At 72.6% G+C, this 57,671-nt stretch carries 45 protein-coding genes and 2 pseudogenes (1 of these 47 running past the window's edge); 31 read left to right on the top strand and 16 right to left on the bottom strand.

The window, feature by feature from the left end; genetic code table 11:
- From AB0E85_RS28085 to AB0E85_RS28075, 3 genes are all read right to left on the bottom strand, one after another.
- Window positions 1-543: the 5' portion of an ATP-binding cassette domain-containing protein gene (locus AB0E85_RS28085; RefSeq protein ID WP_361932640.1), read on the bottom strand. The gene continues 294 nt to the left of window position 1, outside the view; 543 of the gene's 837 nt are visible here — the first part of the coding sequence; its start codon is at window positions 541-543; the stop codon falls past the left edge of the window.
- Entirely contained in the window at window positions 540-1,553 is a 1,014-nt protein-coding gene (locus tag AB0E85_RS28080; RefSeq protein WP_361932637.1) for an ABC transporter permease, read from the bottom strand. Before AB0E85_RS28080 ends, AB0E85_RS28085 begins: the two co-directional genes overlap by 4 nt.
- 156 nt (window positions 1,554-1,709) lie before the next feature.
- A complete protein-coding gene (locus AB0E85_RS28075) occupies window positions 1,710-2,726 on the bottom strand; it encodes a sugar ABC transporter substrate-binding protein (protein ID WP_361932634.1) in 1,017 nt (338 codons plus the stop codon).
- A 250-nt stretch (window positions 2,727-2,976) separates the two neighbouring features.
- Between AB0E85_RS28075 and AB0E85_RS28070 the strand changes: the two genes are divergently transcribed.
- The 3 genes from AB0E85_RS28070 to AB0E85_RS28060 all read left to right on the top strand — a co-directional run bounded on the left by AB0E85_RS28070 (window position 2,977) and on the right by AB0E85_RS28060 (window position 4,561).
- The gene (locus AB0E85_RS28070) at window positions 2,977-3,963 is read left to right on the top strand and encodes a carbohydrate kinase (protein ID WP_361932631.1); all 987 of its coding nucleotides are present in this window, start codon (window positions 2,977-2,979) and stop codon (window positions 3,961-3,963) included.
- Window positions 3,964-4,019: 56 nt separating this feature from the next.
- A complete protein-coding gene (locus AB0E85_RS28065) occupies window positions 4,020-4,319 on the top strand; it encodes a putative quinol monooxygenase (protein ID WP_361932628.1) in 300 nt (99 codons plus the stop codon).
- A gap of 77 nt (window positions 4,320-4,396) precedes the next feature.
- Window positions 4,397-4,561, top strand: a complete 165-nt coding sequence (locus AB0E85_RS28060) for a hypothetical protein (protein ID WP_361932625.1) — start codon at window positions 4,397-4,399, stop codon at window positions 4,559-4,561.
- 70 nt (window positions 4,562-4,631) lie between these two features.
- Here the strand turns inward: AB0E85_RS28060 and AB0E85_RS28055 are convergent, their stop codons facing one another.
- From AB0E85_RS28055 to AB0E85_RS28045, 3 genes are all read right to left on the bottom strand, one after another.
- Window positions 4,632-7,190 carry a GH32 C-terminal domain-containing protein gene (locus AB0E85_RS28055; protein WP_361932622.1) on the bottom strand — a complete coding sequence of 853 codons (2,559 nt, stop codon included), beginning with the start codon at window positions 7,188-7,190 and terminating at the stop codon, window positions 4,632-4,634.
- Window positions 7,191-7,908: 718 nt separating this feature from the next.
- Entirely contained in the window at window positions 7,909-8,184 is a 276-nt protein-coding gene (locus AB0E85_RS28050; RefSeq protein ID WP_361932619.1) for a DUF3253 domain-containing protein, read from the bottom strand.
- Window positions 8,185-8,340: 156 nt separating this feature from the next.
- Window positions 8,341-11,571 carry a BTAD domain-containing putative transcriptional regulator gene (locus tag AB0E85_RS28045; protein WP_361932616.1) on the bottom strand — a complete coding sequence of 1,077 codons (3,231 nt, stop codon included), beginning with the start codon at window positions 11,569-11,571 and terminating at the stop codon, window positions 8,341-8,343.
- A gap of 338 nt (window positions 11,572-11,909) precedes the next feature.
- Here AB0E85_RS28045 and AB0E85_RS28040 point away from each other — a divergent pair, with 338 nt between their 5' ends.
- From AB0E85_RS28040 to AB0E85_RS28010, 7 genes are all read left to right on the top strand, one after another.
- Complete coding sequence (locus tag AB0E85_RS28040) at window positions 11,910-12,797, top strand: NAD(P)-binding domain-containing protein (RefSeq protein ID WP_361932613.1); 888 nt, start codon at window positions 11,910-11,912, stop codon at window positions 12,795-12,797.
- Window positions 12,798-13,036: 239 nt separating this feature from the next.
- Window positions 13,037-13,564 (top strand): hypothetical protein, encoded by a 528-nt coding sequence (locus AB0E85_RS28035; protein WP_361932610.1) that lies wholly within the window; start codon window positions 13,037-13,039, stop codon window positions 13,562-13,564.
- Complete coding sequence (locus AB0E85_RS28030) at window positions 13,557-14,594, top strand: hypothetical protein (RefSeq protein ID WP_361932607.1); 1,038 nt, start codon at window positions 13,557-13,559, stop codon at window positions 14,592-14,594. Before AB0E85_RS28035 ends, AB0E85_RS28030 begins: the two co-directional genes overlap by 8 nt.
- A 580-nt stretch (window positions 14,595-15,174) precedes the next feature.
- On the top strand, window positions 15,175-16,236 hold the full coding sequence (locus AB0E85_RS28025; RefSeq protein ID WP_361932604.1) for an N-acetylmuramoyl-L-alanine amidase: 1,062 nt from the start codon (window positions 15,175-15,177) through the stop codon (window positions 16,234-16,236).
- 233 nt (window positions 16,237-16,469) lie between these two features.
- Complete coding sequence (locus AB0E85_RS28020; protein ID WP_361932655.1) at window positions 16,470-17,552, top strand: acyltransferase family protein; 1,083 nt, start codon at window positions 16,470-16,472, stop codon at window positions 17,550-17,552.
- A 55-nt stretch (window positions 17,553-17,607) separates the two neighbouring features.
- On the top strand, window positions 17,608-17,838 hold the full coding sequence (locus tag AB0E85_RS28015; protein ID WP_184850918.1) for a DUF2945 domain-containing protein: 231 nt from the start codon (window positions 17,608-17,610) through the stop codon (window positions 17,836-17,838).
- A 6-nt stretch (window positions 17,839-17,844) separates the two neighbouring features.
- Window positions 17,845-18,180 (top strand): DUF3140 domain-containing protein, encoded by a 336-nt coding sequence (locus AB0E85_RS28010; protein WP_361932601.1) that lies wholly within the window; start codon window positions 17,845-17,847, stop codon window positions 18,178-18,180.
- On the opposite strand, the gene AB0E85_RS28005 is transcribed toward AB0E85_RS28010, so the two are convergent.
- The 5 genes from AB0E85_RS28005 to AB0E85_RS27985 form a co-directional block, all read right to left on the bottom strand.
- A complete protein-coding gene (locus AB0E85_RS28005; RefSeq protein WP_361932598.1) occupies window positions 18,181-18,351 on the bottom strand; it encodes a hypothetical protein in 171 nt (56 codons plus the stop codon). It abuts the gene before it with no gap.
- A gap of 211 nt (window positions 18,352-18,562) precedes the next feature.
- Window positions 18,563-18,793 carry a hypothetical protein gene (locus AB0E85_RS28000; protein ID WP_361932595.1) on the bottom strand — a complete coding sequence of 77 codons (231 nt, stop codon included), beginning with the start codon at window positions 18,791-18,793 and terminating at the stop codon, window positions 18,563-18,565.
- A 387-nt stretch (window positions 18,794-19,180) separates the two neighbouring features.
- Window positions 19,181-20,203, bottom strand: coding sequence for a hemolysin family protein (locus AB0E85_RS27995; RefSeq protein WP_361932592.1), 1,023 nt, complete (start codon window positions 20,201-20,203; stop codon window positions 19,181-19,183).
- The gene (locus AB0E85_RS27990; RefSeq protein ID WP_361932589.1) at window positions 20,200-21,543 is read right to left on the bottom strand and encodes a hemolysin family protein; all 1,344 of its coding nucleotides are present in this window, start codon (window positions 21,541-21,543) and stop codon (window positions 20,200-20,202) included. Before AB0E85_RS27990 ends, AB0E85_RS27995 begins: the two co-directional genes overlap by 4 nt.
- A 189-nt stretch (window positions 21,544-21,732) precedes the next feature.
- Window positions 21,733-22,236: a MarR family transcriptional regulator gene (locus AB0E85_RS27985; protein WP_361932586.1), complete on the bottom strand. Its 504-nt coding sequence runs from the start codon at window positions 22,234-22,236 to the stop codon at window positions 21,733-21,735.
- A 131-nt stretch (window positions 22,237-22,367) separates the two neighbouring features.
- On the opposite strand from AB0E85_RS27985, the gene AB0E85_RS27980 reads away from it, so the two are divergent.
- On the top strand, window positions 22,368-22,883 hold the full coding sequence (locus AB0E85_RS27980; RefSeq protein WP_361932583.1) for a YceI family protein: 516 nt from the start codon (window positions 22,368-22,370) through the stop codon (window positions 22,881-22,883).
- Here AB0E85_RS27980 and AB0E85_RS27975 read toward each other — a convergent pair.
- Complete coding sequence (locus AB0E85_RS27975) at window positions 22,873-24,663, bottom strand: hypothetical protein (RefSeq protein ID WP_361932580.1); 1,791 nt, start codon at window positions 24,661-24,663, stop codon at window positions 22,873-22,875. The genes AB0E85_RS27980 and AB0E85_RS27975 overlap by 11 nt on opposite strands.
- A gap of 125 nt (window positions 24,664-24,788) precedes the next feature.
- The gene (locus AB0E85_RS27970; RefSeq protein ID WP_361932577.1) at window positions 24,789-28,820 is read right to left on the bottom strand and encodes a bifunctional nitrate reductase/sulfite reductase flavoprotein subunit alpha; all 4,032 of its coding nucleotides are present in this window, start codon (window positions 28,818-28,820) and stop codon (window positions 24,789-24,791) included.
- A gap of 194 nt (window positions 28,821-29,014) precedes the next feature.
- Here AB0E85_RS27970 and AB0E85_RS27965 point away from each other — a divergent pair, with 194 nt between their 5' ends.
- The 4 genes from AB0E85_RS27965 to AB0E85_RS27950 all read left to right on the top strand — a co-directional run bounded on the left by AB0E85_RS27965 (window position 29,015) and on the right by AB0E85_RS27950 (window position 31,617).
- Window positions 29,015-29,410, top strand: coding sequence for a cell division protein SepF (locus AB0E85_RS27965; RefSeq protein ID WP_030838486.1), 396 nt, complete (start codon window positions 29,015-29,017; stop codon window positions 29,408-29,410).
- An 84-nt stretch (window positions 29,411-29,494) separates the two neighbouring features.
- Window positions 29,495-30,631, top strand: coding sequence for an ATP-binding protein (locus tag AB0E85_RS27960; protein ID WP_361932574.1), 1,137 nt, complete (start codon window positions 29,495-29,497; stop codon window positions 30,629-30,631).
- A complete protein-coding gene (locus tag AB0E85_RS27955; protein WP_361932572.1) occupies window positions 30,624-30,947 on the top strand; it encodes a nucleotide pyrophosphohydrolase in 324 nt (107 codons plus the stop codon). Before AB0E85_RS27960 ends, AB0E85_RS27955 begins: the two co-directional genes overlap by 8 nt.
- Before the next feature lie 199 nt (window positions 30,948-31,146).
- Entirely contained in the window at window positions 31,147-31,617 is a 471-nt protein-coding gene (locus tag AB0E85_RS27950; protein ID WP_361932569.1) for a DUF6099 family protein, read from the top strand.
- A 19-nt stretch (window positions 31,618-31,636) separates the two neighbouring features.
- On the opposite strand, the gene AB0E85_RS27945 is transcribed toward AB0E85_RS27950, so the two are convergent.
- Window positions 31,637-31,810 carry a hypothetical protein gene (locus tag AB0E85_RS27945; RefSeq protein ID WP_361932566.1) on the bottom strand — a complete coding sequence of 58 codons (174 nt, stop codon included), beginning with the start codon at window positions 31,808-31,810 and terminating at the stop codon, window positions 31,637-31,639.
- 239 nt (window positions 31,811-32,049) lie between these two features.
- Between AB0E85_RS27945 and AB0E85_RS27940 the strand changes: the two genes are divergently transcribed.
- The 13 genes from AB0E85_RS27940 (at window position 32,050) to AB0E85_RS27880 (ending at window position 52,945) form a co-directional block, all read left to right on the top strand.
- Window positions 32,050-32,973, top strand: a complete 924-nt coding sequence (locus AB0E85_RS27940) for an LLM class F420-dependent oxidoreductase (RefSeq protein ID WP_361932563.1) — start codon at window positions 32,050-32,052, stop codon at window positions 32,971-32,973.
- A gap of 156 nt (window positions 32,974-33,129) precedes the next feature.
- Complete coding sequence (locus AB0E85_RS27935; RefSeq protein WP_361932560.1) at window positions 33,130-34,593, top strand: 3' terminal RNA ribose 2'-O-methyltransferase Hen1; 1,464 nt, start codon at window positions 33,130-33,132, stop codon at window positions 34,591-34,593.
- The gene (locus AB0E85_RS27930) at window positions 34,590-37,130 is read left to right on the top strand and encodes a polynucleotide kinase-phosphatase (protein WP_361932557.1); all 2,541 of its coding nucleotides are present in this window, start codon (window positions 34,590-34,592) and stop codon (window positions 37,128-37,130) included. Before AB0E85_RS27935 ends, AB0E85_RS27930 begins: the two co-directional genes overlap by 4 nt.
- Before the next feature lie 156 nt (window positions 37,131-37,286).
- Entirely contained in the window at window positions 37,287-38,804 is a 1,518-nt protein-coding gene (locus AB0E85_RS27925; RefSeq protein ID WP_361932554.1) for a hypothetical protein, read from the top strand.
- Window positions 38,805-38,820: 16 nt separating this feature from the next.
- Window positions 38,821-39,912 carry an AAA family ATPase gene (locus AB0E85_RS27920; RefSeq protein ID WP_361932551.1) on the top strand — a complete coding sequence of 364 codons (1,092 nt, stop codon included), beginning with the start codon at window positions 38,821-38,823 and terminating at the stop codon, window positions 39,910-39,912.
- On the top strand, window positions 39,912-44,417 hold the full coding sequence (gene fxsT / locus AB0E85_RS27915; protein ID WP_361932548.1) for an FxSxx-COOH system tetratricopeptide repeat protein: 4,506 nt from the start codon (window positions 39,912-39,914) through the stop codon (window positions 44,415-44,417). The genes AB0E85_RS27920 and fxsT overlap by 1 nt, the downstream gene beginning before the upstream one ends.
- Window positions 44,418-44,484: 67 nt before the next feature.
- Window positions 44,485-45,660 carry a hypothetical protein gene (locus tag AB0E85_RS27910; RefSeq protein ID WP_361932546.1) on the top strand — a complete coding sequence of 392 codons (1,176 nt, stop codon included), beginning with the start codon at window positions 44,485-44,487 and terminating at the stop codon, window positions 45,658-45,660.
- Complete coding sequence (locus AB0E85_RS27905) at window positions 45,657-46,790, top strand: caspase family protein (protein ID WP_361932543.1); 1,134 nt, start codon at window positions 45,657-45,659, stop codon at window positions 46,788-46,790. Before AB0E85_RS27910 ends, AB0E85_RS27905 begins: the two co-directional genes overlap by 4 nt.
- 97 nt (window positions 46,791-46,887) lie before the next feature.
- Window positions 46,888-47,127, top strand: coding sequence for a hypothetical protein (locus AB0E85_RS27900; RefSeq protein ID WP_361932540.1), 240 nt, complete (start codon window positions 46,888-46,890; stop codon window positions 47,125-47,127).
- Window positions 47,128-47,223: 96 nt separating this feature from the next.
- Window positions 47,224-48,966 (top strand): HEXXH motif-containing putative peptide modification protein, encoded by a 1,743-nt coding sequence (locus AB0E85_RS27895; protein WP_361932538.1) that lies wholly within the window; start codon window positions 47,224-47,226, stop codon window positions 48,964-48,966.
- 99 nt (window positions 48,967-49,065) lie between these two features.
- Window positions 49,066-50,292 carry an arginine deiminase gene (locus AB0E85_RS27890; protein ID WP_361932535.1) on the top strand — a complete coding sequence of 409 codons (1,227 nt, stop codon included), beginning with the start codon at window positions 49,066-49,068 and terminating at the stop codon, window positions 50,290-50,292.
- A 111-nt stretch (window positions 50,293-50,403) separates the two neighbouring features.
- Entirely contained in the window at window positions 50,404-51,411 is a 1,008-nt protein-coding gene (argF, locus tag AB0E85_RS27885) for an ornithine carbamoyltransferase (RefSeq protein ID WP_361932532.1), read from the top strand.
- Between the two features lie 103 nt (window positions 51,412-51,514).
- Window positions 51,515-52,945, top strand: a complete 1,431-nt coding sequence (locus tag AB0E85_RS27880) for an amino acid permease (protein ID WP_361932529.1) — start codon at window positions 51,515-51,517, stop codon at window positions 52,943-52,945.
- Here AB0E85_RS27880 and AB0E85_RS27875 read toward each other — a convergent pair.
- The gene (locus AB0E85_RS27875; RefSeq protein WP_361932526.1) at window positions 52,902-53,369 is read right to left on the bottom strand and encodes an ATP-binding protein; all 468 of its coding nucleotides are present in this window, start codon (window positions 53,367-53,369) and stop codon (window positions 52,902-52,904) included. The genes AB0E85_RS27880 and AB0E85_RS27875 overlap by 44 nt on opposite strands.
- A 307-nt stretch (window positions 53,370-53,676) precedes the next feature.
- On the opposite strand from AB0E85_RS27875, the gene AB0E85_RS27870 reads away from it, so the two are divergent.
- From AB0E85_RS27870 to AB0E85_RS27860, 3 genes and pseudogenes are all read left to right on the top strand, one after another.
- Window positions 53,677-54,504 (top strand): enoyl-CoA hydratase family protein, encoded by an 828-nt coding sequence (locus AB0E85_RS27870; RefSeq protein WP_361932523.1) that lies wholly within the window; start codon window positions 53,677-53,679, stop codon window positions 54,502-54,504.
- The gene (locus AB0E85_RS27865) at window positions 54,489-56,891 is read left to right on the top strand and encodes a bifunctional salicylyl-CoA 5-hydroxylase/oxidoreductase (protein WP_361932520.1); all 2,403 of its coding nucleotides are present in this window, start codon (window positions 54,489-54,491) and stop codon (window positions 56,889-56,891) included. Before AB0E85_RS27870 ends, AB0E85_RS27865 begins: the two co-directional genes overlap by 16 nt.
- Before the next feature lie 10 nt (window positions 56,892-56,901).
- A pseudogene (locus tag AB0E85_RS27860) lies at window positions 56,902-57,132 on the top strand (sigma factor); the annotation flags it as partial.
- A gap of 143 nt (window positions 57,133-57,275) precedes the next feature.
- Here AB0E85_RS27860 and AB0E85_RS27855 read toward each other — a convergent pair.
- A pseudogene (locus tag AB0E85_RS27855) lies at window positions 57,276-57,596 on the bottom strand (TOBE domain-containing protein); the annotation flags it as partial.
- Window positions 57,597-57,671: the final 75 nt, after the last annotated feature.

The raw sequence follows: 57,671 nt of genomic DNA, 5'->3' as shown, positions 1-57,671 counted from the left end.
GGGTTCGTCCATGACGACGACGCTGCGGGCCCAGGCGACGGCGCGGGCGACCGCGACGGCCTGCCGCTGTCCGCCGGAGAGCGTCTCGACCGACTGGGTCAGCGAGCGCAGGCCGATCTTCAGGTCGGCCATGTGCTCGGCGGCCTCCTGGCGCATGCGCTTCTTGTCGAGCATGCGGAAGGCGCTGCCGAGGATGCCCGGGCGGCGCAGCTCGCGGCCGAGGAACATGTTCGAGGCGATGTCCATGGAGGCCGCCACGGCGAGGTCCTGGTAGACCGTCTCGATGCCGTGGGCGCGTGCGCTCTGCGGGCCGGAGAACTGGATCGGCTTGCCGCCCAGGCGTATCTCGCCCTCGTCCGGCACCAACGCGCCCGTGAGGGCCTTGATGAGACTGGTCTTGCCGGCACCGTTGTCGCCGATCACGGCGAGGACCTCGCCGGGCAGCAGATCGAAGTCGGCGCCGTCGATGGCGGTGACCTGGCCGTAGCGCTTGACCAGACCGCGCGCCTGGAGAACGGGGGTCACAGCGGTGGTCGTGGTCATCGGGCCTTCCTCCGGGAGATCTGGTCGACGGTCACCGCGAGGATCACCAGGACACCGGTGATCAGGGTCTGGTAGATCGAGGCGACGCCCATCAGCTGGAGCCCGTTGCGGAAGACGCCGACGATGAGGACGCCGATGAACGTGCCCAGGACCGACCCGCGTCCGCCGAAGAGGCTGGTGCCCCCGAGGACCACGGCGGTGATGCTGTCGAGGTTGTCGGTCTGCCCGGCCTGCGGGTCGCCGACTCCGGTGCGGGAGATGAGCAGCAGGGCGGCGATGCCGTAGAGGACACCGGCCGTGGTGTAGACGCCGATGGTCAGCCGGGAGGTGCGGATGCCGTTCAGCCGCGCCGCCTCCGGGCTGTTGCCCAGGGCGTAGACGTGCCGGCCCCAGCTGGTGCTGCTCAGGGCGTAGGCGAGGAGGAGGAACAGGGCGATGGTGACCAGCGAGCCGTAGGTGATGTCGGTCTTGCCGAGCGGGAAGGTCTGCCCCAGCGCCGTCAGCGGGCCGGGCAGGTTGGTGACCGTCTGCTCTTCGGAGTAGATGTGCGTCAGCGCGAACGCCACGTTGAGCATGCCGAGGGTGACGATGAACGGCGGCAGCGGGATCTTCTGCACCAGTGCCCCGTTGAGCAGGCCGAAGCCGCCGCAGACGGCCAGCCCCAGCGCGATGGCGGCGAGCGGTGGCAGGGAGCCCTCGGCGGCCATCTTGGCGATCATGATGCTGCCGAACGCCATCACCGCGCCGCAGGACAGGTCGATGCCGGCGGTGAGGATGATCAGGGTCTGGCCGATGGCCAGCGTGCCGACGACCATGACCTGCTGCACGATCAGCGAGAAGTTCCCGCCGGTGAGGAACTGGTCGGTCGAGACGGAGAAGAAGACGCAGGCCAGAAGGAGGGCGACCAGGGGGCCCGTGGTCGGTTGCGTGAGCAGCCTGCGGACCGTGGTCGGCCCTTTGAGCTCCGCGTACGGCGTGGACGTGGAGGGTGGCGTGGACGTGGCAGTCATGCGAGGTCCTTGTCGGAAGACTGAAGTCCTTGTCCGCCCTTGGCGGGCGGCAGGAGGACGAGGGGGCGGCCGTCCCCGGGCCGGGGAGGTGGGTCCGGCCGCCCCGCTGAGGGGTGTCGAACGGCGGCCGCCACGAAGGCGGCCGGGGGCAGCGGCTCAGCCCCAGCAGTTCTCCAGGCCGTAGGCGGTGTCCTTGGCAGCGACCCCGTCCTGCGCCTTGTCGGTGATCAGGGTGACGCCGGTGTCGGTGTAACCCGACGCCTTCTTGCCGTCCTTGGCGTACGCCACGACGGCCTTGACGCCCTCGGCGGCCATCTTCAGCGGGTACTGCTGCGAGGTCGCGGCGATCTTGCCGTCCTTGACGGCCCGGGTTCCGGTGCAGCCGCCGTCGACGGAGACGATCAGGACGTCCTTCTCCCGGCCCTTGGCCTTCAGAGCGGTGTAGGCGCCCAGGGCGGCAGGCTCGTTGATGGTGTAGACGACGTTGATGCCGGGTTCCTTCTGGAGGCAGTTCTCCATCGCCGTCTGGCCCTTGGACTGGTCGCCGCCGGTGTCCTGAGCGCAGGCGACGTCCTTGTCGGTGACGCCGAAGCCCTTGAGGAAACCGTTGTGGCGCTGCACGCCGACGGAGACGCCCGGCGCGAGGTCGAGGGCGGCTATCTTCGCCGTCTTGCCCTTCATCGCGGCCTTGGCGTACTCGCCGATCAGCTCGCCGGCCTTGAGGTTGTCCGTGGCGAAGAGGGCGTCGACCGCGCTCTGCGGCTCCGTCGGGGTGTCCAGGGCGATGACCAGAACGCCCTTGGCCTTGGCCTTCTCGATCGCGGGCACGATCGCCTTGGAGTCGCTCGGGGTGATCAGGATGCCCTTCACGCCGGCGGCGACCATGTTCTCGATGGCGGTGACCTGCCCGGCGTTGTCGCCGTCGAACTTGCCGGCCGCCGTCATGAGCTTGACGCCTTCGGCCTTCGCGGACTTCTCCGCGCCCTCCTTCATCTTGACGAAGAACGGGTTGGTGTCGGTCTTGGTGATGAGGCCGACCTTGACCTCGCCCGAACCGGTGCTCGTGCTGCCCGATCCCGATCCGGATCCACAGGCGGTCAGGGCGAGCGCTGCGACACCTGTGCACGCAGCGGCTCTGAGCAGGGAGGAGGGCAGACGAGAGGTGCGTGACATGAACGACTCCTGCGGGATGTCGGGCGGGTGGCCGGCAGTGAGGCCTGCCGTCCCGCGATGTCAACGTTGACTGATGTCATCGTTGACACTGCTTGGCGAGGATGATGGACTCCGTTCCCCGGCAACGTCAATGCCTTGCACTCGTCACAAATCGGCAACGCCCCTCGGCGGCCCCCGCTCCGAAGCCGTTCGTCGGCATGCCCGGGTCATGCCCGATTCCGCTCCGCGCGTTCCCAGAGAAGAGCAGCCCATGAACCCGCGCCAGATCACCGTCCTGGGCGAATGCGTCGCCGACGCGTTCACCGAAGCCGCACCTGCCCGGAACGAACTCGCCCTGCGTGTACTGCCGGGCGGCGGACCCGCCAACACGGCGGTGGCCCTGGCCAGGCTCGGCACTCCGGCCCGCTTCCTCGCCCGGCTGTCCGGCGACGTGTTCGGCCGCCTGTTCCGGGCCCACCTCGCGGCATCCGGCGTGGACCTCTCACACGCCGTGGAGGCCGCCGAGCCCAGCACGCTCGCCGTCGCCGAACTGGACGCCCGGGGGCAGGCCGCGTTCTCCTTCCACGCCCAGGCCACCGCCGACTGGCAGTGGACCGGCGCGGAGCTGGCCGGGGTGGACCTGGCCGACACCGCCTGTGTGCACACCGGGTCGCTGGCCCTGGTCAGGGAACCCGGAGCGGCGGTGGTGGAGGAGTTCCTGGCAGCGGCCGCTCCGCGGACCACCATCAGCATCGACCCCAACGTCCGTCCGCTCCTGGTGCACCCCGAGGTCTACCGCGCCCGGCTGGCGCACTGGTGCGGTCTCGCGGACGTGCTGCGGCTGAGCGAGGACGACCTGGACCTCCTCCTGCCCGGAACGCCGCCCGAGCAGGCGTGCGACACCTGGCATGCGGCGGGGGTGCGGCTCGTCGTGATCACACGCGGCGCCGACGGCGCCCTGGCCTCGCTCGACGGGGAGCGGGTCCACGTGCCCGCGGTGACGACGCCGGTCGTCGACACGGTCGGCGCGGGGGACTCCTTCACCGCCGGCCTGCTGCACCACCTCGGCGCCCACGGACTCCTCGGCGGCAGGCTGGGGGACCTGAGGCTCGACCACGTCGAGGCGGCCTGCCTGTTCGCCGTGCGGGTCGCCGCGCTGACCTGCTCGGTGGCCGGACCCAACCCGCCCTGGCAGGACCAGCTGACGCCGCTCACGACGGACGCCCCCACCCGCCGGCACCTGGACGCCGCCCACTGAATCCCCGGACACGGACACGGACACAAACACAGACAGACAAGGACAAGGACGAAACCATGACGAAAACCCTGCTCGCCGAGTTCACCGCCCGAGAGGGAGCGGAGGACGAGGTCACCCGCCTGATCCGGGAGTACGCCCTGAAGGTGCGCGAAGAGGAAGGCAACGTGGCCTTCGACGTCTACACCAAGACGGCCGCCCCCCGCGCCTACTGGATCTTCGAGGTCTACCGGGACGAGGACGCCTTCCAGGCACACCTGAAGGCCCCGTACGGCGCCCCGTTCAACGCCGCCCTCGTCCCGCTGATCGAGGAGGACGCCTCCGTGCTCACGTTCCTCGATGAGATCGACCGTGCGTGAAGGCACCCGACCGTCCACGTGATCACCGCTGACGTGCGCGCGGTGATGCCGGCCGACGAGGTGGTGTCCGTTCTGGCGTGCTGCGGGATACGGACGCCGACGTCCGGACCGGCGGTGGCCGGGGCATCGACGCCCTGACCGGCGAGCGGACCCGGCTCCACCGCGACCTGGGCCTGATGCACCGCGAGGACCGGGAACCGGCCGGCGCGGCGGCTCTCGCGGACGCCGCGCCGCTTCCTTGAACGCCCGCTCCGCCGGGTGCCGCGCGCCGGCAGCCGCTTCCCGGCCGACCGGCGCACGGCCCCCGCCTCGTCACCGCCAGACGGACCCGAGCTGCCACGCGCGCAGGACGTCGAGCGTGGCGGTGCCTCCCTCGGCGAACACCTCGACGCCGGTGCTGGAGGGGTCGGGGAAGACCTGGTCGGTGATCACGGCCTCGCCGTCGCCGCCGAAGACCTCGACGGACGACCAGTCGACCAGGATCCGCAGCTTGACCTTGCCGTTCTCGGCCTTCAGGGGCGCGGTCTGCACGCCGGGGAAGGTGCTGTTGAAGTCCCCGGCGCCCGAGCGGGTGCGGTCGACGTACAGCTCCTGGGTGGTGGTGTCGTAGCCGATGACGGTCTGCTCGCCGCCCGCTCCGGTACGCACCTTCAGGCCGAAGCGGTCCGCGTCCTTGAGGGAGAAGGTGGCCTCGATGTCCAGCGCCCTGCCCTTGGCCCCGGGTCCGGTCAGGGGCTTGGACGTGCTCGTGAGGGTGAGGCCGGACGCTGTCGCCGGGCGCTTCTGGCGGAGGGACTCCAGGCTGCCCACCGGCTTGCTGGTCAGCCGGATCCGGCCGTCGACGGTGCGCAGGGCCATCTCCCTCGGGATGCTCTGCGCGCCGCGCCAGGGGGAGGTGGGGACGGACTGGCCGTAGTCCCAGTTGTTCATCCAGCCGATCATGTAGCGCTTGCCGCCCGGCGCGCCCTCCCAGGACACCGCCGCGTAGTAGTCCTTGCCGTAGTCGGCCCAGTCGGCGCGCTGTACGACGGACTTGGCGGGCTCGTCCGCGGCGGTGAACCGGTCGGCCAGGACGTGGCCCCAGCCGGCGGTGTTCTTGTCCACGACCTGGATCCGCGCCTTCTTGCCCGCGTAGGGGCGCAGGTCGAAGGACGCCCAGTCCAGTATCTCGCTGTCGGCGCCGGTGGCGCTGCGGACGACCTTGCCGTCGACGATCAGGTTGACGGCCGTCTCCTGGGAGACGCGCGCGGCCCGGGTGTCGGACAGCACGATGTGGTCGACGTTCAAGTGGCCCCAGCCGCCCGTGTTGTCGTCGACGATCCTGATCCGCGCCTTCTTGCCGGCGAGGTCGCCGACGTCCCAGGAGGCCCAGTTGAGCGCCTCGGCGTCCTTGCCGGTGGCGCTGCGGACGACCTGGCCGTCCACGAGGAGTTCGACGGCGGTGGGGTCGGCGGAGCCGGCGGGGTGGTTGCCGCCGCCGATGAGGAAGTTGACGTGCTTCCTGTCGACGGTGAACTCGGGCGAGGTGAGGGTGCCGGTGGTGGAATCGCCGTTCCGGAAGGTGTTGACCAGTCCCTGTCCCAGGAAGCCGGAGACCTGTTGCTGGCCGGGGAGGGTGCCGCCCGCCGGTGCGGTGCCGAAGGCGTCCCCGGTCGCCGTCCAGCCGCCGTAGGTTCCGCCCTCGAAGTCGGCGAGGACCGTGCCCTCGGGCGGAGTGCTGTCCAGTACGGTTCCCGCTTCGTGCGGATGCCGCCCGCCGCCGATCCTGAAGTTCAGGTAGGGGCTGTCGACGGTGAACTCGGGCGAGGTGAGGAGGCCGGTGGCGCCGTCACCGCCGTGGAAGCTGTTGGCGAGACCCTTGCCGTCGAAGCCCGAGACGGCCCCCTGACCGTCCACCGCCCCGGCTGCCGGCCCCGGGCCGAAGGCGGTCCCGGTCGCCGTCCAGTCGCCGAAGCCGGCGCCTTCGAAGTCCTGCACGACCATGCCCGTGGGCGGGGTGTAGGTGCCCTTGTCGTCGGGCGTGAACTTCTTGCCGTCGAAGTCTCCGACGAAGTACTGGGCGGCCGAACCGCCCGCGATGCCCCCGGGGTTGAGGTTGACGACCAGGACCCACTTGATCTTCTTCTTGTTGCCGTCGACCGCGAGGGGGAACAGGTCGGGGCACTCCCACACGCCGCCCGTCGCGCCGGCCGGCCCGAACTCGCTCTGCAACTCCCAGTCCTTGAGGTTCTTGGACGAGTAGAAGCGCACCTTGTGCTCGGCGGACAGCGACACCGTCATCAGCCATGTCTTGGTGGGTGCGTACCACTGGACCTTCGGGTCGCGGAAGTCCTTGGAGCCGATGTCGATCACGGGATTGCCCTGGTACTTGGTCCAGGTGCGGCCCCGGTCGGTGCTGTAGGCGAGCGACTGGGCCTGCTTGCCGCCGTTCTTGTAGGCGCTGGTGTAGATCGCCACCATGGGCGGGTTCTTCGTCGTGCCGAACCCGGTGGTGTTGTTCCAGTCGACGACCGCGCCGCCGGAGAAGACCATCTCCTCGTCGTCGTGCGACAGGGCGAGCGGCAGCTCCTCCCAGTGCACGAGGTCCTTGCTCACCGCGTGGCCCCAGGACATGTCGCCCCAGGAGTTGCCGTTCGGGTTGTACTGGTAGAAGAGGTGGTATTCGCCCTGGTAGTACACGAGGCCGTTGGGGTCGTTCATCCAGTTCTTCTGCGGGGTGAAGTGGAACTGGGGCCGGTGGGTCTCGGTGTACGCCGGGGTGTCGGCTGCGACGGCATGGGGAGCGAGCGGGGCTGCCGACAGGGCACAGACGGTCGCCACCGCCGCCATCATCCGTGTGCGGGCATGCCGGGATACGCGTACAGAGCTCATGGTGTCTCCTTGTCCCGCGGCCGTCGGCGCAGCGGTGACTGCGGCTTCTGCGCGACGGACCGAAAAAGTGCACCCCGGGCCGGTGTTGGCCATCCGTGCCCTCGACCCGGGGTGTCATCGTTGACTTGTGTCATCGATGACAGCGAGTGCCCGATTATGAAGCCCCATCCGGTCGCCGCGTCAACGGTCCGGGCGCGATTGCTCGGATACGACCGGCAGTTCGCCGGGCGTCGCCGGTCGACGCGGGCGGCCGGCACGGGCCTGCCGTGGCGGGCTCGGGTTCGGTGAACGTGCAGATCAGGCGGGTGGCGTGGGCGTACGTCGGTGCGCTTCGAGCGCGGTTCATCACGCTGCCGGGCCCTCGCAGCCCGACGGCTTCGGCGTCTCCTTCATCAAGGAACTCCTCTGCGCCGTCTGGCAGGTGAGAGCAGCCGCCGGGGCAGAGCGCTCGCCTGCGCGACGACACCCGACGACGCCGTCGGTCGCGGATCCGGCGGCGAGCGACACCGATGCCGATGCCGACCACGACGGTCGCGGGTGGCGGAACCCTCCTCGACACCGTCTCGACCAGGCCGACGGGGCTGCCGAGAGCACGGCGAGGAGGGCAGGCAACACGCCTGCTCCTGCCGAAGGCACGGGCACCCACGGTGGCCGGCCGCGAGCCGGCCGGGTGACCGTCACGTTCCACAGGTGGCCTGGGACGTCCGCGGCCGGGCCGTCACCGGCTCGCGCGACGGATGCGGATGGGTCCGCGGGCCTCGGTCTCCGTGACGGGCCGGCCGGCCTGGGTCACCTCGACCTCGCCGGCCGCCACCAGCCGCCAGGCCGCCCGGCGGGCCGGTTCCAGCAAAGCCCGCCAGCCTCCGTCGTCGCCCTCGTAGAGCTCACGCGCGGCGTCGGACGGACAGATCGAAGAGGTGGCTGCACGTCGCTCCAGCAGGTCCAGGATGACCTGCTCCAGCCGCTGAGTGAGCTGCCGGTCCGTCTCCGCCACGCCATCCAGTGTGGCACCGTTCGCCGAGGCGGACGATTCCACCGGGCAGCCGTTGCCTGTGAGCGCTTCGACGCACACCTTCGGATGCGCGTTTCGAGGAGTCGACCATGAAAGGGAGAGCCGCAGGGGGCACACACAGGGCGGTCTCCGACCGGCTCACGTTGTCCGCGGGCGGGCCTCCGCGAGGGCCTCCGCCTCATGGGTGCGCCGAGTGCCGGCCGAGAACTCGCGGGTGTACGTCTCCTCGTCCAGCGCGGCGCGCAGACGGGCCGCGATGCGTTCCACGTCCCCCCGTTCCGCCGGGGGCTGCGGGGCGCCGGCCCGTTCGCGGGTCGCCGCCGCCGTGCCGAGGAGGCGGGTCGCGCGGTGCGGGGCGTCTGCCAGGGAGTAGGCGCCGGCCAGGCCTTCCAGGGCCAGGGCGACCGAGCGGGGGTCCGTGGTCGCGGCGGCGGCCGCGAGGCCGTCGCGGTGGTACTCCAGCGCCCGCCCGGCGTCGCCGCGCTGCTCGGCGATGAACCCCAACTCGGCCAGCACCAGCGCCAGTCCCGGGCCGTCGCCGCGGCGGCGGTTCCAGGCGAGCCAGGGCCGCAGCCACTCCTCGGCGGCGTCGAGACGGCCCTGGCGGCGGGCGCTCAGGGCGAGCCCCAGCGCGGCGAACTGCTCGGCCGGCTGGTTTCCCTGCCCCTCCGCGATCCGCAGGGCACGTGTGTGCAGGTCGTCGGCCTCGTCGTAGCGCTGGGTGAGCAGGGCGATCCTGCCGAGGCCCGACAGCTTCGTGGACGTCTCGGGCCAGGTCTCCAGGGCCTGGGCGATGCGCAGGCTCTCCCGGTGCAGCCGGGCGGCGAGGTCGTAGTCGCCGTTGATCTCGGCCAGTCTGCCCAGCACGTCCGTCGTCTTCAGCCGGCCCCACAGGTCACCCAGTTCCGCGAAGTGGGCGCGGGCTTCCTCGGCGTTGCCGCGCAGCGCCTCCAGGTCGCCGCGGGCCAGGGCGAAGCACGCGCGCGTGGTCAGCGCGGCGGCGGTGCCCCACGCGTCGCGCAGGGTGCGGCAGCGCACCAGGACCCGCTCGACCCGCTGTTCGCCTTCGGCCAGCGCCCCCACCGTCCACTGCGCGTGCGCCAGGAACCACTGGGCCCTGGTCGACTCCACGGTCGACTCCGGTGGGTACTCCTGCGGGGCGTCGCACTCCCGGTCGTGCTCGCCGAGCAGCAGCCGGATGCCCGTGTACCAGAACTCCGCCTCCGCGCGCTCCTCGGGCGCGGCCTCGCCCGGTGTGCCCAGGGCCGTCGCCAGCGCCCTGCGGGCCTCGCCCAGCCGGCCCCGCACGTACCAGTACCAGGTCAGCGAGTTGACCAGGCGCAGTGCCTCCTGGGCGGCCCCGGACCGGTCGGCCTCGGCCAGCGCGCGCTGCACGTCGGCCGCCTCCAGGTCCAGGTACTGGAACCAGCGGGACTGCTCCCGCTCGTGCAGGTGCGGCCGGGCCCGCTCGGCGAGGCGGACGCAGTGGCGCAGGTGCCGGGCGGCGGTCCCGGCGTGCTCACCGGACTCGGCGAGCCTGGCACGCGCGTAGACCGCCACCGACTCCAGCAGCCGGTAGCGGGGACCCTGCGGCCCTTCGGTGCGGACGGCCAGCGAGCGTTCCACGAGCAGGCTCAGCGCGTCGAGGACGTCGGCGGGGGACACCCCGCCGCCGGAGCACACGTCCTCGGCGGCCCGCAGTCCGCAGCCCTCGCCGAACACCGACAGCCGGCGCAGGACGGTCCGTTCACGGTCGTCGAGCAGGCCCCAGCTCCAGTCGAGCGTGGCCTGGAGCGTCCGGTGGCGTGAAGGGGCGTCCCGGTAGCCGCTGTTGAGCACCGTGAAGCGGTCGTCGAGCCGGTCGTGCAGTTCCCTGACGCCCAGCGATCGCACACGCGTGGCCGCCAGTTCCAGGGCGAGCGGGATGCCGTCGAGGCGCCGGCACACAGCGGCGACCAGCGGGGCGGTGGTGGCGTCGAGCACGAACCCCGGGTCCGTCGCCCTGGTCCGGTCGACGAAGAGGCGTACGGCGCCCGCGTCCGTCAGCGCGTCGAGGTCCGGACCGTCCTCCGGCGGCAGCGAGAGGGGCGCAACCGGATACACCGTCTCGTCGCGGGTGCGCAGCGGCTCCTGGCTGGTCGTCAGGATGCGCAGCTGCGGGGCCCGGTGCAGCAGCGGGCCGGTCAGCCGGGCGGCCGCCTCCACGACGTGCTCGCAGTTGTCCAGCACGAGGAGCAGCCGCCGGCCCGCCAGCGCGTTCGCCAGCCGGTCGGTGGGGCTCCTGGCGTCGTCGTCGGAGGCGTTCTCCCGGATCCCCAGCGTCGCCATGACCTGCTCGGCCAGTGCCTCCGCGCCGGCGAACCGCTCCAGACCCCCGGCGTCCGCGAGTTCCACCAGCCGGGTGCCGTCCCCGAACGCGCCCGACAGGCTCTCCGCCGTGGCCTGGGCGAGGCGGGTCTTGCCGACCCCGCCCGGCCCGGTGAGCGTCACCAAGCGGCGCTGTGACAGCAGGGTCCGGATCGCCCGGAGGTCCTGTTCGCGGCCCACCAGGGGCGAGGCCGAACCGGTCGGCCCCGCCGCCACCCCGGCGGCGGACGGCGCGGGCGGCTCCGGCCGGGCCAGAACCGGATCGTGACGCAGGATGGCCTGCTGTAACGCCTCCAGGGACGGTCCAGGAATCAGCCCCAACTCCTCGTCCAGCCTTCGCCGCAGATCGTTGAAGCAGTCGAGCGCGTCGGAGGAGCGCCCCGCCCGGTACAGCGCCCGCATCAGGGCGCCGCGCAGCCCCTCGCGCAGCGGATGCTGCGCCACCAGCTCCGTCAGCTCGCCCACCAGCAGGGCGTGCTCGCCCAACTCCAGCCGTACGGCGGCGTGTTCCTCCACCGCCGTCAGCCGCTCCTCCTCCAGGCTCGCCGCCGTCGGCCGCACGGACGGCTGGTCCGCGAACTCGGCGAAGGCGGGGCCGCGCCACAGCGCCAGCGCCTCGGTGTAGAGCGCAGCCCGTGTCGCCGGGTCCTCACCGGACCGGGCCCGGGCGAGCAGCGCACGGAACCGCCCGGTGTCGAGCGCTCCGGCCGGGACGTCCAGGACGTACCCGGGCGGCCGGTGCGCGATCAGTTCGCGGCCGCCCGTCTCCGCGTCCTCCAACGCGCGCCGCAGCTGGGAGACTTTGGCCTGGAGCGACGCCGTCGGCCGGGCCGTGAACGTCGAACCGCCCCACAGGTCCTCGATGAGCCGGGCCGCCGGCACGACCTGCCCGTGGTGGGCGAGCAGATCGGCGAGGAGCATGCGCACCTTGACTTCAGGTACCCGCACCACCCGGTGCTCGTCCGTGCGCACCTCCAGCGGCCCCAGCACCCCGAACTCCATGATCTCAGCGTAACCGCCCGGCGACCGGCGTGACCGGCGACGACAAGGGCCCGGCCCCCGCTGCGCAGGGCGTTCCCGCAGCGTTCCCGAAGCCGTCCGAAGCGAATCCGAAGGGGCGTGTACCAGGGTTCCCCGAGGAATGCGGTTGCCGCGGGGAGCGGAGGGCGGGGGCAGGTGACCGGGAAGGAGCGACTGCGGCCGGCGATCACCACTCCGACGTACGGGGGAGCTCGCGCCTCTCGACCGGCAGCGGGAAATCAACCTCGAAGGTTCATCGGTGCGCCCCGCGTGCCGGTTCGTACGTACAACACACCACTTCGTACTGGAGGAACACATTCATGGGTGACAACCACACCTCGGTGTCGGTGCTCGGCCTCGGCCTGATGGGGCAGGCCCTGGCCACCGCCTTCCTGAAGGCCGGCCACGCCACCACCGTGTGGAACCGTTCGGCGGACAAGGCCGAGGGTCTCGTCAAGGACGGCGCGGTCCTCGCCGCGAAGCCCGCCGGCGCCGTCGCCGCGAGCGACCTGGTGGTCGTGTGCGTGTCGACGTACGACGTGGTGCACGACGTCATCGGCCCGCTCGGCGACGCGCTGCGCGGCAAGACCGTCGTCAACCTGACCACCGGCTCCTCCGAGCAGGCCCGGCAGACCGCCGAGTGGGCGGAGAAGAACGGCGCGCAGTACCTCGACGGCGCCATCATGATCACTCCGCCCGGCATTGGCGCCGAGACCTCCGTCCTCTTCTACGCGGGCGACCGGGCCGTCTTCGACGCCCACGAACCCGTGCTGAAGCTCCTCGGCGGCGGCACCACCTACCTCGGTGCCGACCACGGCAAGCCCGCCCTGTTCGACGTGTCGCTGCTCGGCCTGATGTGGGGCGCCCTCAACAGCTTCCTGCACGGTGTGGCCATCGTGGAGACCGGCGGCGTCAAGGCGCGGGAGTTCCTGCCGTGGGCGCACATGTGGCTGGACGCCATCAAGATGTTCACGGCCGACTACGCCGCGCAGATCGACGCCGGCGACGAGAAGTTCCCGGCCGACGACGCCACCCTGGAGACCCACCTGGGCGCGCTCAAGCACCTGATCGAGGAGTCCGAGGCGCTCGGCGTCGACACCGAACTGCCCAAGTACTCGGAGGCGCTGATGGAGGGCGTCATCGCCCAGGGCCACGCCAAGAACAGCTACGCCAGCGTGGTGAAGGCCTACCGGCGCCCGAACCGGTGAGCACCGGGCCCGGTAGTCGCTTCGCCCCTTGACGAAGGGGCCCGTTCCGAATCCGAATCCCCCTGCGCAACCGGCCGTCCGGGCCGCCGACCCGCCGCCGCGGCCCTGAGCCCGGCTGTCCCGGCCGGCGTCCCGGACCCCCGGAGGCCCGGGCGCCCCGCCGGCCGGATTGCCCGGCACGATCCCCGTGCGGTTGGATCAGCGGACCGGCTGAACGAAGCGGCGACCGAGGAGAGTTGATGGCGGCAGAGGGGGACCGGACGGAGAGTACGTCCGAGGGCCGTGTGAGCGGGCAGGCCCACATCACGACCGGCGGCGACGCCGGATGGGGCGCCGTGCCCCCTCCGCCCGCCGACCGGCACGTCGCCGAACTCCTCGTCCTTCTCCGGGAAGTGCGGTCCGACCTCGACCGTCTGCGGAGCACGGACGAGATCCGCGCGCTGCGGGACGAGTGCGAGGAGGCCGAGCAGGAGATCTCCCGGACGGGCCGCGTCACACCGGGCCTCGTCGCCCGGCTCCGCGCCCGCCTGGAGGCAGCGCAAACGGCCGTGTCGCCCCTGGCCTCCGTCGTCGGTCTCGTCCAGTCGCTCGCCCTGGTGGAGGGGCCGACCCTGGGCCCTCCGGAAGCCGGCGGGCAGCATCCGATGCGCCCCTGGCCCGTCGGCCGTGCGCGTCCCGGCGGGTACGGGGCTCCGGCGGGCCACACCCCGCCCGGCCCCAGCACCGGCTCCGACGACGACGAATGGCCCGACCCGGCCGATGGGTGACATCGCCAAGGGCGTGCTGGGCGGGGCCTGGACGCTGCTGGTGGGCTGGATCCTGCCCACCGCGCTGAACCTGGCCGTCTTCCTGCTCGCCGTCGCCCCCAGCCTTCGTGACCTCGGCCCGCTCGAACGGCTGCGCGGCGCGGGCGGACCCGGTACCGGCCTCACCCTGCTGACCGGCGCGCTGCTGCTGGGCCTGGTCGCCAACGCCTGCCAGAACGCGCTCTACCGGCTCCTGGAGGGGTACCTGCTGTGGCCGGCCCGGGCCTTCGAGGCGGGCTGCCGCCGCTGCCGCCGCAGCCGGGCGTTCCTCGCGGACCGGCTGACCGTGCTCCGCCTGGAGCGCCGCGAGGCCGAGCAGGGGCCGCTGCGGACCGAGGACACTCAGGAGCTCGCCCGGCTGCTCGCCGACCCGCGCCTCGCCCGCGCCGCCGGGCGGGACCGGCGTCGTACCGCCGTCCAGCGCGGGCTGCTGCGGGAGCGGTTCGCCCGGTTCCCGATCGCCGACGACCAGATCGCCCCGACCCGGCTCGGCAACGCCATCCGCCGCTTCGAGGAGTACGGCTGGGACCGCTACCGCCTCGACACCCAGCTGTTGTGGAACGAACTCACCGGCTGCGTCCCGGACCAGATCCGCCGCCAGAGCGAACTCGCCCGCGCCAGCGTCGACTTCTTCGTCGCCCTGCTGGCCGGCCACGTCGTCGTGGCACTGGCGGCGGTTCTCGCCCTGGCGGCCGGAGACCAGCCGGACCGCGTCGCCCTGCTGAGCACCCTCGTCGTACTCGCCGCGCTCGTGCCGGTCTGGTACCGGTCGGCCGTCACCGCGACCGACGAGTGGGCGGCCGCCGTCCGCGCCCTGGTCAACACCGGCCGCAAACCCCTCGCGGCCTCGCTCGGCCTCGCCCTCCCGCAGACCCTCGCCGCGGAACGCGCCATGTGGACGATGGTGTCCCGGCTCTCCCGCATCCCGTACCACGAACGCGCCGCCGCCCTGGACCCCTACCGCGCGGAACCCACCACGGAGCCGGCCTGACCCGCACCCGCCGCGGACGACCGTCCAAATCCGGTCGTCGGCGACGACCGGCCCGACCTGAGGCGCGGCCGAGGACCGGAGCGCCTGGCACGGGACCCTCGGCGCCTGCGCCCGGCTCCGCGGGGCCGGCGGCACCGCCGTCCGGACCCGGCGCCGCGGCGAGCCCGGCCGGGTGACGCAGGCCTGCCGCCTGTTCGAGAGGGAGGGCTCCGAACTGCTGTGGCTGTCCGCACCGGACGCCGGCCACGGAGTCGGGGCGCACCGGTTCGCCGGCCCGCCCCGGCCACCGCGCCCGGACCGCGCAGGTTGGAGTTCGCGGCTACGACGTGCTCCGGGACCACCCTGGTGCGGCAGCGTCGTAATCGCGCCGATTTTGCGGACGTGGCCCACGGCCAGGTGAGCGACGGGGCGAGCGGCGCGAGAATGGTGAGGGCCTGGCGCGGCACACCGGAACCCGCGGGCGAAACGATCCGCCGAACCCGCCCCGCCGCCGGGCGAGCTCCGAGATCAGGCACGCTCCCCCGATGTGATCGGACCGTCTTCAGACCGGCACGAACGCGCCGGAACGGAGGACTGACTCATGGCCACCCCGCTCACCGCCGCCCGGCTCGTCGCCGCGTTGAAGGCCGAGGGCTGCGCCGTCCGCGAAGTCGCCGGCTGGCGCACCAACAACCGTAATCACAAGGGCCCTTGGGGCCCCGTGCACGGCGCGATGATCCACCACACCGTCACCGGCTCCGGTACGGACGTCGTCGGGCTGATCTTCCACGGCCACAGTGCCCTGCCCGGTCCGCTCGCCACCGGCTGCATCACCAAGGACGGCGTCGTCCACCTCACCGGCAACGGCCGGGCCAACCATGCCGGGGGCGGTGACCGCGACGTGCTCGACGCCGTCATCGGCGAGTCGTACGGCACGTATCCGCCCCCGACGCACGAGCACGACGGCTCGGCCGGCGCGGTCGACGGCAACGCCCGCTTCTACGGCTGGGAGTGCGAGAACAGGGGCGACGGCAAGGACCCCTGGCCGCCCGCCCAGTACCTCGCGATGGTCAAGGCCACCGTCGCGATCTGCCGCGCGCACGGCTGGGGCCACAGGAGTGCCATCGGCCACCTGGAATGGAGCGACTGGAAGGTCGACCCGCGCGGATTCGACATGGCCGGCTTCCGCCGCGACGTCGCCGACGCCCTGGCCCTGCCGGCCGGCCGGTGGGAAGGAGAGGACCCCATGCCCCAGTACGTGAACCTCGGTGTCGCCGGGGATTACCAGCTCGCGCCCGGCGCCTGGGACTCGGTCGAGTTCACCGCGGAGTGGACCGACGAGACCGGCCACCACGCCACCGGCGGCAGCGTGTTCGCCCGGGGCCCGGCCCGCTTCAGCGGCACCGTCAGCCTCCACATCGACGGTCTGCCGGCGGGTGCGGTCGTGCAGGCGCGCATGTCGGAGTACGAGGGCGACGAACTCCGGGCGGACCACCCGATCCACGAGATCGCCGGGACCGGCGGCGGCAGCTTCGTGGTCGTGCCGGTGACCAAGCGGCTCGCCCCGGGGCGCAGCATGCGGGTGCGGCTGCTGAACCAGGCAGCCGCACCCGTCACCGTCGTGAGCGCCGTACTGACCGCGCTGGTCTGGAAGGAGACCTGAACACCGCCCTCCGGGAGACGATCGCCCGCATCCGCACGTATACCGGGGCATGAACCGAAGCGAGCCACGTCCGTTACGAGTTGAACGAACACACGGCCCTGTGATTAGGGTGCGGGCGATGTTCTGCGCGCACCCCACTCCTTTACTCCCGGCCGCAAGAGGCACCCACGCCTTCCGTCGTTGCGGGAGGTGCCGTGAGTGACACGGTGACCGCGGCCCGTCCCGGGGCCGCGGTGACACGGGCGACGGGGACGACGGCGCAGGAAGCGGCGCCCCGCCCGGTCCGGCAGCGGGACGCGTTCTTCGACAACGCCAAGTACCTGGCGATCGTCCTGGTGGCCGTGGGGCACGCCTGGGAGCCGCTGCGCCAGGGCAGCAGGACCGTCACCGCCCTCTACATGCTCGTCTACGCCTTCCACATGCCGGCGTTCATCATCGTCTCCGGCTACTTCTCGCGCGGCTTCGACGGCATCCCCGCCCGGCTCGGGCGCCTGCTGACCGGCGTCGTCGTCCCGTACGTGGTGTTCGAGACGGCGTACACCCTGTTCACGCGCTGGACCAGCCAGGACCCCGGCCGCCCGGTCAGCCTGCTGGACCCCCTGTACCTCACCTGGTTCCTCGCGGCGCTGTTCGTCTGGCGGCTGACCACGCCCCTGTGGCGGCTGGTGCGGTGGCCGCTCCCGCTCGCCCTGGCCGTCGCGATGCTGGCGACGACCGCACCGTCCATCGGCCACGACCTCGACTTGCAGCGCACCCTTCAGTTCCTGCCGTACTTCGTGTTCGGTCTGCTGCTGCGCCCGGAGCACTTCCGGCTGGTACGACGGCGTGCGGTGCGGATCCTCGCCGTGCCGGTGGCCGCCTGCGCCCTGGCCGTGGCGTACTGGGCGGTCCCGCGGATGGACTACGCCTGGTTCTTCCACGCGGACAGCGCCCCCGAGCTGGGCGTCCCCCTCTGGTACGGGCCCGTGATGACCCTGGCCGCCTTCGGCTGCTCGCTCGTCCTGGTCGGCTGCTTCCTGGCCTGGGTGCCCGGACGCCGGACCTGGTTCACCGTGCTGGGCGCCGGCACCCTGTGCGGCTACCTGCTGCACGGCTTCGTCGCGCAGGCAGCGAAGTACTGGGGCTGGTACGAACCGGCCTGGGTGCGCGGGCCCGCCGGCGTGGTCGCCGCCACCCTGGTCGCGGGCGTGGTGGTCACCGCCCTGTGCACTCCGTCCGTGCGGCGGGTCTTCCGCCCCGTGACGGAACCCGCCATGACGTGGGCCTTCCGTGACACGGCCGCCACCCGGACCGGTGCCGGTCGAGCTGCGCCCTGACCGCGCGGCGCGCACGCTGGAGAGACAGCACACTTCTCCGCGAGGGAGCACCGGCATGGCGAAGGGCCGCAGCGAGGGCGGGAAACCGAAGAAGGGTGACAAGGTCACCTGGAGCAGTCACGGCAGCCGGACCGAGGGCGAGGTCGAGAAGGAGATCACCGAACGGACCGAGGCGTCGGGCCGCACGGTCGACGCCTCACCGGACGACCCGCAGTACGAGGTGCGCAGCGACAAGTCCGGCAGGACCGCGGTGCACAAGCCGTCCGCGCTCAAGAAGAAGAAGTGAGGCGGCGTGGACGGCCAGGAGCGCGAGGAGACCTGGAACGACTTCCGTGAGCTGGTGAACATGACACCGGCGGACCTGGAGAAATGGCTGGAGTCCGACGCCTCACAAGGCGTCGGGCAGCACCAGGACGGCGGCGAGTCCACCGGGCACGCCTCCGGCCGCCGGATCGTGGCGATCCTGCGGGCCGCCAAGGGCGACCTCACCGACGACGACTACCGGCACATGCGCAAGGTCGTCGGCTACGTACGCCGCCACCGGGCCCAGCGGCCCTCCGGGGACGTCCGGGACACGCGGTGGCGGTACTCCCTGATGAACTGGGGTCACGACCCGCTCGCCGGGTGATCAGGGCGCGCCGGTCTCGTGCGGGGCCGCGGCGACACCGTTCAGTGCCTGGGTCATCTGGTGCTGGGTCTCTTCGGCCACGACACGGGCCTCCTCGACGACGTCACCCCGCTCGCGTATGAGGCTCGCGTAGATCGGCAGTTCTTCGGTTCGGGTCGAGTCGGGTTTCACAACGGGTTCCAATCGATTTGCAGCCGGGATCCGGGGGGTCCGAGTAAGTCTGCGTCACCGCCCCTCACCGCGTTACCCACCCCCGTGGTGTTCAGATTTCCGTCACGTGCTTCGCAAATTCCTCACGTTTGCGATCCGTGTCGGGGCACCGCAGCACACACCCGAAAGGGCCCCGGGAATCACTTCCCGGGGCCCTGTGGTGCGGAGGTCGTCAGAGCGACGTCGTCTGCACGCCCGCGTGCCCGCCCGCAGCCGCGCCCTCCGGCGAGAGGGTCCCCTGGAGGGCGGCGCAGGCCTCGCCGGCCAGGGGGCCGACCAGGCCGGCGGAGAGGCCGCCCACGAGGCCCGCGGAGACGTCGACGCCGCCCGCGTTGCCGCCGGCGACGGCGTCCAGGTCGGCGTCGGAGAGCTCGGCGGTGGCGACCCGAGAGGTGAGGTTCATGGGGGTGTTTCCCTTCGCGTGAATGTCTCGCAATGGCGGTGAGCGCGAGTGACGCCGGGATCCGGGGACCAGCTCCCGTCCCGGCTGCTCCCGCCGTGCGCAGGATCAAAACACTCCCCGCACAGCAGAGCCAACCGCCTTCCGGCGACGCGCGGTTCCTCTCGCCCGCCGTCTTCACCCCTGTGATCGCCGGGTCACCGGATGCGCCCACTCCTTCACACAGCCCGTCGCCCGGGCGGGTGCGGGAGTGTTGCGCCCCGGATCCCGAAGCGGGCACTTCGCCGCCAAGCTCCTCCGCCGGGGCCGTCACCCGCGGGCGGGCCGGGCGGCGCGCCGCCTCCCGGCCCGCGGTGTGCAGATGTGCTGGAGGTTCGGGCCCCGTATCCGTCAGGCCGCCGTGGCCGGCTGCATCAGACGGGCCAGCAGGTCGTCCAGGGTGACCAGGCCGGTGAGCCGGCCGGAGCCGTCGCGCACCACGGCCAGGGAGGCCCGGCGGCGGCGCAGCACCTCGATCGCGTCGGCGACCGTGGTGGTCTCCGCCAGCTCGGGCACCGGCCGGGCGAGGTCCCGCGCGGTCGTGGCCCGCCCCCGGGCCCGGGCCACCAGGGCGTCCCGGGCGTGCACCGAGCCGAGGACGACGCCGTTCTCCCGGACCAGCAGACGGGTGCGGTCGTGCTCGGCGGCGAAGCGCAGCAGCGCCTCGACGTCCGCGCCGCCCTCGGCCCAGGTGATCTCGGCGGCCGGGATCCGCAGCGCCGCGACCGGTGTCTCCGGCTCGGTCAGCGAGCGGGTCAGCAGCTCCGAGTCGGTCGCGCTGATCAGGCCCAGCCGTTCCGACTCCTCCACCAGGTGCGTCAGCTGCTCCCGGTTGTGCACGGAGGCCAGCTCGTCGCGCGGGGCGACCCGGCACAGCCGTACCAGGGCGTTGCTCACCGCGTTGAGCAGCCGGATCAGTGGACGCACGGCCCGCACCACGGCCCGGAAGGGCGGCGACAGCAGCATCGCCGAACGCTCCGGGTGGGCGATCGCCCAGGACTTGGGCGCCATCTCGCCCACCACCATGTGCAGGAACACCACCACGACCATCGCCACGGCGAAGGCCACGCCGTAACTGACGGCGCTGGGCAGGCCCAGCGCGTGCAGCAGCGGGTCGAGCTCGTGCGAGATCGCCGGCTTGGACACCGAGCCCAGGCCCAGCGTGCACACGGTGATGCCCAGCTGGGCGCCGGCCAGCATCAGCGACAGCTCGCGCATGCCGGCCAGGGCCGCGCCGGCGCCGCGCCGCCCGTCGGCCGCCGCCTTCTCCATGCGGTGGCGCTTGGCGGCGACGAGGGCGAACTCGGCCGCCACGAAGAAGCCGCTGCCGATCAGCAGCAGTACGGTCACGAAGACCGCCATCGGGAAACTCACGCCATCTCCTCGGCTTCCACGGCCTCCACCAGCGGGCCGATCCGGACCCGGTCCGCCACGTGCCGGTCCAGCGTGCGCACGTCGATCACGGCCCGGCCGCCGTCGGGCAGCCCGACCGTGACGCGGTCACCGACCGTCGGGAAGCGGCCGAGCCGGTCCACGACCAGTCCGGCCACGGTGTCGTAGTCGTCGTCCTCCGGCAGCCGGACACCGGTCGCCTCGGCCACCTCGTCCACCCGGCGGCCGGCGTCCACGAGCCAGCCGTCGCCGTCGGCGACGGCGAGCAGGGTGACCTTGTCGGACTCGTCGGCGATGTCTCCGACCAGTTCCTCGGCGATGTCCTCGTAGGTGACGATGCCCGCCACGCCGCCGTGCTCGTCGAGGACGACCGCGAACTCGTCGTCCTGCTCCCGCATCCGCGCCACCGCGTCGGGCAGGGCGAGGGTGTCCGGCAGCAGCAGGGGCCGGCGGGCCACCTCTCCGGCCCGCGCGCCGGCCATCCGGGCGGCGGGCAGCGCCATCAGCTCGCGCACGCCCAGCACGCCCACGATGTCGTCCGGGTGGTCCCCGAGGACCGGGTAGTTCGAGTGGCCGTGCCGGGCGATCAGGCCGACCGCCTCCTCGGCGCCGGCGTCCTTGCGCACGAACACGGCGTCCGCGCGCGGCACCATCACCTCGTCGAGGGTGCGCTCGGAGAACTCCAGCGCGTGGTCCAGCAGCGCGGCCGTGTCCTCGGGCAGCTCGCCCTGCTCATGGGACTCGCCGATCAGATGGCCCAGCTCCTCCAGCGTGGCGCCGTGGTGCAGTTCCTCGACGGGCTCGATCCCGGCCTTGCGCAGCAGCCGGTCGGCCGCGCCGTCGAAGACCCGCACGACGGGTCCGACGACCTTCAGGTACGCCAGGGTGGAGGGCGCCAGCGCCTTCGCCAGCCGCTCGGGCACGGCGATCGCGAGGTTCTTCGGGGCGAGTTCGCCCAGCACCATCTGCACGACCGTGGCCAGCGTGAAGGCGAGGACGACGGAGATGCCGCCGACGGCCGCGTCCGGCAGGCCGAGCCCTGACAGGGCGGGCCTGAGCAGGGCGGACACGGAGGGTTCGGCGATGAAGCCGACCACCAGCCCGGTGACGGTGATGCCGAGCTGTGCGCCGGACAGCATGAAGGACAGCCGCCCCAGCACCGTGAGGGCGCGGGCGGCCCTGCGGTCCCCGGCCTCGGCCTCACGCGCGAGGGTGAGCCGGTCGGCGGAGACGTAGGCGAACTCCTGGGCGACGAAGTAGCCGGTGCCGGCGGTCAGCAGGAACACGGCGAGCAGGCCCGTCAGGGCCTCTGCGGCATTCACCGAACACCACCCCGCCGTGTGCCGCGATCACTGGTGCCGTGGCGGGATGGTCGGGGACTGTGCCCCGGAGGGTCCGTCGGTCTGGCGGACAAGAACGTGCTCCTTCAGCTGTCGTGTGTCTCCGGTACAACGCGTGTCACCGCGCCGGTGTTCCCGGATTCTACGACCGTGTAGATCAGGCCGCCCGGCTCATTCCGGGCCGGACTGCTCCGCGAGATCCGGAACCAGCCCGCGCATCGCCGCGCACTGGTCCGGGCCCATGAAGCGGGCCAGGGACTCGGTGACCGTCTCGGCGAGCGGGGCGGAGGCCTTCTTCAGCAGGTCGCGCGCCTTGTCCGTGAGGGCGACCTCGACGCCCCGCTTGTCGCCGCAGACCGATCTGCGGGTGACGAGGCCGGCGTGCTGGAGGCAGGCGATCTGGTAGGTCAGGCGGGTCTTCGGACGGCCCAGGAGTTCCGCGACCCGCGTCATGCGCAGACCGCCCTCGGGCTGCTCCGCGAGCAGGCACAGGACCAGGAACTCGTCGTGCGAGACGTCCAGCTTCTCCTTCACGACAGCGCGCAGCCGCTGCTCCACCGCCCCGGTCGCCGCCAGCAACAGCATCCAGGCGCGCAGTTCGGCGGGCAGCAGCCCGCCACCGCCGAGGGACGGGCATTCGGGCAGGTCGGCGGGGTGCTCCTCGGGCTCGGCCATGGTGTCGAGTCTACCTGTCGTCCAAATTTGGAGCAGATGGTTGTCCAAGTTTGGATTAGCCGCTAGCGTGCCGTGCAGCAGTCATCCAAATTTGAACGAAAACCCAGAACGGCAACCCAAGGAGAACGACCATGACCGTCGCCGTGGAAACCGGACAGTGGCAGCTCGACGCGACCTCCTCGACCGTCGGCATCCGGCACAGGACCATGTGGGGCCTGGTCACCGTGAAGGGATCGTTCGGCGCCGTCAGCGGCACGGGCGAGGTCCGCCCCGACGGGTCCGCCGTCGGCACTCTGGCCTTCGACGTCGCCTCCCTGGACACCGGGCACGCCAAGCGCGACACCCACCTGAGGTCGGAGCACTTCTTCGACGCCGGCCACCACCCCGAGATCACCTTCGCGGCCCGCAGCGCCGAACTCCGCGACGGTGACCGGGTGCACGTCATCGGCCAGTTGACCGTGCGCGGCATCAGCAGGCCGCTGTCCCTGGACGCGCGCGTGACGGACCGGGACGCCGCGGGCATCACCCTGGACGCCGAGTTCACCGTGGACCGCGAGCAGTTCGGCATGGACTGGAACCAGCTGGGCATGATCCGCGGCCGGGCCACGGTCGCCGCCACCCTCCGCTTCACCCGGGTCACGGCCTGACGCCGACGTCAGTCGGCCCGCCGCGCACCGCTGCCTGCACATCCGTGCTCGACAGGGTCTGCGGCGACGCCGTGAACGCGCGCAGCCGGATCCGCCCGCCCGTCCGGGGCAGCGTGAAGCGGCCCGCGGGCGGTCGGAGTTCGTAGCGTGCGGTGCCGTGCGCGGGCAGGGTCCGCGGGCCCCGGACCACCCGCCAGTACGGGTCCATGCCCTGCCCCGTGGTCAGGGTGAAGTGCGGACTGAGGGCCGCGTCACCGGTGTTGGTGACCTTCAGGGCGAGGCGCGAGACGGTCGCCGCGCTGGGGTGGCGGACCGCCGTGACCCGCATCCGCAGGGGCGGTGTGCCCGTCGCCGCCACGGCCGCGGCGACCAGCGCCGGCGCCAGCAGCAGGACCGTCACGGCGATGCGCGCCGTGCTGCGGCGCGACCCCGGCAGCAGGCCCGGCAGCAGGCCCGGCAGCGGGCCCGGCAGCGGGCCCGGACGCGGCTGCCACGCCCCGGCGAACGCCGACGCCGGAGCGGTCACCGCCGACGCCAGCCACAGCGGCGTCATGAGCAGGTAGTAGCCGTCCTGCGACCGCGTCGCCAGATAGAAGGCGCACCAGGGCAGTACGGTCGCCGCCGGTCCCAGCCGCCGTACGAACAGCACGAACAGCGCGAGCAGCCCGGCGAGGAGCAGCAGGCTCGCGCGGGAGTACCAGTCGATCCGGTCGCTGCCGTCCGTCAGGTACAGCGAGACGCCGACCACGCCCTGGCCGTGCAGCACCGCCCCCTGGGTGAGGGGCAGGGCGATCCCGGTGAGCCAGCGCCCCGGCTCGCTCACCACGAAGTACGCGTTGACCAGCAGCCACCCGACGGCCGCGACCCCGGCGAACCGCGCCACCACCAGCGCCGCCGCCCGCCCGCCCAGCTCGCCGCGCCGCACCGCGTAGATCCCGGCCAGCAGGAACGGCGCCAGGAACCACGGGAGTTGCTGCGCGGCGCACGCCAGCCCCAGACACGCGGCCCGCGCCAGACCCGCGGCCCCGAGCCGGCCGCCCACGCCGGTCCGGGTCCAGCGCACCACCACCGGCACCAGCAACGCCAGCGCCACGATCGCCGGGTAGCCGAGCCGCCCGTACGACGGCAGCATCCCGAAGCCCAGACACACCAGGGTCGCCGCCGACCGCCACGGCATCGGCAGCATCCGCCACAGCGCGACCGTCCCGGCGATCAGCGTGCCCGTGCTCACCGCCGTCGCCGGAGTGCCGCCGTGGCACAGCCACAGCAGCGGCACCGCCAGCAGCGGCGCCAGTGGGGGATAGCCGTACGTCAGGTCGTAGCCGCCGGTCACCGTCGGGGTGAGGGCGACGCCGTGACCGAAGAGCCAGGGCCACGGCTGCCCGTACACCGGGTGCCCCGCGGCCAGTTCCCGCGCCGCCTGGGTGGTGAGCAGGGCCTCGTCGGAGCCGTTGTGGAGCATGATCCACGCGCACAGGGTGAGCGTCACGCCCGTCACCAGCACGCACCTGTCCACCCGGGCCAGCGACCGGGCCCGGCGGACGACCAGGGCCAGCACCCCGCACACCAGGATCGAGGCGTAGCACAGCGAGATCACCGCGGCCACGGCCGGCCGGTGACCGGCCGCCGACGTCCACACCGCCCGCGTACCGATCAGCAGGCCGATGTCGGCGAGCAGGGTCAGGACGCGGTGCCACTGGGCCGGGGGAGCGGGCGGGGCCGGCTCCGCGGACTGCGTGCGAGGACCGGGCACGACCAGCGTCGTTTCTGCCGAGTACACGCCGCAGGACGCTAATCGCCGCCGGTGAGCGGGACCCGGAGGGAGGTGAAGATTCCGGTGTGATCCGAGTAAGGGGCCCCGCGGACCCGCCAGATCAGTACAGGACCTGTCGGTACGCGTCCCGGTCAGTACACGTCCCGCACGTACCGCTTGTCCGCCGCGAGCTGCTTCACATACGCGGCGGCCTCCGCCTCGCCCAGTCCGCCGTGCGCCACCGCGATGTCCCGCAGCGCCCGGTCCACGTCCTTCGCCATCCGGGAGGCGTCGCCGCAGACGTAGAAGCGGGCCCCGTCGCGCAGCCAGTGCCACAGCTCCGGCCCGTGCTCGCGCATCCGGTCCTGCACGTACACCTTGTTGCGCTGGTCCCGGGAGAACGCGGTGTCGAGACGGGTGAGGGTGCCCTCGTCGCGCAGCGCCGTCAGCTCGTCCTCGTAGTAGAAGTCCGTCGCCCGGTGCTGCTCCCCGAAGAACAGCCAGTTGGGGGCCCGGTGGCCGAGCGCACGCCGCTCCTGGAGGAAGCCGAGGAAGGGCGCCACGCCGGTGCCCGGGCCGACCATGATCATCGGCGTCGAGGCGTCCGCCGGGGGCCGGAAGTGCGGCGAGCGCTGCACGAACACCGGCACCTCCGTGTCCGGTCCGGCGTCCGCGAGGTACGGCGAGCAGACCCCGCCGCGTGCCCGGCCGTGCAGGTTCTCGTACCGCACCACGGACACCGTCAGCGACACCCGGTGGGGTTCGGCCAGCGGACTGGACGATATGGAGTACAGCCTCGGCTGGAGCCTGCGCAGCACCCCGGCCCACTCCTCGGCGCCCGCCCGCACCGCGTACTCGGCCAGCACGTCCACCGCCTGCCGCCCCCAGCTCCACTGCGCCAGCCCGTCCTTGTTGTCCGGCCGCAGCAGCCTGCGCAACTCGTGCTTGTCCCGGGCGCGTTCGGCGACGAAGCGGAGCAGGTCGGGGGTGATCCGGGTGATGTCGAGATGCCGGTGCAGGGCCTCGCCGAACGGCACCTCACCGACGCCGTCGACCAGCACGGCCGACCCGGCGTCCACGCCGGTCACCGCCAGCCACTCCTCCACCAGGGCGGGCGCGTTGACCGGCCGCACCCCGAGCGCGTCCCCGGCCTCGTACGCCAGGTCCGTCCCGCTCGTGTCGAAGGTGAACCGCCGGACCTCCTTGCCCGCACCGGCCCCGCTGAGCAGCCGGTTGCCGACCAGCCGGGCGGTGGTGACGGTCTTCGCCCTCGCCCTCGTCCCGGGCTCGGCGACGGGGGCGGCAGCCGTGCCGCCCAGCGCGGACAGCACCTGGTCGAGCCACTCCCCGGCGGACGGCTCGAAGTCCGGCTCGCAGTCCGTGCGCGGGGCCAGCCGCACCCCGCCCAGCTCGTCGAGCCGTGCGTCCAGCCGTCGCCCGTGCCCGCAGAAGTCGTCGTAGGAGGAGTCGCCGAAGGCCAGCACGGCGTACCGCACCCCGTCCAGCCGAGGGGCCTGCTCACCGCAGAGCGCGTCCCAGAAGCCGGAGCCGTTGTCGGGTGCGTCGCCGTCCCCGAAGGTGCTGGTGATGAACAGCAGGTCCGCGGTGCGGGCGAGCGTCCCGACATCGGCGTCGTCCATGCCGACGAGGGTCGTACGGTGCCCCGTCGAGGTCAGCCGTTCGGCCGTGGCGGTGGCGAACTCCTCCGCGTTCCCGGTCTGCGAGGCCCAGAGCACGACGACCTCCCGCCCGGACCGCTCCTGCGGCACGGCGGCCCCGGTCCGGGAGTACATGCCGGCGAGAACGCCGTTCACCCACAGGGCGTGCTCGGGGGAGAAGGGCGCGTCGGGAGGCAGCACCGGCACCCCCGGGGCGCCCGAGCCGAGCCCGGCGAGGAAGCCGGTGAGGTACCGGCGCTCCTGGGCGGAGAGCACCGGGGGAGGGGAGGGTTCGAGGCCGAAGGGGTCCGCGCCGCCCGGCGTCACGGTCGTGGGCGTCAGGGCCGGTGACTGCGGCGCGGAAGCCGGGGACGCCACCTTCGCCAGCGACACCGCGCACACCTTGAACTCCGGCTGGAACGACAGCGGATCCACCGCGTCGCTCGTCACCGCGTTGATGCTCAGGTACTCGCCGAACAGGTCGTTCCAGTGGAACGGCGCGAAGCAGCAGCCGGGCCGTACCCGGTCCGTCACCACCGCGGGCAGCACGGCCCGTCCGCGCCGCGAGGCGACCTCCACGAGATCGCCGTCGGAGACAGCGAGCGCCGTGGCGTCCGCCGGATGGAGCTCCACGAACGGCCCGGGGTTCAGCTTGGAGAGCTTGGCGACCTTCCCGGTTTTGGTGAGCGTGTGCCACTGGTGCTGCACCCGCCCGGTGTTGAGCACGAACGGATAGTCGTCGTCCGGCATCTCGGCGGCGGGCAGGTGCGGCCGCGCGAAGAAGGCGGCCCGCCCGGAAGCCGTCGGGAAGCGCAGCCCCTCGTCGTCCACGTACCGGATCGGATTGCGCTCCGGCCCGTCCTCCCGCGCGGCCGGCCACTGCACGGGCCTCTCGCGCAGCCGCTCGTAGGACACCCCGCGCAGGTCCCAGCCGGTCTTCGGGTTCCAGAACCGCCGGATCTCGTCGAAGACCTGCTCGGCGCTGTCGTAGGAGAACCCCTTCTCGTAGCCCATCGCGCACGCCACCTCGGCGATGATCCGCCAGTCGGCCATCGCCTCCCCGGGCGGGTCCGCCGCCTGCCGGGTCAGCGTGAGGTTGCGCTCGCTGTTGACGAACACCCCCTCGGCCTCGGTCCACATCGCCCCGGGCAGGACGACGTCGGCGTACGCGTTCGTCTCGGTGTCCGCGAACACGTCCTGCGTGACGACGAACTCGGCGGCTTCCAGACCCTCGATGACCGTGCGGCGGTTGGCGACCGAGGCGACCGGGTTGGTGCAGATGATCCAGCAGGCCTTGATCTCCCCGTCGGCCATCTGCCGGAACATCTCGACCGTGCCCTGCCCGACCCCGTCGGCCCGTAGCGTCCCGGGCGGCAGCTCCCACACCTCCTCGGTGAACGCCCGATCCTCCGCGACGAGCACCGACCGCTGCCCGGGCAGCCCCGGCCCCATGTAGCCCATCTCGCGCCCGCCCATGGCGTTGGGCTGCCCGGTCAGCGAGAACGGCCCGGCCCCCGGACGGCAGATCGCTCCCGTCGCCAGATGCAGGTTGACCAGGGCGTTGGTGTTCCAGGTGCCGTGCGTGGACTGGTTGAGGCCCATCGTCCAGCAGCTCATCCACCGCTTCCCGGCCGCCCCGATGATCCGGGCCGCCTCCCTGAGGTCGTCCTCGGCGAGCCCGGTGATCCCGGCGACGGCCTCCGGGTGGTAGTCGGCGAGGAACCCGGGCAGCGCCTCCCAGCCCTCGGTGTGGTCCGCGACGAACGCCGGGTCGGTGTGCCCGTTCTCCAGCAGCAGGTGCAGCAGGCCGTTCAGCAGCGCGAGGTCGGTCCCCGGCCTGACCTGGAGGAACAGATCGGCCTTGGCGGCGGTCGCGGTCCGCCGCGGATCGACGACGATCAGCTTGGCGCCCGCCTTGACCCGCTCCATCATCCGCAGGAAGAGGATCGGATGGCAGTCGGCCATGTTCGACCCGATCACGAGGAAGGTGTCCGCCTGATCGAAGTCGTCGTACGACCCGGGCGGCCCGTCCGCACCCAGCGACAGCTTGTAGCCGGTGCCGGCGCTCGCCATGCACAGCCGTGAGTTCGACTCGATCCGGTTCGTGCCGACGAACCCCTTGGCCAGCTTGTTCGCCAGGTACTGCGCCTCCAGGCTCAGCTGCCCGGAGACGTAGAAGGCGACCGCGTCCGGCCCGTGCTCGTCGACGATTGCCCGCAGCCGCGCGGCGGTCTCGGCGATCGCGTCGGCCACGGGCGCGGGGACCGGCTCCTCGCCCCGCGCGTCCCGCACGAGCGCGCCGGTCAGCCGCCCGGGCGCGGCGAGCATGTCGGCGGTGGTCGCGCCCTTGGTGCACAGCCGCCCCGCGTTGGCGGGGTGAGCCTTGTCACCCGAGGCCTTCAGAACCGTGCGCCGCCCGTCCGGGCCCGCACCGACATCCAGTACCAGGCCGCAGCCCACACCGCAGTACGAGCAGACGGTGCGCACCCGCTGCGTCTCCTGCTGCGGCCGGGGAGTCGTGGTCATGCCGTCGACGGTACGAACATCCCGTTACGCAGGTGTCACATCACTTGATCACGAGCAGTTACGCCCGTCACACAGCCGCCTTCCAGCCGTTGTGAGGTGCATTGAGGTCGCGGAGCGTGTCGCTGTTGGGCCGAACGGGTGACTCTGCGCAAGAATTGCCCGATGCAGACAGCGAGTGCGAGCCAGGACGGAGCATGCCGGTGAACAGCCACGATGTCACCGACGAACAGTGGGAGGGGCTCGCCCAGGTCGTGCCGCTGCGAGGCCGGGACGCCTGGCCGTCCGCCGTCGGCCACCGGTCCATACCCGAGGCCGAGACGGAGACCCGCCGCCGTTTCGTCGTCCTGCGCGTGAACGTCTTCGCCGACGCCCGTGACGTCGCCGAGCGGCTGATGGCGGGCGTCCCCGTCCTCCTCGACCTCACCGGCGCGGAGACGGAGGTCGCCAAGCGGGTCCTCGACTTCAGCACCGGCGTCGTCTTCGGCCTGGCGAGCGGGATGCACCGGGTGGACCGCAACGTGTTCCTGCTGACCCCCGCGGGGACCGAGGTGACCGGGCTGATGGAGGGAGCGGGCCTGCCCGGGGTGTGACCACCGGCGTGACCGTAGCTCGATCGTAGGAAGCCCCCGGAGACGGAACGGTTCGTCCTGCCGGCGGAGCCCTACCGTCCGGACATGACCCAGCCCGCCCTCCCCGACCGTCCCCGCGTCACCGAACTGCGCCTGGCCGCCTTCACTGCCCACCGCCGCGCCGCGTTCCCGCTCGGGCCCCTCACCCTCCTCGCCGGCCCCAGCGGCAGCGGCAAGACCAGCGCGCTGCGGGCGTACGAGGCCCTCGCCCGGCTCGGGGGCGGCGCCCACCTCGGCGAGGCGTTCCCCGATCCCACCGCCTGCGTCCCGGAACGGGCCCGGCCGGACGCCCAGCGCCGCCGCGGCTTCCGCATCGGCTGCACGGCCGACGGCCCCGCAGGCCCGGTCCGCCTCGACGTGGCCGTGCAGGCCGAGCCCGAACTGCGGGTCGTGGGCGAGCGGTTGACGTCCGACGGGCTGGTCCTCCTGGAGACCGCCCTGCGCGACCCGGGCAAGCGCGCCGTGCAGGCCGCCTGGCACACGGCCGGACCGACACCGGTGACCCGCGGCCCGCTCCCGGACGACCGGCTCGGCACCGCCCTGCTGCCGCTGCGCGTGGCCGGCAAGACATCCGGGCAGCGCAGGGTGCTGGCGGCCGCCGAACAGATGGTCGTCGCCCTGCGCTCCGCCTTCGCCGTCGACCCCGAACCCGCCCGCATGCGCGGCTCCGTGACGGCCGGCTCCGGCCGGCTGCTGGGCGGCTGCGGCAACCTCGCCGACGTGCTGTGGCGGACCCGCGCCGAGTGCGGGCGGCGGCACGCGCAGTTCGTGGCGGCGGTGCGGGCGGGGTGCGCGGGGCCGGTGGCGGACGTACTCGCCCGGGCGGAGGAGGCCACGGGAACGGTCCGCGCCGCGCTCGACCGGGGCGACGGCGTCCGCACGGACCTGCGACGGCTCGGCGACGGTGAACTGCGCTACGTGGCCCTCGCGCTGGTGCTGCTCACCGGGCCGGACGTGCTGGAGGTCGACCCGGCCGGCGAGGTGCCCGCCGCGCTCCAGACGCTCACGGTCCTCGCCGACGGCTTCGACCGGGGCCTGGATGCGCGACAGCGGCTCGAACTGCTGCGGTTGGCGGCCCGGATGTGCGAGCGGGGGCACATCCGGCTGGTCGGCGCGGTCAGCGACGGCTCCTGGGCCGCCGGGACGGAGGGGGCGACGGTGGTACACCTGGACCGTGACTGATCCCCTGGACGTGGCCGGACTGCAACGTCGCCTGGCCGATTTCGCGGCCGCGCGGCACTGGCAGCAGTACCACACCCCCAAGAACCTGGCCGCCGCCCTCAGTGTGGAGGCCTCCGAACTGGTCGAGATCTTCCAGTGGCTGACCCCCGAGGAGTCGGCCCGGGTCATGGCCGACCCGGACACCGCGCACCGCGTCACCGACGAGGTCGCCGACGTGCTCGCCTATCTGCTCCAGCTGTGCGAGGTGCTCGGCATCGACCCGCTGGCGGCGCTGGACGCGAAGATCGACCGGAACGAGCGGAGGTTCCCGATCTAGCGGCACCGTCCCCGCTGCACAGAACGAACAACTCCGTTTGCACGCTGCGTAATCGAAACGCGGCTCGAATCCGAATCGTTGTCCGCAATTTTCCACCTTCCTCTGGCTTTTCGTCTCACACCCCTTCACTCTGGGTAGTGAACAAGGGAGTGCGGGCAGACGGACGCGCGCAGCGCGTCGGACAAGACGGGGGCAGCGCATGGACGCGGTGCGGCTCATCGTGACGAGCAGGCGGTCCCTGGCGGCGGGCGGCGGCGCGCGGGAGACCCTGACCGAGGTGTGGCAGGCGCAGGCCCTCGCGCAAGCCATAGGCAGCCGCCTCGCGGTCGCCGGACCGCCCGAACTGCGCGGTGAGGCCCTGGGGTTGACGGAGCTGGCGGGCCGGGGCTGCGGCGTCCTCGACCCGCCGGAACTGGCCCCCGGTGAGCTGCGGGCGGGCCAGCTCACCGAGTTGGGCGACGCCCGCCACACCCTGATGTACCTCGGCGGACTCCTCGGCGAGGTCGGCATCGCCCTCGTCGCCCTGGCCAGCTCAGCCGACGACGAGGGCACGTACTGGCAGTGCATGGAGGCCATCGACGCGGCGGACGAGTCCCGCGACCGCGTCCTGGAGATGCTCCGCAGACTCGCGGACCGGGAACAGACCCTGCCGGAGCGGGAGGCGGGGTGAGGCGGGGCGGGGAAAGTCCCTAACCCGCCTGCCCCTCCTCGACGACCCCGCGCTCGCAATCCCCCGCGGCCTGAAGATCCGCGTCCAACGCCGACAAATCCGCGTTCAATGCCGCCATCAGCTCCTCCATCTGCTGCAACAGCCCCTTGGGCTGCCCGCTCCCGCCCTGCTGCGGCACGGTCTCTTCGGACATGACGGCCTCCTCGGCCCCCGGCCCCCCTCGGAGGCCGACACGGGTGACGCCCCGGCGGTCCACCCCCGGTGCGGAAGCCGGGGGCTCCGGCTCCGCCCGAGCCAACGATCACCACCGGGGCCGGTCACTGGCCGGGTCGGGCGGCGGCTGCGGTATTGACGTAATTTCACCCGACCGGGGACCGGCGTGGACGGGGGACCGATCCCGAGGCCGCACACCCCGGCGTGCAGGATGGAAGCATGGATCTTCGCATCTTCACCGAGCCCCAGCAGGGGGCCGCCTACGACACTCTGCTCACCGTCGCCAAGGCCACCGAGGACCTGGGCTTCGACGCCTTCTTCCGGTCGGACCACTACCTCCGCATGGGCAACGGGGACGGCCTGCCCGGCCCGACCGACGCCTGGATCACCCTGGCCGGACTCGCCCGGGAGACCAAGCGCATCCGGCTCGGCACCCTCATGACCGCCGGCACCTTCCGGCTGCCCGGCGTGCTCGCCATCCAGGTCGCCCAGGTCGACCAGATGTCCGGCGGCCGGGTCGAACTGGGCCTCGGCGCGGGCTGGTTCGAGGAGGAGCACAAGGCCTACGGCATCCCCTTCCCCAAGGAGAAGTTCGCCCGCCTGGAAGAGCAGCTGGAGATCGTCACCGGCCTGTGGGCGACGGAACCCGGCAAGACCTTCGACTTCCACGGCACCTACTACGACCTCGCGGACTCTCCCGCCCTGCCCAAGCCCGCGCAGCGGAAGATCCCCGTGCTCGTCGGCGGCCACGGCCCCTCCCGCACCCCGCGGCTGGCCGCCGAGTACGCCGACGAGTTCAACATGCCCTTCGCCTCGGTGGAGGACAGCGAGCGCCAGTTCGACCGGGTCCGCGCGGCAGCCGAGGAAGCGGGCCGCGGCGGCGACGAGCTGACGTACTCCAACGCCCTCGTCGTCTGCGTCGGCCGGGACGACGCGGAGGTCGCCCGCCGGGCCGCCGCGATCGGCCGCGAGGTGGACGAGCTGAAGCTCAACGGCCTGGCCGGCTCCCCGGCCGAGGTCGTCGACAAGATCGGCCGCTACGCCGCGATCGGCTCCCGCCGCATCTACCTCCAGGTCCTCGACCTCGACGACCTCGACCATCTGGAGCTGATCTCCGCGCAGGTGCAGTCGCAGCTGTCGTAGAGGGCCCGCCCGACCGCCCTCGATAAACGAAGGCGCTGGTGGGCACAGGTGTGCGAAGCTGTGGGCGTCGTCCTGCCGAGCCCCCAGGATCACCATCCTGGGGGCTCGCGCACGTACGGCACGAACAACATCCACCCAGCCGGAGAGGCCCTCCGCATGTTCCTGACGATCACCACCACCGGCACCCCTGAGCGTCCCGCCACCGACCTCGGCTACCTGCTGCACAAGCACCCCGACAAGGCGCAGGCGTTCTCCACCTCCTACGGCACGGCCCACGTCCTCTACCCCGAGGCCGAAGCCGGGCGCTGCACGGCGGCGCTGCTGCTGGAGGTCGACGCGGTGGCACTGGTCAGGCGCGGCAAGGGCAAGGGCCGCGGCGGAGCCCCGGACGCGGCACTCGCGCAGTACGTCAACGACCGCCCCTACGCGGCCTCCTCCCTGCTCGCCGTGGCGCTGAGCAGCGTCTTCTCCAGCGCGATGAAGGGCGTCTGCAACGCCCGGCCGGAGCTGCCCGGCCGGCCCAGGCCGCTGCGCGTCGAGGTGCCCGCGCTGCCCGCCCGCGGCGGCCCCGACCTCGTGCGCAAGCTCTTCGAGCCGCTCGGGTGGACCGTCACCGCCGAGCCCGTTCCGCTGGACACCGAGTTCCCCGACTGGGGCGACTCGCGGTACGTGAGCCTGGTCCTGGAATCGGACGCGCTCACCCTCGCCGAGGCCCTGCGGCACCTGTACGTCCTGCTCCCCGTCCTCGACGACGCCAAGCACTACTGGGTCGCCCCCGACGAGGTCGACAAGCTGCTGCGCGTCGGCGAGGGCTGGCTGTCCGGCCACCCGGAGCAGCGCCTGATCACCAGCCGCTACCTGTCCCGCCGCTGGTCGCTGACCCGGCAGGCCACCGAGCGCCTGGAACTGGTGCGCCTCGCCGAGGCCGACGACAGCGAGGTCGAGGAGATCGACAACGCGGTCGAGGCGGAGACCGAGGCCGAGGAGAAGCCGACCCCGCTGGCCGTGCAGCGCCGCGAGGCGATCGTCACGGCGCTCCGGCAGTCCGGCGCCGCCCGCGTCCTCGACCTCGGCTGCGGGCAGGGCCAGTTGGTGCAGACCCTGCTCAAGGACCCGGCGTTCACCGAGATCGTCGGCGTCGACGTGTCGATGCGCGCCCTCACCATCGCCTCCCGGCGGCTCAAGCTGGACCGCATGGGTGAGCGGCAGGCCTCGCGCGTCCAGCTCTTCCAGGGCTCCGTCGCGTACACCGACGTCCGGCTCAAGGGATACGACGCCGCCGTGCTCAGCGAGGTCATCGAGCACCTCGACCTGCCCCGGCTGCCCGCCCTGGAGTACGCCGTGTTCGGCTCCGCCCGTCCGAGGACGGTCCTCGTGACCACCCCCAACGTCGAGTACAACGTGCGCTGGGAGTCCCTCCCGGCCGGCCACGTCCGGCACGGCGACCACCGCTTCGAGTGGACCCGCGCGCAGTTCCGGGCCTGGGCCGAGGCGGTGGCCGAACGGCACGGCTACGGCGTCGCGTTCGAACCCGTCGGCCCCGACGACCCCGAGGTGGGACCGCCCACCCAGATGGCCGTGTTCACCCAGACCAGCCCGAAGGAGGCGAAGGCGGCATGACCGACACACAGCAGGGGCGCGTGCTGCCCGTCACCGACCTGTCCCTGGTGGTGCTGGTCGGGGCCACCGGCTCCGGCAAGTCCACCTTCGCCCGCCGGCACTTCAAGCCCACCGAGGTCATCTCGTCCGACTTCTGCCGCGGCCTGGTCTCGGACGACGAGAACGACCAGGGCGCCACCAAGGACGCCTTCGACGTCCTGCACTACATCGCCGGCAAGCGCCTGGCCGCCGGCCGCCGCACGGTCGTGGACGCGACCAGCGTGCAGTCCGACGCCCGCCGCCAGCTCATCGACCTGGCCAAGCAGTACGACGTGCTGCCGATCGCCATCGTGCTCGACGTGCCCGAGGAGGTGTGCGCCGAACGCAACGCGGCCCGCACCGACCGCGCCGACATGCCCCGCCGGGTCATCCACCGCCACACCCGCGAACTGCGCCGCTCGCTGCGGCACCTGGAGCGCGAGGGCTTCCGCAAGGTGCACATCCTGCGCGGCGTGGAGGAGGTCGAGAACGCCACGATCGTCACCGAGAAGCGCTTCAACGACCTCACCCACCTCACCGGCCCGTTCGACATCATCGGCGACATCCACGGCTGCGCCGCCGAACTGGAGGCGCTGCTCGGCAAGCTGGGCTACGTCGACGGCGTCCACCCGGACGGTCGCACGGCCGTCTTCGTCGGCGACCTGGTCGACCGCGGCCCGGACAGCCCCGGCGTGCTGCGCCGCGTGATGGCGATGGTGAAGTCCGGCAACGCCCTGTGCGTGCCCGGCAACCACGAGAACAAGTACGGCCGGTACCTGCGCGGCCGCAAGGTCCAGCACACCCACGGCCTGGCCGAGACCATCGAGCAGATGGCAGGCGAGAGCGAGGAGTTCCTCGCCGAGGTACGGGAGTTCCTCGACGGTCTCGTCAGCCACTACGTCCTCGACGGCGGCCGGCTCGTCGTCTGCCACGCCGGTCTGCCCGAGAGGTACCACGGCCGTACCTCAGGCCGGGTCCGCAGCCACGCCCTGTACGGCGACACCACCGGCGAGACCGACGAGTTCGGCCTGCCGGTGCGCTACCCGTGGGCGGAGGACTACCGCGGCCGGGCCGCCGTCGTCTACGGCCACACCCCGGTGCCGGAGGCCACCTGGCTCAACAACACCATCTGCCTGGACACCGGCGCGGTCTTCGGCGGCAAGCTCACCGCGCTGCGCTGGCCGGAGCGCGAGCTGGCCGACGTCCCGGCGGAGCAGGTCTGGTACGAGCCGACGAAACCGCTGCGCTCCGAGGCGCCCGGCGGGCAGGACGGCCGTCCGCTGGACCTGGCGGACGTGCGGGGCCGCAGGGTCGTGGAGACCCGGCACCAGGGCCGCGTCGCGATCCGCGAGGAGAACGCGGCGGCGGCCCTGGAGGTCATGAGCCGCTTCGCGGTGGACCCGCGGCTGCTGCCGTACCTCCCGCCGACCATGGCCCCGACGGCCACCAGTCACGTCGAGGGGTACCTGGAGCACCCCGAGGAGGCCTTCGCCCAGTACAAGGACGACGGAGTCGCGCGGGTCGTGTGCGAGGAGAAGCACATGGGCTCGCGGGCGGTGGCCCTGGTGTGCCGCGACGCCGAGGCCGCCCGCAAGCGCTTCGGCGTGGACGGCCCGACAGGGTCGCTCTACACGCGCACCGGGCGCCCCTTCCTCGACGACGCCGCCCTCACCGAGGAGATCCTCGACCGGGTGCGCACGGCGATCGGCGAGGCCGGCCTCTGGGACGAGCTGGAGACGGACTGGCTGCTGCTGGACGCCGAGCTGATGCCCTGGTCGCTGAAGGCGTCCGGACTGCTGCGCTCGCAGTACGCCGCCGTGGGCGCCGCCTCCGGCGCGGTGCTCCCGCAGGTCTTGGGCGCTCTCCAGGGCGCGGCGGCGCGTGGCGTCGACGTGGCGGGCCTGCTGTCCCGCACCGGTGAACGGGCCAGCGACGCGGCCGCGTTCACCGAGGCCTACCGCCGCTACTGCTGGACGACGGACGGTCTGGAGGGCGTGCGCCTGGCACCGTTCCAGATCCTCGCGGTCCAGGGCCGCAGCCTCACCGGGCTGCCGCACGACGAGCAGCTCGCCCTGCTCGACCGGCTCGTCGAGCACGACGGCAGCGGCCTGCTCCGGACCACCCGGCGGCTCTACGTCGACACCGCCGACCCGGAGTCGGTGCGGGCCGGCGTCGACTGGTGGCTGGAGATGACCGGCCGCGGCGGCGAGGGCATGGTCGTCAAGCCGGTCGGCGCGGTGGTCCGCGACGGCCAGGGGCGCCTGGTGCAGCCCGGCATCAAGTGCCGCGGCCGTGAGTACCTGCGGATCATCTACGGCCCGGAGTACACGCGCCCGGAGAACCTCGCCCGTCTGCGCTCGCGGTTCCTCAACCACAAGCGGTCCCTGGCGATCCGCGAGTACGCCCTGGGGCTGGAGGCCCTGGACCGGCTGGCCGAGGGCGAGCCGCTGTGGCGGGTGCACGAGGCGGTGTTCGGGGTGCTGGCCCTGGAGTCGGAGCCGGTCGACCCGCGGCTGTGAGCCGGTGGTGGTGTGATTCCGGCCAGGCTTGTCCGCCTGGGACGCTCCTGGCCGGACGTCGCCCTTCCGGTCCCATTCGTCCCTGGTTAACCGCTGGTTGCCGTGCTAACTTCGCTGGTCTGCCCAGACAGGTGAACCGACTCAGGGGGAAAGTCGGTGCGGACAGGTACGGCGCCCGGCGAGTTCGGCGGCGCTTCGGGACATCAGCCGGATTTCGAGCTGCTCCTACGGCTCACGGACGTCCTCTGCGAGCTGGGCTGCGTGGAGGACGCGCCGAGCCGGGTGCAGTTCGCCGGTCTCCTGGGCGGCCAGCTCCACCGGCCGGTGGACATCCGTGGCGTCAGGCTCCGTGAGGACGTGGTGAGTCTGGTGACCGCTGCGCTGAGCGTGGCGGGCGGCGAGCACGTACTGGTCGGGGTGGTCCGCATCCTCGAAGGAGCCCCGGCCGGGGACGAACTCGACCGGCTGATCGCTCCCGCCCCCGTCCTGGCCGGACCGCTGTCCAAGGAGGACGAGAAGAGCGCACGCGTGGCGCTCTCCCGCGGAGACCTGCCCTCCGCACGGTTACGGGACGGTCTGGCCGAGGAACTCGCCGGCCTGGACCTCCCCGACGGACTCACCCCCGAACAGCTCTTCACGCACCTTCTCGAATGGAACGCGCAGGACGACGGTCTGCCGCCCGCCGTCCTGCTCCTCGACCACGCCGCCCGTCTCGCCGGAACCGTCGAGCACCGCCTGGCGCTCACCGGCTGGGTCGACGACTGGACCACACGCGCGGGCCTGACCGCGGAGTTGGGCGGACGCCGGGACAGACGCGCGGCGGTGGTGTGGTCGCCGGACATTCCCCGCACCCTCGTCGTCGCCGTCGAACCGGCCCGGGACGGCAGCCAGGACGTCGTCGTGCGGACCTGGACCAACGCCACCCCGGGGCGCTGGGACCCCCGCCCCGGCGAACCCGAGACGGTCCCCCTGGACGACCTCGGACGAGCCGTGGACGAGGCGCTCCGGCGCGGCACCCGCCTCTGGCTGGTCCCCCGCGAACCCGAGCCGCGCGGACTCCAGGAGCCGCCTGCGTACGTGGAGTTCCTCCTTCCGTACGATCTGATGAACCACGATGTGGCGGGGTTGACGTTCGCCGTGGGCGACGGGGAGCCCACTCCGCTCAGCCTGCGGTACGGGGTCCATCTACGCAGCCTGGAACGCATGCGTACGGACAACGCCGTGGTCCGCCAGCAGTGGCAGCGGCGCTGGGCGGCCCTGAAGCGGCACGGGATCACGGTGCACGCCTGGCGCGAAGCGGACGCCCGCCGGCAGCGCGCGTGGCAGATCGCGCTCGCCGGGGAATCCACAAAGACGGCAGTGCTGTTGGACGCACCGAACGGGGCTCCCGCCCTGGAGGCGCTCAAAGCGGCGATCGCGGAAGGGATCGGGCTGGCCGTCTGGGACCGCCGGGGCGAGTTCATCGAGGAGAGGCGCGAGGTGGTGACCGCGGTCTTCGCGGCCGTCTCGATGCCCGTGCAGCTTCCTTCCGTCATGCACCGCATGCGTCTGAACGCCGAGAGCGGCGCGGAGGACGCGGTCCAGTACCTGGCCCGGAACGTCGGATTCCTGTGGGACGACCCCACACGTGTCGTCGACCTCCAGGCCACCGACCCAGGCGATCTCGCCAGCTGAGCTAGGAGGCTTCGGCATGAGCGCACAGGAACGGACGGCCGCGGACGACTGGCGTGTCTTCCACGCCACCGGACGCCCGCAGGACGCCCCGCCGGTGCTGCCCGATCCGCCGCCCTGGCGGAGGTTCCGCGGCGGCCCGGTCGAGGCCCCGCCCCCGGACGACGCCGAGGCCGCGCTGCGCCGCCTGGGCCCCGGCGGCCTCACCCCGCAACTCGACGAGGAGCAGATGGAGACGGTCAACGCCGCCCTGCTGCTGCGCCGTCCGCTGCTGATCACCGGCCCGCCGGGCGTCGGCAAGTCGACGCTCGCCTACCTGATCTCGCGTGAGCTGGGGCTCGGCCGGGTGCTGGAGTGGAACGTCGTGAGCCGGACCAGCCTGCGGGACGGCTTGTACGTCCACGACGCCATGGGCCGTGCCCAGGCCATCGCCGCCTGGCAGGCCGGACTGCGCGAGACGGCGCGGGCGGAGCCGGTGTTCGAAGACGCCGAACAGACCGTCAACTCATCGCTCGTGTCAAAGGATCGTCAACTTGCGCCGGTTATAGGCGAGTTCATTACACTGGGACCCCTGGGCACCGCCCTGCTGCCCTACGCCCGGCCCCGGGTGCTTCTCGTCGACGAACTCGACAAAAGCGACATCGACCTGCCGAACGACCTGCTGCACGTTCTGGAGAATGGAAGTTATGAGGTTCCGGAGCTGGTGCGCGACGCCGCCGACGCGGCGAGCGTACACACCAGCGACCCGGGCAGCCGGGCCGTGGTGCGCAACGGGCGGGTCGAGTGCCGGGAGTTCCCGGTCGTGGTGATCACCAGCAACGGGGAGCGGGAATTCCCCGCCGCCTTCCGTCGCCGCTGCCTGCCCATGGAGATGCACACCCCCACCCGGGAGCAACTCCTGGCCATGGTGGAGGGTCACCTCGGGCTCCGTCCACAGGGCACCGAAGACCTCGTCGACCTGTTCGTTCAACGGGTCCAGGCGGGCGGCGTCCACTCCCTCGACCAGTTGCTGAACGCTGTCCAGATGACTACTGCGGGTGGTTTTCAGGCTGACGGTGACGGGCGTAAGCTCGTCGAACTGCTGCTCCGCGACCTCGCGAAGGGCCGCTGATGACCCGGGAGCGCGCATCCGGACCCGGCGACGGGGATCCCGCATCGGGATCGTCGCCGCCTCCTTCGGTGTACCCCGAGCCGCCCGCGGGCGAGCGCGGGGACCGGGTCCCTGCCGCTCCCGATCACTTCGTACCACGCTGGCAGGAGTTCGCCGACGCGGTGTGGCTGGCCGCGCACTGGAGCCGGTACGGCGGCCCCGGCGGCACGGCCCAGGAGGCACCGGCCGCTGCCCCGGAAGGGAGGACCGTACGCCCGCAGGACTCCGGGAGCGGGCAGCCGTCCCCGCCGGCGGCGGCGGACGACGACGCACCCGTCGGCCGGACCGCGGCCGCCGAGGAGGAGGACGGAGCCGCCGAGCCCCCGCCGGCCGGACGCACCCCCGCCTCGCCCCCTCCCGTCGACCAGGCCGCCTCCCGGCCCGACGGCCGCTTCTTACCGCACCCCGAAGGCCGCTTCACCCTGCACCTCGGGGCACCGCTGCTGCCCCGGCCCGAACCCGACCCCTCCGGGCCCGGCCGCGTCACGGCGCTGCTCGCGCGCGCCCTGCACCACCTGGCCCGTCGCGTCCCGTCCCGCAGCAGCCTGGAGCTGGACGAGGAGACGACCGCCGAACAGGGCCTCGCCGACGGGCTCTGGATGCCGTTCCTGCGGCCCGCCCGGGTCTCCGCCTTCGACCTGGTGCTGCTGTTCGACGACGCCCCCACGATGCGCATCTGGGAGGAGAGCGCCGCCCGCCTGGCCCGGGCCGCCGAGCACAGCGGCGCCTTCCGGAGTGTGCGCACGATCCGGGCGACCGTGCCCCGCACCGGCGCCGCCACCCTGCGCTGGCCCACGGGCCGGGCCGTCGCCGACCCGGCCGAACTGCTCGACGGCCGGGGCAGCCGGATCTTCCTCGTCGTCACCGACGGACTGGCCCACGGCTGGGCCGCCACCGCCGCCGACGAACTGCTCGGCCGCCTCGCCCACGCCGGCCCCACCGCCCTCGTCCACCTGCTGCCGCCTCATCTGCGCCACCGGTCCTCGCTCTACCCGTACCCGGCCGTCCTGGAGGCCGGGGGGTTCGGAGCCCCCAACGACGGCCTCGGACACTGGGCCCCGCCCGGCGGACCCGATCCGATGCGGCCGCTGCCCGAAGCGGGCGACGGCTCCGTCGCCGTCCCGGTGCTCTCCCTGAAGCCCGCCTCCCTCGCCGCCTGGTCCGACCTGGTCACCGGCGGTCGCGGCGTACGGCGTTCGCTGCCCGTGGTGCTGGCAGGGGCCCTGAGCAAGGGTGCCCCCGCCCCCGGTCTGCGCGCCCCCCGCCTGCCCCGTGCCGCCGGCGCCGCAGTACGGCGCTTCTTCAGCCTCGCCACCCCCTCGGCCCGTCGCCTGGCCACCCAACTGGCCGCCGTCCCCTTCGACTTCGACCTCGTCGAGCAGCTGCGCAGGCGGGTCATGCCGGAGACCGGCCCCGACCATCTGGCCGAGATCCTCATGGGCGGGCTGATCGACTGGGAGGGCGGGGGGCAGGGGCGCCCCGAGTTCGCCGAGGGCGTGCGCGAGGCGCTGCTCGCGACCACCACCCGCAGTCAACTCGCCCGGACGGTCAGCGTGGTGGGTGAGCTGCCCGCCGCGGGGGAGCGGGGCGTCGCCCTGCGCGCCGCCCTGCACGACCCGCTGCGGACCAGGCTGCCCGACCCGGCCGAGCCCGGCTGGGCACGCAGTGAACTTGCCGTGATGCGAGCCCTGTCGGGGCCCTATACCGAGCGGGCCAAACGCATCGAACCGAATCTGTCCAGGCACGCGCCTCCCGCGGCCGTGCCCGGGGCGAGCACCAGGCCCGCACATCCACCCCCAAAGGTGAATAACCCGGGCGATCCGACTCCATCCAGCCCAGCGGGCAGTGACCCGAATTCGGGAATTTCCGATCTGACTGGAGAATCCGCGCCGTCTTCGACGGCCGGCACGCACCGACAAGAGACCCCGGAGGCAGAGCCGCTCATGCAGCGCACCACGACCGCAACGCCGGCCCTACTGGTGAACGTGCCCATGCGCAACACCTCGTTCGTCGGCCGGCAGGCGCTGCTGAGGGCCGTGGAGGAGCAGCTCGCCGCCCAGGACACCGCGGCCGTGCTGCCCAACGCCCTGCACGGCCTCGGTGGCGTCGGCAAGTCCCAGCTGGCGCTGGAGTACATCTACACCCACCAGCGTGACTACCGGATCATCTGCTGGATCCCCGCCGAACGCGAGAGCCTCATCCTGGCCGCGCTCTCCTCCCTCGCCTCCCAGCTGGGCGTCGCCCCCGTCGGCCAGGACAGCATGGGCGCCGCCGCGGCCAACACGGCCGTACCCGCGGTGCTGGAGGCGCTGCGCACCGGGACGCCCTACGACAACTGGCTGCTGGTCTTCGACAACGCCGAGGACATCGAGGCCGTGCGCGGCTACTTCCCGCACAACGGACCGGGCAAGGTCATCGTCACTTCCCGGAACCGCGGCTGGGAACGGGTGGCCACCTCGCTGCCGGTCAACGTCTTCGAGCGCGGGGAGTCCGTCGAGCTGCTCCAGAAGCGCGCCGCCGACCTGTCGCGGGAGGACGCCGACCGGCTGGCCGAAGCGCTCGGCGACCTGCCGCTCGCCGTGGAGCAGGCGGGAGCCTGGCTCGGCGTCACCGGCATGGAGGTCGACGAGTACCTCGACCTGCTCGCCCAGCGCAGCCCGGAGATCCTGGAGATCGAGCAGAGCCCCGACTACCCGGTCTCCGTCGCCGCCGCCTGGGACATCTCCCTGGAGCGCATCAGGGAGAACAATCCGGGTGCCCGACAGCTCCTCGACATCTGCGCCAGCATGGCCCCCGAGCCGATCCCGCGGTCCATCCTGCGCAGCAGCCGGGGCGTCAACATCACACCGCAGATCGACCCGATGCTCCGGGAGCCGATCAAGCTGAACCGCGCCATCCGCGACCTCAGTCAGTTCTCCCTGATCAAGGTCGACCCGCGCGCGGGCACCCTGCAGATGCACCGCCTGCTCCAGACCGTGCTCCTCGCCAAGCTCAGCGAAGAGGAACGCGAACGGATGCGCGACGCCGCGCACCAGCTGCTGTCCGCCGCCAACCGGGGCTCCTACGGAGCCTCCCAGGGGTGGCGCGACTACCAGGCGCTGCTCCCTCACATCCTCGCCTCCCAGGCGGTGACCAGCACCGACCCCTATGTGCGCGACCTCGTCTACGACACCATGTGGTTCCTCTACTACTGGGGCGACCACGAGAACGCCGCGGCCTTCGGCCGTCAGGCGTGGAGCGCCTGGCTCGCCGCATCCGGCGAGGAGGACATCTATGTCATCCGGATGACCAAGGGCTTCGCCTTTCTGCTGCGGCAGGTCGGCCAGATCGCCGAGTCGATCCCGCTCACCGAGAAGGCGCTGGAGGTCTCCCGCCGGGTACAGGTCGAGCCGGAGGAACTGATCGACTCGCTGTGCGAGATGTCCGACGCCCGCCGGTACCAGGGCCGCTTCCAGGAGGCGCGGAACCTGGGCAAGGAGGCTACGGAACTGGCGCGTTCGCTCTTCGGCCCCGATGATCCCGCCACCCTGCGCAGCAGCCACAGCTGGGGCGTCGACCTGAGACTGTGCGGGGAGTTCAAGGAAGCGCTGCCGCTGGACGAGGAGACCGCCCGCCAGCGCGACATGCTGCTCGGCGACGCCAGCTTCTTCACGCTCAACACCCTGCACTGCGTCGGCATCGACATGCGGGAGGCGGGCCGGTACCCCGGGGCGCGCGAATGGCAGGAGGACGTCTACCGCAGGGCGTTCACCGCGCTCGGTGACAAGCACCCCCTGACGCTGCGCATCGCCCGTGACCTCGGAGTCTGCCGCCGCAGAGACGGAGATCTCGCCGAGGGCGCCAAGCTGGCCGAGGAGACCCTGCGCAACTTCAAGTCCCGCTACGGCGACGAGCACCTGGACTCGCTGACCACGGCGACCAACGTCTGCGTCGACCGGCGTCTGGCCGGGGACCTGGAAGGCTCACAGCGCCTCGCGGAGTCCACCGTGGCCAGGCTGGTGCGGCGCCTCGGGCAGAACCACGCGCACACCCTGGTGACCAGGGCGAACCTGGCCGCCACCGAGCGGGCCCTGGGGTCCCTGGACACCGCGCAGGAGCTGGAGGACGACGTGGTGCGCCGGCTGAGCGACACGGTCGGGGGGCAGCACGTCATCACCCTCACCGTCGGCATCGGCCAGGCCAACACCGCATACGCGCGGCTCGACTTCGAGCGGGCGCACACGATCGACTCCGCCAACCTGCCGTTGCTGACGGAGGTGGCGGGCGGGGATCATCCGCTCACCCTCGCCTGCCTCTCCAACCTCGCGCTCGATCTGCGGGGCCTCGGGCGCGGCGACGAGGCGGACGTGCTCCAGCGCAAGGCGGTGGAGGGCTTCGCCGGAGTGCTGCGCACCGACCACCCCTGGCTCCAGGCCGCCCGCCAGCGCCGCCGCATCGAGTGCGACATCGCTCCCATGCCCATGTGACGACGGTCAACTTCCCTGTGGTACTGGTACGTTGGTACCACCAGGGCAGTCGTGTCACGGGGGGCGCATGACGGCGGTCGTGTTCGTCCATGGGACCGGGGTCCGCGAGCCGGGCCTCTCCGCGCTGGTCGCCCGGGTGACGACCGGACTGACCGAGCAGCGCGACGGACTTCGGGTCGTGCCCTACGCCTGGGGAGCGGCACACGGTGCCACCCTCGCGGGTGGCGGGGCGAGCCTGCCGCCCCGGTCCGGGACCACACGCGGCATCGGCGAAGGCCCGTCGGAACCGCTCACCGGCGACGAGACGGCCGCGGCATGGGCCGCCCTCTACGCCGACCCGCTCGCCGAACTGACCCTGGCCGCCGCCGGATCCGGCCCGGCCGTCGAACGCCCGCCCGGCTCCGTACCGCCGCAGCAGCGCATCCGCGCGCTGCTCACCGCACTCGCCGCCCGAGGCGACGGCCCAGGAGCCGAAGCGGGCCCCGGGCTGGCCCGCGCCGCCACCGATCTGGCCGCCCACCCCCTGCTCGGACCCGCCGCCGACGCCCTCGACCCGGCGGACCTCGCGGTCCTCGCCGCGCGTTGCCTGACCGCCCGCCTCGTCGCCGACGCCCTCGACACCGACTCCCCGCTCGTACCCGTCGCCGAGACCCGGGACGCCGTCACCGACCGGATCGCCGAGGCCCTCGGCGCACCGCCCCGGGGCACGGAGCGCGGGCTGCGCTCCTACCTGCTGCGGACGGCGGGAGCGGTGGCCGCGCGCGCCGTCGAGCGCCGCCGCCGGGCCATCACCGAGGCCGCCCACCCCGCCGCCGGCGACATCCTGCGCTATCTGAGCCGGGGCAGGGCCTGCCGGGACGGCCTGCGCACCCTCGTCACCGGCCTTGAACCGCCCGTCGCCCTGGTCGGCCACAGCCTCGGCGGCATCATCGCCCTCGACGCGCTCATCTCCGCACCGCTGCCGCAGGTCCGGCTCCTGGTCACGGCGGGCTCCCAAGGGCCCTTCCTCTACGAGTCGGGGTCCCTGCCGTCCCTCGAACACCCCGCGCCGCTGCCGCCGCACGTCCCCGCCTGGCTGAACCTGTACGACCCGCGCGATCTGCTCGGCCACGTCGGCGCGGGGCTCTTCCCGGACCGCGTCACCGACGTGGCCGTCGACAGCGGCCAGCCGTTCCCCGCCGCGCACAGCGCCTACTGGACGAACCCGGCCGTGTACCGCCACATCGTGGACCGCCTGCCGTGACCGGGGCCGGGCCCGTGCCGTCCGTCGACCCCGCCCGGGTGCACGCCCTCGTCGTCGGGATCGAGGCGTACGAGGCCGGTGAGACCTGGCGGCTGCCCGGTCCCGCCCGGGACGCCGTCCGGTTCTGGCGGCTGCTGCGGGACGCCGGGGTCCCCGAGTCCCAGCTGCGGCTGCACCTCAGCCCGCTGCCGCCCCACGACCCCCACGTTCCTTACGGGCGGGCGGACCAGGCGACCCTGCGCCGGGTTCTCGTCCGCGAACTGTCCCGGGCCCAGGGTGACGTGCTGTGGGTGTGGTGGGGCGGGCACGGCGTGCTGGACCGGTCCGGGCGGCTCCGGCTGTTCTGTGCGGACGCGGGCGTCGACGACAAGGTGGGCATCGACCTCGACTCGGCGCTCGCCCGGTACGCGGGGGACGCCGTGCCCGGGCTGCGCGACCAGCTGTGGATCGTGGACGCCTGCGAGACGTTCGAGGAGGACCTCGGCTTCCGGGAGGCACTGCCCGCCGAGGCCCTGCCCGTGGGCCGTCCCCATCACGCGCACCGGCAGACCGTGCTGCGCGCCGCAGGCCGGGGCCGGGCGGCGGCCAACGACCCCGCCCGGGCCACGGGCCTGTTCTCCGACGTCCTGCTCGGTCTGCTGGCCGACCGGGCGGCCGTTCTGCCGGCACCGCCCGATCCGGAGGAACTGTTTCCGGCCGTTCGAGCGCGCATCGCGGCCCTCAGGGGAGAGGGCCGTACCCTTCAGCATCCCGAGATCAGGCTCCAGGGCCCCGACCGCACCGAGACCCTGCCCCCGGCCGGGCCACCCGCCGCGCCGCGCCCCCTCGCGGCGTTGCAGCGGGTGGTGGAGGCCCTCCTCGCCTACCCCTCGATGCACGATCCCGGCGAACGGCAGTCCGTCGTCGCCCTGCTGAACCCCCGTGTCACAGCCGTACTGCGCCGTCACAGCACGGCACGCACCGATGTCGTCAACCTGGTCGGAGGGCTCGCCCGGCGGGATCCGGACGCGCTGTGGGACCTGTTCGACGCGGTGGTGTCCATCGACGATCATCCGGGACTGAGCGAGGAACTCTCCGCGGCGGTGGGCGAGTTGGTGGCGGCATCGGGGCGTCGCCGTGAGCGCCGGTGATCAGTGGCGTGATCGTACGGTTTTCGCCCCGGGGGGTATTGGCCATGATGGAGAGACACGGGGCATCGCGTGCCACCGTGCGAGAAGGGGGAGCATCTTGGACCAGCCGCCCGCTCCGCACCACGCCGGAGCCGCCGCACCTGTACCGGTCGCAGCCCCCGCGCGGACCGACGTCTGGGAATCCGACCTGGCGGACCTCGCGGCGCTGCCCCTGAGCGCCGTGGACGGTCTCCCCGCCCTGCCCCCCACCACCCGCCTGCTGGCCGAGGTGCTGCGGGCCCGCAGCAGCATGAGGGCCGGCGAAGGAGGAGGCCAGGGCGGCGCCCGAGCCGACTAGCCGCCGACCGCGTCCCGACGGCAGAGCCCCGGTGCGACACCCGTACGCGCACCGGGGTCCCCGCATGTCCGCCAACCCGACCGGAGGTCCGCGACGATGACCAGCGAGCAGCACCTCGCTCCCTTCCGCATGCCGGACCCGCTCTTCGCGGAGCTGGCCGCCGGAGGCGGCTCGGCAGCGGCCGTCGCCTTCCTCGAACGGGCAGAACGGGCCCGGCGGTTGCTGCTCCTGCGTACCCTCCTCGGTCACCTCGACGCCCTGCCCACGCCCCTCACACCCGTCGCCGAGGCCTGGCGGGTGCTCAAGGAGGCGGCCGAGAAGTCCCCCGAGCCGGTCGAACGCCTGCTGCTGGCCCCGCCGACCGGCGGCTGGATCTCCCACATGCTGCGCCGGGTCCACGGCACGGCGACCGGGCCGCCGCTGTGGGCGGAGGCCGGCCACCTGAGCGCGCTGGCCCTCTCGGCGTCCCTGCACGCGGGCACGGAGACGGCCTTCGACGTTCCGCTCACCGACGGACGGCTGCCGCTGCCCGGACTCGGCATGGTGCAACTCGCCGACGCCAGGGCGGGTCTGGCGGTCGGCCGGGCCACGACGGCCGGGGGAGAGCTGACGGTCGAGGGGCCGGGCCGCACAAACGGAAGGGTGCGGGTGATGTGCCGTCCGCTGCGGCAGCGCGCCGGCGCCGGTGCCGGCACCTGGCTCCCGCTGCGCACCCTGACCCGCACCGGCCCCGGTGGTGAGGCCCCCGGCACCGTCGTGCTCGAAGACCTCGACCCCTACCGCGATCTCGACGACCACCTGCCCCCCGCCCGGCTCGACGAGGACGAGGCGCGGGAGTGGCAGCGGCTGTTCGGCGAGGCGACGCGGATCCTCGCCCGCCCGGGCACCCCGGGCCCCGGGCGGGTCGACCCCGCCATGATCCGGGCGATCGTGCCGTTCGGACGCACCGGCGTCAGCCCGCCGCCGCTGCCCTTCGTGCAGGTGTCGGCCTCCAGCGGCGACTCCTTCGGCGGCATGCTCATCGTCCGCCCGGCCTCCGCGCTCGCCCTCGCCGAAACGCTGGTGCACGAACTCCAGCACAGCAAACTGGCCGCCCTGCTGCACCTGTTCCCGCTGCTGGAGGACGACCGGACCGAGCGCTACTACGCCCCCTGGCGCACCGACCCCCGCCACCTCACCGGCCTGCTGCACGGCGCGTACGCCTTCACCGGCGTCGCGGGCTTCTGGCGGGACCGGCTGGCCGATGCGCAGGGCTTCGATGCGCAGTGTGTCGATGCGCGGAGCGTCGACGCGCGAAGCGCCGAGGGGGTCGAGCGCGCCGGCTACTTCTTCGCCCTGCGCCGCCTCCAGAGCCGCCTGGCCGTGCGCACCCTGCTCACCAGCGGCCGGCTGACCGTCCAGGGCCGCGCCCTGGTGTCGGGGCTCGCCCGCACCCTGGACGGCTGGCTGCGCGAGGAGGTTCCGCCCGCCGCGCTGGACCGGGCCCGCACCGCCGCCGCCCTGCACCGCACCGAGTGGCGGCTGCGCAACGTGTCGCCCGCCCCGGCCGCCGCCCCGTCGGACCTGCGCTTCCGCCCCGACCGCAGGTCCTGGCCGGACACGCGCACCCATGGCTTCGCCACGCGTCCCACCGCGCCGCGCACCCCGGACGAGCACCTCGCCGCCGGTGACGCGGCCGCCGCGCTCGTCCGGTACGCCGATGTCCTGGCCGACGCCCCGGCCGAGCCGCATGCCCTCGCGGGCTGGATCGTCGCCCGGACGATCCTCGAACCGGGCCGCGCCGCCCGCCGCATGCTGGCCCGCCCGGAGGAACTGCTGGAGCCGTCGCCGCGGGTGTGAGCCGGTCCGCCCCGCTTGTCGTCGCCGCGACGAGAACTGGCGGTCACGGAAACGGCCGAGGAGTGCGTCAATACGCCCTTCGATGGTCAGGATGGAGGCATGGCATACCACGTCCACTCCGAGGCCGGGCGGCTGCGCCGCGTCATCCTGCACCGGCCCGATCTCGAGCTCAAAAGGCTCACCCCCAGCAACAAGACCTCACTGCTCTTCGACGACGTGCTGTGGGTGCGCAGGGCCCGCGCCGAGCACGACGGGTTCGCCGACGTGCTGCGCGACCGGGGCGTCGCCGTCCACCTCTTCGGCGACCTGCTGGCGGAGACCCTAGAGGTTCCGGCGGCCAGATCCCTCGTCCTGGAGCGGGTCTTCGACGAGAAGGAGTACGGCCCGCTGGCCACCGACCCGCTCAGAGCCGCCTTCGAGAACCTGCCCGCGCGGGAGCTGGCCGAGGTCCTGATCGGCGGCATGACGAAACGCGAGTTCCTCGACGTGAACCCGGAGCCGACCTCCGTGCGCTTCCACGTCATGGAGCTGGACGACTTCCTGCTGGGCCCGCTGCCCAACCACCTCTTCACCCGCGACACCTCCGCCTGGATCTACGACGGCGTGTCCATCAACGCCATGCGCTGGCCCGCCCGGCAGCGCGAGACCGTGCACTTCGAGGCGATCTACCGGCACCACCCGCTGTTCCGCGACGAGTCGTTCCACGAGTGGTCGAAGGGGCAGAGCGACTACCCCTCCACCATCGAGGGCGGGGACGTGCTGGTGATCGGCAACGGGGCGGTGCTCATCGGCATGAGCGAACGCACCACTCCGCAGGCCGTGGAGATGCTCGCGCACAAGCTGTTCGCCGCCAGCTCCGCCGAGACGATCGTGGCCCTCGACATGCCCAAGCGGCGTGCCTTCATGCACCTCGACACCGTGATGACGATGGTCGACGGCGACACCTTCACCCAGTACGCGGGCCTCGGCATGCTCCGCTCGTACACCATCGAGCCGGGTGTCGGCGAGAAGGAGCTGAAGGTCACCGACCATCCGCCGGAGCACATGCACCGCGCGATCGCGGCCGCCCTCGGCCTGAACGAGATCCGTGTGCTGACCGCCACCCAGGACGTGCACGCGGCCGAGCGCGAGCAGTGGGACGACGGCTGCAACGTCCTCGCCGTCGAACCCGGGGTCGTGGTCGCCTACGAGCGGAACTCCACCACCAACACCCACCTGCGCAAGCAGGGCATCGAGGTGATAGAGATCCCGGGCAGCGAGCTGGGCCGGGGGAGGGGCGGGCCGCGGTGCATGAGCTGCCCGGTCGAACGGGACCCGGTGCGGTAGGGCCCCCGCGCCACCCCGGGGTTCCGGGTTCCCCGACAGCACCTGTATAGGCATTCCGCCTTTCGTATAGTATTCCAGAGGTCTGTGTCCCCGTATCCCTGGAGCGCCCTCATGGCGACTGTCCCGACCGCCCTCGCCGGCCGCCACCTCCTCAAGGAGCTGGACCTCACCGAGGACGAGTTCCGCGGTCTGGTCGAGCTGGCCGCCGAGCTGAAGGCCGCCAAGAAGGCCGGGGCCGAGACCCAGTACCTGCGGGGCCGGAACATCGCGCTGATCTTCGAGAAGACCTCCACCCGCACCCGCTGCGCGTTCGAGGTCGCGGCCGCCGACCAGGGCGCCTCGACCACGTACCTCGACCCCTCCGGCTCCCAGATCGGGCACAAGGAGTCGGTCAAGGACACCGCCCGGGTGCTGGGCCGGATGTACGACGCGATCGAGTACCGGGGCGACAGCCAGCAGAAGGTGGAGGAGCTGGCGGCGCACGCCGGTGTCCCCGTCTACAACGGGCTCACCGACGACTGGCACCCCACCCAGATGCTCGCCGACGTGCTGACCATGACCGAGCACTGCGCCAAGCCGCTCAGGGAGGTCTCGTTCGCCTACCTGGGCGACGCCCGCTTCAACATGGGCAACTCCTACCTGGTCACCGGCGCCCTGCTCGGCATGGACGTCCGCCTCGTCGCGCCGAAGGAGTACTGGCCGGCCGAGGAGGTCGTCGACCGGGCCCGCGCGCTCGCGGCCGGCAGCGGCGCCCGCATCACGCTGACCGAGACGGTGGACGACGGCGTGCGCGGCGCCGACTTCGTCGCCACGGACGTCTGGGTCTCCATGGGTGAGCCGAAGGAGGTCTGGGCCGAGCGCATCGCCGCCCTCGCCCCGTACGCCGTGACCATGGACGTCCTGCGCGCCACCGGCAACCCGGACGTGAAGTTCCTGCACTGCCTGCCCGCCTTCCACGACCTCGGCACCAAGGTCGGCCAGGAGATCCACGCGGCCCACGACCTGGAGTACCTGGAGGTCTCGGACGAGGTCTTCGAGTCGGCCCACTCGGTCGTCTTCGACGAGGCGGAGAACCGGATGCACACCATCAAGGCGGTCATGGTGGCAACCCTCGCCTGAACAGGCCTTATGCTGACCGGCGGCCCGGAGCCCACCCCTTCTCCGTGGCCGCCGCGCGACGAACCCGTCGCATCCCGCACCACCAGAAACGAGCACCACCCGCATGCCCCGCTTCAAGTCGTCCCATCTCCTGGTCGCCGAATCCGGCGCCGACCGCGAAGGCCACGGCCTCCGGCGCACGATGGGCCTCTTCCAGCTCGTCTGCTTCGGCGTCGGTGCCATCGTCGGCACCGGCATCTTCGTCGGACTGTCCGACTCGGTCGCCCAGGCCGGCCCGGGCGTCGTCGTCTCCTTCCTGCTCGCCGCGCTCACCTGCGTCTTCACCGCGTTCGCCTTCGCCGAGCTGGGCGGCGCGATCCCGGTCTCCGGCTCCTCGTACTCCTTCGCCTACGCCGGTCTCGGTGAGGGCACGGCCTTCCTCGTCGGCTGGTGCCTGCTGCTGGAGTACGGCGTCTCGGTGTCCGCGGTGGCGGTCGGCTGGAGCCAGTACGTCAACGAGCTCCTCGACAGCCTCGTCGGACTGCACCTGCCCACGGCCCTGTCGGCCGGTCCGGGCGAGGGCGGCGTGGTGAACCTCCCGGCCGTGATCGTCATCGCCATGGCCGCCGTCCTGCTGGTGCGCGGGGTGCGTGAGAGCGCCCGGGCCACGGCGGCGATGGCCGTGCTGAAGCTCGCCGTCCTGGTGGCCTTCATCGCGATCGGCTTCACCGCGTTCGAGGACGGCAACCTCACGCCGTTCTCGCCCACGGGCCTGGCCGGCATCGGGGCGGGCACGACCGCCGCCTTCTTCTCGTACATCGGCTTCGACGCGATCACCACCGCCGGTGAGGAGGCGAAGAACCCCCGCCGGGACATTCCCGTGGCGATCCTCGTCTGCATCGGACTGGTCACGCTGCTCTACTGCGCGGTCGCGCTCGCCGCGATCGGGGCCATCGGCGGTGACGCGGTCGGCGGCCGTCCGGCGGCCCTGTCCTACGTCGTCAACCAGGTCACCGGCTCCACCGTCGGCGGCGGGGTGATCGCCTTCGGCGCGGTCGTCGCCATCGCCTCGGTCGTCCTCGCCGTGATGTACGGCCAGACCCGGATCCTGATGTCCATGTCCCGCGACGGGCTGATCCCGCGGGTCTTCGAGAAGGTCTCGCCGAAGACGTCCACGCCGGTCGCCGGCACGCTGATCGTGGCGGTCGTCTTCGCGCTCCCCGCGGCCTTCGCGCCGCTGGACGCCGTGGTCAACCTGTGCACCATCGGCACCCTCGCCACCATGGCCGTCGTCAACATCGCGGTCATCGCCCTGCGCCGCCGCGAGCCGGGCCTCGCCCGCACCTTCCGCGTGCCGCTGTACCCCGTCACCCCGCTGCTCGGCGTCGGCTTCTGCCTGTACCTGATGTATGAGACGGGCGCGACGACCTGGATCCAGTTCGCCGGGTTCCTCGCGGCCGGGGCCGCCCTGTACCTGCTCTACGGGCGCCGGAACTCCCGGCTCGCCGCGGTCACGCCGACGGACGCCGCTGAGCCGGTACGAGAGGCAGTCTGAACCAGACGGCCTTGCCGGACTCGGTCGGCCGGTGCCCGCAGGAGGAGCTCAGGGCGCGGATCAGCAGCAGCCCGCGCCCGTGCTCCTGCCAGGGGTCCGGCGGGCCGCCGGCCGGACAGGTGAGGTCGCCGGGCGGGGCCGGGTCGGTGTCGTGGACCTCGACCTGGCAGCCCGACGGCAGCAGCTCCACGACCAGCTCTATCGGCGACTCGCCACTGGTGTGCTCCACAGCGTTGGCCACCAGCTCCGCAGTCAGCAGCTCCGCGGTGTCGCAGTCCGCCCCGCGCTCCAGCTCGGCCAGCGCCGTACGGACCAGGGCACGGGCCACGGGCACCGCCGCTGCGGTGTGCGGCAGCGCGATGCGCCAGGAGGCGGGGGCTGAGGAGAGTTCGTACACGGCGGGTCCGTTCATGGAGCAGGACATCCTGCTTTCAACCTGATGAATGGTACGGCGCCGCTCTCCGGAGGCGTCCGAGGGGCACCGTCGGAGGCGCCCTTGCCTCCTTGCCGACGGCTTACCCAGGTGAACGCGGTGCCGCGCACAGCTGCTCCCGCCGTTACGCCGGTGTGGACGATCTGTGACGGATGTGACCGGCCCGGGTCACGCCGGGCCCACACCGAAGTCCTACCCGGACGGTCTATCGCGCACTCATGACGACAGTCACGGATGAGTGATAGCTTCGGAGGGTAGAGCTCAGTGAGGCAGTGCCCGCCCGAGGAGGCCGCACGTCATGAGTCCTTTCACCGGCTCAGCCGCCCGCACCCCCGGCTGGGAGCATCTGCGCGTCGAGGTCGCCGACGGCGTCGCGACCGTCACCCTGGCCCGCCCCGAGAAGCTCAACGCGCTCACCTTCGGCGCCTACGCCGACCTGCGCGACCTGCTCGCGGAACTGTCCAGGGAGCGCTCCGTACGGGCCCTGGTGCTGGCCGGCGAGGGCCGCGGCTTCTGCTCCGGCGGTGACGTCGACGAGATCATCGGCGCCACCCTCGGCATGGACACCGCCCAGCTCCTGGACTTCAACCGGATGACCGGCCACGTCGTCCGGGCGATCCGGGAGTGCCCGTTCCCCGTCATCGCGTCGCTGCACGGCGTGGCGGCGGGCGCCGGAGCGGTCCTCGCCCTGGCCGCGGACTTCCGCGTCGCCGACCCCACCGCCCGCTTCGCCTTCCTCTTCACCCGCGTCGGCCTCTCCGGCGGCGACATGGGCGCGGCCTACCTGCTGCCCCGGGTCGTCGGACTGGGCCACGCGACCCGCCTGCTGATGCTGGGCGACCCGGTCCGGGCCCTGGAGGCCGAGCGCATCGGCCTCATCAGCGAACTGACGGAGGAGGGCGCCGCCGACGAGGCCGCACAGCGGCTGGCCCGGCGCCTGGCGGAGGGCCCGGCCCTGGCCTACGCCCAGACCAAGGCCCTCCTGACGTCCGAACTGGACATGCCCCTGGCGGCCTCGATCGAACTCGACGCCTCGACCCAGGCCCTCCTCATGACCGGAGAGGACTACGCGGAATTCCACGCGGCGTTCACGGAGAAGCGCCCCCCGAAATGGAGCGGACGGTGAGCGAGTCACCCTCAGGGGCGCGGGGCTGTGCTGAACGTGCGGCTACCGCCGCGCGGGCGCGATCAGCCACACACCACCCGCACCCGCACACCGGCGAGAACCACCCCCTGCGCGTCGCGATCATCGGCGGCGGCCCCGGCGGCCTCTACGCCGCCGCCCTCCTCAAACGCCTCGACCCGGAACGGCAGATCACCGTCTGGGAACGCAACGCCCCCGACGACACCTTCGGCTTCGGAGTGGTCCTCTCCGACGAGACCCTCGGCGGCATAGAGCACGCCGACCCGCAGGTCCACGAGGCCCTCCAGCGGCACTTCACCCGCTGGGACGACATCGACATCGTCCACCGCGACACCCGCCACACCTCTTCGGGGCACGGGTTCGCGGCCCTCGGCCGCCGGCGCCTCCTGGAGATCCTGCACACCCGCTGCCGCGACCTCGGTGTCGACCTCCGTTTCCGCACCGAGGCCCCGGAGGACCTGTCCCGCACCCACGACCTGGTCATCGCCGCGGACGGCATCCACAGCACCACCCGCGAGAGGCACGCGGACGTCTTCCGCCCCCGGGTGACGCACCACCGCTGCCGCTACATCTGGCTCGCCGCCGACTTCCCCTTCGACTCCTTCCGCTTCGAGATCGCCGAGACAGAACACGGCGTGATGCAGCTCCACGGCTACCCCTACGCCCCCGACGCCTCGACGGTGATCATCGAGATGCGCGACGAGGTCTGGCGCGCGGCCGGTTTCGACGAACTCGACGAAGCGGAGTCGGTCGAGCGCTGCGCCAAGATCTTCGCGGAAGCGCTCCGCGGCCGCCCCCTGAGGTCGAACAACTCCGCGTGGACGACGTTCCGCACGGTCGTCAACGACCACTGGTCGCACGGCAACGTCGTCCTCCTCGGGGACGCCGCCCACACGGCTCACTTCTCCATCGGCTCCGGCACCAAGCTCGCCGTCGAGGACGCGCTCGCCCTGGCCGCCTGTCTGGAGGAGCGGGACACCCTGCCCGAGGCCCTGGCCGCGTACGAGGCGGAGCGGCGACCCGTCGTCGCCTCCACCCAGCGTGCCGCCCGGGCCAGCCTGGAGTGGTTCGAGAACATCGCCCTCTACCTGGACCAGCCGCCCCGCCAGTTCGCCTTCAACCTGCTCACCCGCAGCCGCCGCGTCACCCACGACAACCTGCGACTGCGCGACGCCCGCTTCACACAGGCGGTGGAGCGCGAGTTCGGCTGCCCGCCCGGCACGCCCCCGATGTTCACCCCGTTCCGGCTGCGCGGCCTGACCCTGCGCAACCGGGTCGTCGTCTCGCCCATGGACATGTACTCGGCCGTCGACGGTGTCCCCGGCGACTTCCACCTCGTCCACCTGGGCGCGCGGGCGCTGGGCGGTGCCGGGCTGGTGATGACCGAGATGGTGTGCGTCAGCGAGGAGGGCCGGATCACGCCCGGCTGTACCGGCCTCTACACCGGCCGGCAGGCCGAGGCCTGGAAGCGGATCACGAACTTCGTGCACGAGCAGGCGCCCGGCACCGCGATCGGCGTGCAGCTCGGCCACAGCGGCCGCAAGGGCTCCACGAAACGGATGTGGGAGGGCATGGACGAGCCGCTGGAGGAGGGCAACTGGCCGCTCGTGGCCCCCTCGGCGCTCCCGTACAAGGAGTTCGGCCAGACACCCCGCGCGTTGTCCCGGGCCCAGCTCACCGACATCCGGGAGCAGTTCGCGGCCTCCGCGGTGCGCGCGGCCCGTTCCGGCTTCGACCTGCTCGAACTGCACTGCGCGCACGGCTACCTGCTGTCCGGGTTCCTCTCCCCGCTGACCAACCGGCGCACCGACGCCTACGGCGGCTCGCTGGAGAAGCGGCTCCGCTTCCCGCTGGAGGTCTTCGACGCCGTACGGAACGTGTGGCCGGGGGAGCGGCCGATGACCGTCCGCGTCTCCGCGACCGACTGGGCCGAGGGCGGCACGAGTGCCGAGGACGCCGTCGAGATCGCCCGGGCCTTCGCCGCGCACGGCGCCGACGCGATCGACGTGTCGACGGGCCAGGTCGTGGCGGACGAACAGCCGGAGTTCGGACGGTCGTACCAGACGCCCTTCGCGGACCGGATCCGCCACGCCACCGGCATCCCCGTGATCGCCGTCGGTGCGATCTCCTCCTGGGACGACGTCAACTCCCTGATCCTCGCGGGCCGCACCGACCTCTGCGCCCTCGCCCGCCCGCACCTCTACGACCCCCACTGGACCCTGCACGCGGCGGCCGAACAGGGCTACACGGGGCCCGGCGCGACCTGGCCGGCCCCGTACCGCGCGGGCAGCCGCCGCCCCCAGACGGGCCGCACGGACGCCCCGAAACCGCGGCTGGGTCTCGGAAGCGGTGACACCAGCGGAGGTTAGGATCCGGGGCATGGCCCTGACCGTGGACGACGTGGACCGGTTCGAAGCCCTGCGGCCGCGCCTGGAGGCCGTCGCCTACCGGCTGCTCGGATCGGCGAGCGAGGCCGAGGACGCCGTGCAGGAGACGTACCTGCGCTGGCAGGGCGCCGACACCGGCCGCATCGAGGTTCCCGAGGCATGGCTGACGAAGGTGCTCACCAACCTGTGCCTCAACCAGCTCACCTCGGCCCGCGCGCGGCGTCATCTGCAAGGGCGCGGCCTGGGGTGTCGCCCACCCGACGGTTCTGCCCGTGCGGCGCCGTCGCGTCGTGCGGGAGACCGCCGTCGTCCCGGAGGGCTCGCCGGTCAGGACGGCGGCCTGACCCCGTGGGGACGCCGGCCGCCTCAGACCGGGTAGGCGTGGGTCTGTGTGGCCTTCACCGTCGCCCAGACCTCCGCACCCGTATGGAGGCCGAGTTCGGCCGCGGCGACCGTCGTGAGGTCGGCCGCGAGGGGAAGTTCACCGCTGAGGTCGGCCCGGATCTGGTCGCCGTGGGTCTCCAGACCCGCCACCTCGCAACGCCACAGGTTGCGGGCGCTGGAGCCCGTGGGCCGCTCCCGGTGCAGGGTGACCGCACTGGGCGGGAACGCCACGAAGACCGGGCCCGACAGGACCTCGGTGGTGGTGAGGGGCGGTCCGTCGGCGAGGCGGACGGTGTGACCGTCCCGGGGACTACGCCCTCCGCCAGCGCGAGCGCTACGGGAAGGAGGACACCCTCACCCGCGAACTCGCCTACTGGA

The sequence above is a fragment of the Streptomyces sp. NPDC029044 genome (assembly GCF_040637495.1).
Taxonomy (GTDB): Bacteria; Actinomycetota; Actinomycetes; order Streptomycetales; family Streptomycetaceae; genus Streptomyces.
This window is presented reverse-complemented; position numbering and strand designations above follow the sequence as displayed.

Coding starts and splice junctions, on each gene's coding strand:
- AB0E85_RS28080 (WP_361932637.1), bottom strand. CDS start 1,553: ATGACTGCCACGTCCACGCCACCCTCCACGTCCACGCCGTACGCGGAG.
- AB0E85_RS28075 (WP_361932634.1), bottom strand. CDS start 2,726: ATGTCACGCACCTCTCGTCTGCCCTCCTCCCTGCTCAGAGCCGCTGCG.
- AB0E85_RS28070 (WP_361932631.1), top strand. CDS start 2,977: ATGAACCCGCGCCAGATCACCGTCCTGGGCGAATGCGTCGCCGACGCG.
- AB0E85_RS28065 (WP_361932628.1), top strand. CDS start 4,020: ATGACGAAAACCCTGCTCGCCGAGTTCACCGCCCGAGAGGGAGCGGAG.
- AB0E85_RS28055 (WP_361932622.1), bottom strand. CDS start 7,190: ATGAGCTCTGTACGCGTATCCCGGCATGCCCGCACACGGATGATGGCG.
- AB0E85_RS28045 (WP_361932616.1), bottom strand. CDS start 11,571: ATGGAGTTCGGGGTGCTGGGGCCGCTGGAGGTGCGCACGGACGAGCAC.
- AB0E85_RS28040 (WP_361932613.1), top strand. CDS start 11,910: ATGGGTGACAACCACACCTCGGTGTCGGTGCTCGGCCTCGGCCTGATG.
- AB0E85_RS28035 (WP_361932610.1), top strand. CDS start 13,037: ATGGCGGCAGAGGGGGACCGGACGGAGAGTACGTCCGAGGGCCGTGTG.
- AB0E85_RS28030 (WP_361932607.1), top strand. CDS start 13,557: ATGGGTGACATCGCCAAGGGCGTGCTGGGCGGGGCCTGGACGCTGCTG.
- AB0E85_RS28025 (WP_361932604.1), top strand. CDS start 15,175: ATGGCCACCCCGCTCACCGCCGCCCGGCTCGTCGCCGCGTTGAAGGCC.
- AB0E85_RS28015 (WP_184850918.1), top strand. CDS start 17,608: ATGGCGAAGGGCCGCAGCGAGGGCGGGAAACCGAAGAAGGGTGACAAG.
- AB0E85_RS28000 (WP_361932595.1), bottom strand. CDS start 18,793: ATGAACCTCACCTCTCGGGTCGCCACCGCCGAGCTCTCCGACGCCGAC.
- AB0E85_RS27985 (WP_361932586.1), bottom strand. CDS start 22,236: ATGGCCGAGCCCGAGGAGCACCCCGCCGACCTGCCCGAATGCCCGTCC.
- AB0E85_RS27980 (WP_361932583.1), top strand. CDS start 22,368: ATGACCGTCGCCGTGGAAACCGGACAGTGGCAGCTCGACGCGACCTCC.
- AB0E85_RS27970 (WP_361932577.1), bottom strand. CDS start 28,820: ATGACCACGACTCCCCGGCCGCAGCAGGAGACGCAGCGGGTGCGCACC.
- AB0E85_RS27965 (WP_030838486.1), top strand. CDS start 29,015: ATGCCGGTGAACAGCCACGATGTCACCGACGAACAGTGGGAGGGGCTC.
- AB0E85_RS27960 (WP_361932574.1), top strand. CDS start 29,495: ATGACCCAGCCCGCCCTCCCCGACCGTCCCCGCGTCACCGAACTGCGC.
- AB0E85_RS27950 (WP_361932569.1), top strand. CDS start 31,147: ATGGACGCGGTGCGGCTCATCGTGACGAGCAGGCGGTCCCTGGCGGCG.
- AB0E85_RS27945 (WP_361932566.1), bottom strand. CDS start 31,810: ATGTCCGAAGAGACCGTGCCGCAGCAGGGCGGGAGCGGGCAGCCCAAG.
- AB0E85_RS27940 (WP_361932563.1), top strand. CDS start 32,050: ATGGATCTTCGCATCTTCACCGAGCCCCAGCAGGGGGCCGCCTACGAC.
- AB0E85_RS27935 (WP_361932560.1), top strand. CDS start 33,130: ATGTTCCTGACGATCACCACCACCGGCACCCCTGAGCGTCCCGCCACC.
- AB0E85_RS27930 (WP_361932557.1), top strand. CDS start 34,590: ATGACCGACACACAGCAGGGGCGCGTGCTGCCCGTCACCGACCTGTCC.
- AB0E85_RS27920 (WP_361932551.1), top strand. CDS start 38,821: ATGAGCGCACAGGAACGGACGGCCGCGGACGACTGGCGTGTCTTCCAC.
- fxsT (WP_361932548.1), top strand. CDS start 39,912: ATGACCCGGGAGCGCGCATCCGGACCCGGCGACGGGGATCCCGCATCG.
- AB0E85_RS27910 (WP_361932546.1), top strand. CDS start 44,485: ATGACGGCGGTCGTGTTCGTCCATGGGACCGGGGTCCGCGAGCCGGGC.
- AB0E85_RS27895 (WP_361932538.1), top strand. CDS start 47,224: ATGACCAGCGAGCAGCACCTCGCTCCCTTCCGCATGCCGGACCCGCTC.
- AB0E85_RS27890 (WP_361932535.1), top strand. CDS start 49,066: ATGGCATACCACGTCCACTCCGAGGCCGGGCGGCTGCGCCGCGTCATC.
- argF (WP_361932532.1), top strand. CDS start 50,404: ATGGCGACTGTCCCGACCGCCCTCGCCGGCCGCCACCTCCTCAAGGAG.
- AB0E85_RS27880 (WP_361932529.1), top strand. CDS start 51,515: ATGCCCCGCTTCAAGTCGTCCCATCTCCTGGTCGCCGAATCCGGCGCC.
- AB0E85_RS27875 (WP_361932526.1), bottom strand. CDS start 53,369: ATGTCCTGCTCCATGAACGGACCCGCCGTGTACGAACTCTCCTCAGCC.
- AB0E85_RS27870 (WP_361932523.1), top strand. CDS start 53,677: ATGAGTCCTTTCACCGGCTCAGCCGCCCGCACCCCCGGCTGGGAGCAT.
- AB0E85_RS27865 (WP_361932520.1), top strand. CDS start 54,489: ATGGAGCGGACGGTGAGCGAGTCACCCTCAGGGGCGCGGGGCTGTGCT.